The following is a 56,725-nucleotide window of genomic DNA, read 5'->3' on the forward strand; positions in this document are numbered from 1 at the left end:
GCGCGAGCTGAGCGCCGGCCTGGCCGAGGTCATCAAGTACGGGCCGATCGCCGACATGGACTTCCTGGCCTGGCTGGAAGAGAACATGGATGCCTTGCTCGCCCGCGACCGCAGTGCGCTGGCGCACGCGATCAAGCGCAGCGTGGAGATCAAGGCCTGGGTCGTGGGGCAGGACGAGAAAGAGGCTGGATTGCGCGCCATTCTCAATTTTGGCCACACCTTCGGGCACGCGATCGAGGCCGGCATGGGCTATGGCAACTGGCTGCACGGCGAAGGCGTGGGCGCCGGCATGGTCATGGCGGCCGAGCTGTCGCAGCGCCTTGGCCTGGTGGATGCCGCCTTTGTGCAAAGGCTGCGCGTGCTGATCGAACGTGCGGGCCTGCCGGTGCGCGGCGCCGTGCTGGATGCGCGTGACAACGCTGGCCGCTATCTAGAACTGATGCGCGTGGACAAGAAGTCCGAGGCGGGCGAGATCCGCTTCGTGCTCATCGACGGCCCCGGCAAGGCCATCATGCGTTCGGCCCCTGACGCACTGGTGCGCGAGGTCATCAACGCCTGCTGCGCCTGATCCGCAGCGCAGGGGGCAAGCAGGAACTGCTAGAGTGGCCTCGTCAGCATGATGAGGCGATCGAATGCAGAAACAGGCCCTGGCCCCTTATGCCTGCAACCCGGCGTTCAGCCGGGGGCGGCGTTTCCCGGAGGCGCCTGCGCCCACGCGCAGCGACTTCCAGCGCGACCGGGACCGCATCGTCCATTCCTCGGCCTTCCGGCGGCTGGTCTACAAGACCCAGGTCTTCGTCAACCATGAAGGCGATCTGTTCCGCACACGGCTGACGCATTCGCTGGAGGTGGCCCAACTGGGCCGCTCGGTCGCGCGGTCCCTGCAGCTCGACGAGGATCTGGTCGAAGCCATCTGCCTGGCCCACGACCTGGGCCACACCCCCTTCGGCCATGCGGGCCAGGACGCGCTCAATGCCTGCATGCAGCCGCACGGCGGCTTTGAGCACAACCTGCAAAGCCTGCGCGTGGTGGACCGGCTGGAGGAGCGCTATCCGGCCTTTGACGGGCTCAACCTGAGCTTCGAGACGCGCGAGGGCATTCTCAAGCACTGTTCGCGCACCAATGCCGAGCACCTGGAAGCGCGGGAGCCCGGTGGCGTGGCCCAGCGCTTTTTGCTGGGCCGGCAGCCTTCGCTGGAGGCCCAGCTGTGCAATCTGGCCGATGCCATTGCCTACAACGCCCATGACGTGGACGATGGCGTGCGCTCCGGCCTGATCACCATGGCCCAGCTGCGCGAGGCCGTTCCCTTGTTCGCGCGCTATCACGATGCAACGCTGGCCGAGCACCCCCAGCTGGGCATGCCTTTGGCCGAGCGGCGCCTGCTGTACGAAAGCATCCGCCGCATGCTCAGCGACCAGGTCTATGACGTGATCGCCGCCACGCAGCAACGCATTGCACAGGCACGACCCTGTTCGGTCGATGAGGTGCGCGCACAGGCTGGCCCCCTGGTGGGCTTCAGCGATACCATGAGGCAGCAGTCGCTGCAGCTCAAGCAGTTCCTGTTCCGCAATCTCTATCGCCATGAACAGGTGATGAAGACCATGGACGGCGCGCAGCAGGTGGTGGCCGAGCTGTTTGCGGCCTACATGGTGGAGCCCGATCGCATGAAGCCGCGCTTTGTGCAGCGGGCCATGCTGGCCGAGGACGTATCGGCGCGTGCGCGGGTGGTGGCCGACTTCATCGCCGGGATGACGGATCGCTACGCGGCCCGGGAACATGAGCTGCTGACAGGCCTGCGCCTGCTGGGCTGAGAAATCCGAGCACCGGCATCGCCCGGGCGGCGCGGCTAGAATGCGGACCCTGCGTGACAGGGCAGGGAAGGGTTCCTGGACGGTTTCGCAATGTCTGGGGGCGCAGTGCCCCCGTTCGCATTTTTGAAGGGCACAGCCATGACCGATACCAACCACGAGATTCGCGCGGCCGAGTTTCCGCCTGTCACCGTGATCGAGGATACGGTGCACTGGCTCGAAAAGGCCGTGATCGGCCTGAACCTGTGCCCCTTCGCCAAGGGCGTGCACATCAAGGGCCAGATCCACTACACGGTCAGCCAGGCCACCGACGCCGAGGGCGTGGCGGCGGACCTGCACCGCGAGCTGGAGGCGCTGGCCGAGGCCTCGCCTGAGAAGCGCGACACCACGCTGCTGATCCTGCCCCATGCGCTGCAGGAGTTCCTGGACTTCAACGACTTCCTCGAAGTGGCCGACGCCATGGTCGAGGAACTGGACCTGGGAGGCATCCTGCAGGTGGCCTCGTTCCATCCGCAGTTCCAGTTCGAGGGCACCGAAGCCGACGACGTCACCAACTGCACCAACCGCTCGCCCTATCCCACGCTGCACCTGCTGCGCGAGGACAGCATAGACAAGGCGGTCGAAGCATTCCCCGAGGCGGAGTCCATCTACGAGCGCAACATGGAGACGCTGGAGAAGATCGGCATCGAAGGTTGGCTGGACATGGGCGTGGGCGCGCGCTGCCCCGTGGCGCATGCAGCCAAGCCGGGTGCAGCCGAATGAAGGCGCGCCAAGGCAAGCCTGCCGCGAAACCCGAGCAGGATGTGACCGAGCAGCTGGGCCTCAAGCCCGGCCAGTCCATCGAACTGCTCAAGGCGCTGCACATCCTCACGCGCGAAGGCAAGATCAACCAGGACTCGCGGCGCAAGCTCAAGCAGGTCTACCACCTGTACCAGTTCATCGCCCCCATCCTCGAAGAACTGTCGGCCGACGACCATGCGGTCACCCTGGCCGACCACGGCGCCGGCAAGTCCTACCTGGGCTTCATCCTCTACGACCTGTATTTCAAGCCGCTGGGGCGCGGCCACATCTACGGCATAGAAACGCGCGCGCCGCTGGTGGAGGCTTCGCAGAAGCTGGCCGCCGAGCTGGGCTTCGACCGCATGGGCTTCCTCAACATGTCGGTGGCCGAATCCACGCATGCCGACTTCATGCCTGCGCAATTCGACGTGGTCACGGCCCTGCATGCCTGCGACACCGCCACCGACGACGCCATCGCCTTCGGCCTGGAGAAGAAAGCCAAGGCCATGGTGCTGGTGCCCTGCTGCCAGGCCGAGGTCGCTGCCTGCCTGCGCCAGACCAAGGCGCTGAGCCTGACGCGCACGCCGCTGGCAGAACTGTGGCGCCATCCCATACACACGCGCGAAATGGGCAGCCAGCTCACCAACGTGCTGCGCTGCCTGTACCTGGAAGCCTGCGGCTACCAGGTCACCGTGACCGAACTGGTGGGCTGGGAGCACAGCATGAAGAACGAGCTGATCATTGCGCGTTACACGGGGCAGAAAAAGCGCAGTGCGGTCGAGCGCATGCGCGCCATCCTGGCGGAGTTCGGCCTGCAGGATGCGATGGCACAACGCTATCCGCTGCTGCAGGCGGCCTGAGCCGGCTGCCTGCAGCAGTCTCAGGCCCCCGCCACGGCGTGGTACCAGGCGATGCCATCGGCATCGATGCTGCGCTCCACCTGCCCTGCATGCATCAGGTGGTTGAGGCAGGCCAGGCTTTCGCCCGTGGCCATGCCCAGCAGGGCTGGGCTGGATTCGCTGATGGGGCGTGAGAACAGGGCGCCGAAGACATCGACGGCGCGACGCGGTTCGGCCAGTGCGGCCAGCAAGCGGGCGTTGGCGCGTTCCTGGCCTGCGGCCAGCGAATCGATGCGCGCATGCAGGCCGCGAAAGCAATCGCCATGCGCGGGCAGGACGAGCACATCGTCGGGCACTTCGCGCCTGACCTTTTCCAGAGAATCCATCCAGTCGGCCATGGGGTTGGCGTCTGGCTCCATGGCATGGACCGAGACGTTGGACGAGATGCGCGGCAGCACCTGGTCGCCCGAGATCAGCAGCTTGAGATCGGGACAGTAGAGGCTGGCGTGCTCGGGCGAGTGGCCGCTGCCGACCACCACGCGCCACAGGTGCTTTCCTATGCGCAGTTCCTCGCCGTCGTGCAGGCGGCGGTAGCTGTCGGGCAGGGCGTGGATGTGCTTGCCGAAGTTGCCGAAGCGGGCGCGGTAGGACTCCAGCGCGCTGTCACTCCAGCCTGCGCGGCGGTAGAAGGCGATGGCGTCGGGTGGCGCCTCGCGGCTGCAGTCCGAGACCACGACGCGGCAGTTGAGGTACTCCAGGCGCGTCATGTACAGCGGCACATGGAACTTGCGCGTCAGCCAGCCGGCCAGGCCCACATGGTCGGGGTGCATGTGGGTGACCAGCACGCGCGTCAGCGAGCGGCCGTCGGTGGATTGGGAGAACAGCGCGCGCCAGGTGGCCACGCCTTCGTCGGTGCGCGCGCCGGTATCGACGATGGCCCAGCCCTGGCCGTCATCGATGGCCCAGAGATTGATGTGATCCAGCGCATAGGGCAGGGGCATGCGTATCCAGAGCACGCCGGGTGCGACCTCCAGCGTCTGTCCGCGCTGCGGTGGCGCCTCGAACGGGTAGTCGAGCACCGGCTTGGGCGGCGCATCCGTGGCGTGCGAGGCGATCGGGGCTTGGGCTTTCTGGTCCATGGGGTTCCTTGTTCAGTCGCGGGGGTGGCCGGGTACTCCCCGGCTGGCCGTGCATCCCCGCAACGATACGCCTGCCGCTCCTGCCTTGCTGTCACGGGCTCGTCACAGGCCGCTCCTACAGTGCACGGGTCAATCAACAGGGGGAGGGCGCGGCCGTGCTGCGGGGTCCCCTGCCTACAGAGGGATATCCGCATGAAATTGAAGATGTTGTGCAGCGCGCTGGCTGGTGCCTCGCTGCTGTTGAGCGCCTGTGGCGGCAGCGACGGTTCGTCCGCAGCCGCTCCGACCAAGAACGTGCTGTTCTTCCTGGGCGATGGCATGGGCATCACCACCATGACCGCCGCACGCATCTACAGCGTGGGTGAAGACGGTGAGCTGACCATGGACAAGCTGCCCGAGACGGCCTTCGTCCACACCTTCTCGAACGACGCCCAGGTGACGGACAGCGCGCCCTCGATGGCCGCCTACATGACCGGCGTGAAGATGAACAACGAAGTCATCTCCATGACGCCCGACACCAAGGCCACGGACGCTGCGGGCAAGGCCTATCACACCAACTACGACAGCACCTGCCCCAGCGGCAACGGCCAGGCCGTTCCCACGCTGCTCGAGCAGATGAAGTCCGCCGGCTACGGCACGGGCGTGGTCTCCACCGCGCGCATCACGCATGCCACGCCGGCAACCACCTACTCGCACGTCTGCCACCGCGATGCGGAGAACACCATCGCCGCGGCCCTGGTGCCCGGAGGCTCCGGCTACAACAGCAAGCTCGGTGACGGCGTGGACGTGATCCTGGGTGGCGGCTCCTACTACTTCACGCCCAAGGCCGACGGCGGCCGCCGCAACGACAGCCGCAACCTGATCGCCGAGTTCAAGACGCAGAAGTACAGCTACGCCGCCAACAAGAGCGAGTTCGACAAGCTGCCCGTGGATGGCAGCAAGATTGCCGGCCTGTTCACCAAGGACCACATGGCCTATGACCTGGACCGCGATGCGACCAAGGAACCGAGCCTGGCCGAGATGACCGGCAAGGCCATCGACGCACTGTCGGCTAAGAAGAAGGGCTTTTTCCTGATGGTGGAAGGCGGCCGCATCGACCATGCGCTGCACGCCACCAACGCGCGCCGTGCGCTGCAGGACACGGTGGCCTTCGACAACGCCATTCAGACCGCGCTGGACAAGATGGCCAAGCTCGATCCGGGCCTGAAGAACACGCTGATCGTCGTCACCGCCGACCATGACCACACGCTGCACCTGAACGGCTATGCCGCGCGCACCGGCAAGACCGAGGCCGGCAAGCCCGGCGTGCTGGGCCTGGTCAAGAACTACGTGGACGGCAAGGCCTCCACCGATGTGGATGGCAATCCCTACACCATCCTGGGCTTCGGCAACGGTCCCAAGCGCCTGGCCACGCGGGGTCCCATCGACGCGGCCTCGCTGGAGAGCCCCGACTACCTGCAGGAGGCCGTGGTGCCCCTGGCCTCCGAAACCCACGGCGGCGGCGACGTGTTCCTGGGCGCGCAAGGCATGGGTGCCGATACGTTCTCGGGCGTGATCGACAACACGGCCGTGTTCAACCTGATCAAGAAGAGCATCGGCTTGTGATGCCGCACGCTGCATTCAAGGCACTCAAGGAATTCCACATGCATCCGATCCTCCAAAAGACCTCCCTCGCCCTGGCTGCGGCCGGCGCGCTGGCGCTGCTGGCACCCGCCGCCCATGCGGCTGGCGAGGCCAAGAACGTCATCTTCTTCCTCGGCGACGGCATGGGTCCGGTCACCGTGACCGCCGCGCGCATCTACAAGGGTGAGAAGCAGCTGGCTGCCAATCCCACGGCACTGACCAGCAGCGAGCGCGCCACGCTGACCATGCAGTCCCTGCCTTACGCCAGCCGCGTCAAGACCTTCTCGCGCGATGGCCAGACCACGGACAGCGCGCCTTCGATGGCGGCCTACATGACCGGCGTGAAGATGAACAACGAAGTCATCTCCATGTCGGCCGAGACCCTGGCCTATGCGGCCAACGGCCAGCAGTACATCAACGGCGAGGACACCACCTGCCCGGCCGGCAACGGCCAGCCCGCGCAGACCCTGCTGGAACTGTCCAAGGCCAAGGGCCGCGCCGTGGGAGCCATCTCCACCACGCGCGTGGGCCATGCGACGCCTGCGGCCACCTACGCCCACATCTGCAACCGCAATGGCTACAACAGCATTGCCGAGCAGTCCGTGCCCGGCCATGCCAACTACAACGCCAAGCTGGGCGACGGCATCGACGTGCTCATGGGCGGCGGCCAGCGCAACTACCTGCCCAAGTCGGTCAACCCCAGCAGCAAGCGCACGGACACGGCCAACCTCGTGGACATGATGAAGGCCAAGGGCTACGCCTATGTCGCCAAGGGCAGCGAGCTGTCGGCCCTGGACGCGACCAAGGCCCCCAAGCTGCTGGGCCTGTTCACGCAAAGCGAAATGGCCTACGAGCTGGACCGCGTCAAGCAAAAGCTGGACGAGCCCAGCCTGGCCGACATGACCGGCAAGGCGCTGGACGTGCTCAGCCGCAATGACAAGGGCTTCTTCCTGATGGTGGAAGGCGGCCGCATCGACCACGCACTGCACGGCACCAATGCCAAGCGCGCGCTGGAAGACACGCTGGCCTTCGACCGCGCCATCGAGACCGCCATGGCCTACATGGAAAAGAAGGACCCGGGCCTGAAGAACACGCTGATCGTGGTCACGGCCGATCACGACCACAACATGGTGTTCAACGGCTACTCCAAGATCGGCAATCCCATCCTGGGCAAGGTGCAGGACTACCAGACCGGCCAGATGGCCAAGGCCCAGGACGGCAAGCCCTACACCACGCTGGCCTTCGGCAACGGCGGACGTCCCAACGCCACGGCCTCCAGCCAGGTCAATGCCGAAGATGGCAACAAGCCCTGGATCGCTCCCACGCGCGGCGCCTCGCGCGACGACGTGACGGCCGTGGACACCACGGACGACAACTACCTGCAGGAAGTCGGCCTGAACCTGGGCACGCCGGGCTCCGAGACCCATGGCGGCGGCGACGTGATGCTGTTCGCCGGCGGCGCGGGCGCCAAGATCTTCAAGGGCACGATGGACAACACCAAGGTGTTCTCCAAGGTCCGCGAAGCCGCTGGCCTGTAATTGTTTCTTCCTTCGTTGGCTGCTTGCCAACCCCTGGCCGGAGCCGTGGCACATGCGTGTGCCCGGCCCCGGTTTTTTCGCATTGGCTGGATTCCATGACGCTTTCCCTTCCGGCGCCGCGCGCGGCGCGCCACATCTACGCGGCCGCGCTGCTGGCCTGTTCCGTCTCCGCAGCATGGGCCGCCGAGCCGGCCAAGGCGGCGGCACCCGTACCCACGGCCGCAGTCCCCGCTGATTCCGTGGCGCGCACCACGGCCGCCGTACAGGCCACGCCCGAAGCCGACCTGCGCATCACCTACGAAGCCATGAGCGTGGGCAGCGACGGCGTGCAGCGCAGCAGCGTCTATACCAACCGCGTCTACCGCCGCAAGGCCCTGCTGTGGATAGAGCGCGAAATGCCCGCCGCCCTGCGCCAGAGCCAGGACCACGGCCATGACCACGCCCATGGCCCGCACGCCGGCCACGCCCATGACGAAGCCCGCGCCGCACCCCTGTCCATCCGCCGCGCCGATGACGGCAAGGTGGGCGTGGAAGTCATCCTGGCCAAGCTGCGCCGCGTCATCAGCGTGGACCTGGCCCACCACGGCAACGTCGGCTACGGCGGCTCCTTCGACAACGTGTACTGGATCGTGCCTCCCACCGCGCTGCAGGGCATGGAGCGCGTGGGCAAGCCGCACAACGGCGTGCAGCGCTACCGCGGCACGGCAGGCGAGCAGACCACCGTCATCGACTGGGACGTGGCCAACCAGTTCGCCCGCCGCGTGGAGCGCAGCGACTCCCACGGCACCGAGCGCATCGTGGTCACCGCCAGCAAGCTGCCCGCACCGCTGGCCCAGCCCTGGAAGGCCATCGAAGGCTATGACAAGGGCGACTACTCCGACTTGCTGGATTGAGCACCTGACACCCCAATGCAAAGAGCTGCCCGGAGGCAGCTCTTTTTTATTCCCCATTTCAATGCTCAAACGCATGGCGCTGGAAACCGGCGCAGCCTAACACCAGGGGCGCCGAGCAAGAGCCGCCTCGCGGCGATGGCGCCGTCCCCCCTTCAGGGGGAAGCCGCGCAGCGGCTCAGGGGGAGGCCAGTTACACCTGCGCTCCAGAGTCTTTTACGACCTTGCTCCACTTCGTCGATTCGGCCTTGATGTAGGCGAGGAATTCGGCCGGCGTGTCGATCACGACATCACCGCCCTGGTCGTTGATCTTCTTGACCACGGCCGGGTCCTTGAGCACCTTGGCAATGGCCGTGTACAGGCGCTGCTGCACGGCGGCGGGTGTCTTGGCCTGGGTCCAGAGGCCGAACCACGAAGTGGCCTCGTAGCCGGGCACGCCGGCTTCGGCCACGGTGGGCACGTCGGGCAGTTCGGGCGAGCGCTTGGCCGTGGTCACGGCGATGGGACGCAGCTTGCCCGAGCGCACATGCTGGATGGCCGAGGGCATGTTGTCGAACATGATGGCGATCTGGTTGCCCAGCAGGTCGGTGATGGCCGGGGCGCTGCCCTTGTAGGGCACGTGCACCATGTCCAGGCCCGTCATGGAGCGGAACAGCTCGCCCGACAGGTGGATGGAGCTGCCGCTGCCCGAGGAGCCGTAGTTCAGCTTGCCGGGATTGGCGCGCGCGTAGGCGATCATTTCCTTGACGGTCTTGAACGGCTGGCTGGGGTGGGCCACCAGCAGGTTGGGCACGTTGGCCACGCGCGTCAGGGGCGAGAAGTCCTTGATGGGGTCGAAGCCGGGCTTGGCGTAGAGCGCGGCATTGATGGCATGCGTGCCCACGGTGCCCATGAACAGCGTGTAGCCGTCGGCCGGTGCACGTGCGGCGGCCACGGCGCCGATGTTGCCGCCAGCGCCGGGCTTGTTGTCCACGATCACGGTCTGGCCCAGTTCCTGCTGCAGCGCCTGGGCGACGATGCGCGCCAGGATGTCGGTGGTGCCGCCAGCGGCGAAGGGCACGAGGATGGTGATGGGCTTGCTGGGGAAGCCGTCCTGGGCCAGGGCGGCGGTGCCGGACAGGGCGCCGAGCGCGGTCAGGGATGCGGCGGCCAGCGCCTGCAGGCCACGGCGGCGGGTGAAGTGGGTGGTTTGATCGGACATCGAGAGGTCTCCTGATTCGGCAATAAGGTGGATGGCCGGGCCCGGCAAGGTCGGGCTGGGCCAGGGCAGGGCCCTGTGTGGCGCCCGCCTGTGCAGGCGGGCGCTTCCAGTGGTTCTTCTTGAAGGGGGTTGTGCCTGGGAAGGCGTTCGGTCAGACGGTCGGTCCGACGTTCGGTCAGACGGGCGCCACGCCCAGCGTGGTGCCGCCGCAGATGTAGAGCACCTGGCCGGTGATGAAGCCGTTGTCGGGCGACAGGAAGAACAGCGCGGCGCGGGCCACGTCCTCCGGTGTGCCCATGCGGCCCACGGCAATGCTGTTGAGGATGCGCTGGGTCTGCGGCGCGCCCTCGGGGTTGCTCTTGGTGAACAGCTCGGTGGCGATAGGGCCGGGGCCCAGGGCGTTGACCGTGATGCGGTCGCGGCCCAGTTCCATGGCCAGGGTGCGCGTCAGGCCGATCAGGCCCGCCTTGGTCGCCGAGTAGACGATGCGGTCGGGCTTGCCCAGCGCGGCGCGCGAGGACATGTTCACGATGCGCCCCTCGCCGCAGGCACGCAGTGTGGGCAGGAAGGCCTGGACCAGCAGCATGGGCGCGCGCAGGTGCAGTCCCACCACGTCGTCGAGATGCTGGGTGCTGGCGTTGTCGATGGTGCCGGGGCGCGTGGCGCCCGCGTTGTTGACCAGGGCCACCACGTTGTGCGCGGCGGCAATGCGTGCCGCCGCCTCGGCCGTGGCCTGCTCGCTGGTCAGGTCGGCCTGGTAGCTCACCAGCAGCGGATGGCTCCAGTCGGGCAGCACATAGTCGAGGTTGACCACGGCGCGGCCCTGGGCCAGCAGGGCCTCGGCGATGGCGCGGCCGATGCCGTTGCTGGCGCCGCTGACCACGGTGACGGGTGTCTTGTTATCCACGGTGCTCATCGCTGTCTCAGACCTTTTCCAGGATCACGGCAATGCCCTGGCCCACGCCGATGCACATGGTGCACAGCGCGTAGCGGCCGCCCAGCGTGTGCAGCTGGTTCACGGCGGTGGTGGCCAGGCGCGCGCCGGAGGCGCCCAGCGGATGGCCCAGCGCAATGGCGCCGCCCCATTGGTTGACGCGGCGGTCGTCGTCGGCAATGCCCAGATCGCGCAGCACGGCCAGGCCCTGCGCGGCAAAGGCTTCGTTCAGCTCGATCACGTCCATCTGCTCCAGCGTCAGGCCGGTCAGGGCCAGCACCTTGCGCACGGCGGGCGCGGGGCCGAAGCCCATGATGCGCGGCGCCACGCCGGCCACGGCCATGCCGACCACGCGGGCGCGCGGCACCAGGTTGTATTGCCTGGCGGCTTCCTCGTTGGCCAGCAGCAGGGCGCAGGCGCCGTCGTTCACGCCGCTGGCATTGCCGGCCGTCACCGTGCCATCCGGGCGCACCACGCCCTTGAGCTTGGCCAGCGCCTCGATGGTGGTGGCGCGCGGATGCTCGTCCTGGCTCACCACGATGGCGTCGCCCTTTTTCTGGGCAATGGACACGGACACGATTTCCTTGGCCAGGTAGCCGGCCGCGATGGCGGCGGCGGCCTTTTGCTGGCTGGCCAGGGCCATGCGGTCCTGGGCTTCGCGCTCGATCTTGAAGTCGTCGGCCACGTTCTCTGCCGTCTCGGGCATGGAGTCCACGCCGTACTGCTGCTTCATCAGCTTGTTGACGAAGCGCCAGCCGATGGTGGTGTCATAGACGGCGTTGCTGCGGCTGAAGGCGCTTTCTGCCTTGGGCATGACGAAGGGCGCACGGCTCATGCTTTCCACGCCGCCCGCGATCATCAGGCGGGCCTCGCCCGCCTTGATGGCGCGCGCGGCCGTGCCCACGGCGTCCAGGCCCGAGCCGCACAGGCGGTTGATGGTGGCGCCCGGCACATCGATGGGCAGGCCGGCCAGCAGGGCGGACATGCGTGCCACGTTGCGGTTGTCTTCGCCGGCCTGGTTGGCGCAGCCGTAGAGCACGTCGGCCACGGCCGTCCAGTCCACGCCGGGGTTGCGCTCCATCAGCGCCTTGATCGGCACGGCGCCGAGGTCATCGGCACGCACCGGGGACAGGGCGCCGCCGTAGCGGCCGAAGGGGGTGCGGATGGCGTCGCAGATGAAGGCCTGGTTGGACTGGCTCATGGTGTCTCCTGGGAAAAGAATGAAGAGGTGCCGGGGTGCGCCGCCGCGCACCCACTGGGTGGGGAGCTGAGGGATCAGGCCGTGGCCGTCGCGTCCTTGATGGGCAGGCCCACGATGGACTGCAGCTCGGCGTGCGAGAGGCCGGGCACGGTGTCGATCAGGCGCAGGCCCTCGGGCGTGCATTCCAGCGTGCACAGGTCGGTGTAGATACGCTTGACGCAGGACAGGCCCGTGAGCGGATAGCTGCAGGCCTCGACGACCTTGCATTCGCCGGTCTTGGTCAGCAGGTCCATCATCACCCAGGTCTGGCGTGCACCCACGGCCAGGTCCATGGCGCCGCCCACGGCGGGAATGGCACCGGCCTCGCCTGTGCTCCAGTTGGCCAGGTCGCCCGTGGCCGAGACCTGGAAGGCGCCCAGCACGCAGATGTCCAGGTGGCCGCCGCGCATCATGGCGAAGCTGTCGGCATGGTGGAAGTAGCAGCCGCCCGGCAGCAGGGTGACGGGCTGCTTGCCGGCATTGGTCAGGTCATAGTCCTCCTGGCCTTCGGCGGGCGCCGGGCCCATGCCCAGGATGCCGTTCTCGCTTTGCAGGATGACCTCGCGGCCGGCCGGGATGTGGTTGGCCACCTGGGTGGGCATGCCGATGCCCAGGTTGACATAGGCGCCGTCGAAGATGTCTTCGGCCACGCGCCGGGCCAGCTCTTGCTTGCTGCGTTTCTGGTAGCTGCTCATGCTCTTGCTTTCGGCGGTTGGGGCGCTCATGCGGTTTTCTTGAAGCCGCCGGCCTGGGTGGCCACGCGGTCGATCTTCACGATCTGGCTCACGTAGATGCCGGGCGTGACCACGGCCTCGGGGTTCAGCGCGCCCAGCTCCACGATCTCGTGCACGGTGGCAATCGTGTGCTTGGCCGCCGTGGCCATCACGGGCCCGAAGTTGCGGGCCGACATGCGGTAGGTCAGGTTGCCCCAGCGGTCGCCCTTCTCGGCCTTGACCAGCGCCACGTCGCCGTGGATGGGATGCTCCAGCACATAGTGCTTGCCGTTGATCTCGCGCGTTTCCTTGCCGTTGGCCAGCTCCGTGCCATAGGCCGTGGGGCAGAAGAAGCCGCCGATGCCGGCGCCGGCGGCGCGCAGGCGCTCGGCCAGGTTGCCCTGGGGCACGAGTTCCAGCTCGATCTTGCCGCTGCGGTACAGGTCGTCGAACACCCAGCTGTCCACCTGGCGGGGGAAGCTGCAGATGATCTTGCGCACCTGGCCGCTCTTGAGCAGGGCGGCCAGCCCCTGGTCTCCGTTGCCCGCGTTGTTGTTGACCACGGTCAGCTCGCGTGCGCCCTGGGCGATCAGGCCGTCGATGAGTTCGGTGGGATTGCCCGAGGTGCCGAAGCCCCCGATCAGCACGGTGGAGCCGTCCTGGACGCCCGACAACGCCTCGGCGATGGTGTCGGTGATTTTGTTGATCACTTGCTTGTCTCCGGTATGCAGGCCGCTGGCGCTGCGCTAAAATGTTCGTATGTAGAACAAAAGTTCGCAGAAAGAATTATAGAGCCATGGAAAAAAATGCCGCTTCCGTAATTTCCACAGGTGGGGCAGAAGAAGAGAGCGGCACGCCGCGCCCCGGCGACAGCTATGTGCAGTCCTTTGCGCGCGGCCTGGGCGTGATCCGCTCGTTCAGCGCCGAGGCGCCTGCGCAGACGCTCAGCGAGGTGGCGGCGCGCACGGGGCTCACGCGTGCCGGGGCCCGGCGCATCCTGCTGACGCTGCAGACGCTGGGCTATGTGAAGAGCGACGGCAAGCTGTTCCAGCTCACGCCGCGCATCATGGAACTGGGCTTTGCCTACCTCAGCTCCACCCCGGTCTGGAACCTGGCCGAGCCCGTGATGGAAAACCTGGTCGACGAGGTCAAGGAGTCCTGCTCGGCCGCCGTGCTCGATGGCGGCGACATCGTCTATGTGCTGCGCGTGCACACCCACAAGATCATGAGCACCAACCTCGGCGTTGGCTCGCGCCTGCCGGCCTGCTGGACCTCGATGGGGCGCGTGCTGCTGGCCGGCGAGAGCGATGAATCCCTGCAGGCCCTGCTGGATGCGCGCGAGCGCCGGCAGTTCACGGCCCTGACCGAGCAGGATGATGACCGCCTGCGCCAGCGCATTCTGGAGGTGCGCGCCCAGGGCTGGGCACTGGTGGACCAGGAACTGGCCGAAGGCCTGATCTCCATCGCGGCGCCCGTGAAGAACGCGGCCGGGCGCACCGTGGCTGCGCTCAACATCAGCGGCCAGGCCAACCGCAACAGCGCCGAGATGATGCGCGGGCAACTGCTGCCCCGGCTGCTGGCCGCCACGCAGCTGGTGAGCCAGCTGCTGCGGGCCTCATCGCGGCTTTCCCTGTAGGGCGGCGGGCGGCGCGGCGCGGCGCTCCATAATTGCCGATCCACGCCCCGCACTCGCACCATGGCCCGCCTGCCCCGACTCACCCTTGCGGATCTGCCGCACCACATCATCCAGCTCGGCAACAACGGCGGGGACATCTTCATCGATGCCCAGGACCGGGAAACCATGCTGGGGCTGCTGCGCGAGATGGCGCGCAGCTGCGAGCTGGCCGTGCATGCCTACGTGCTGCTGCCCAGCCAGTTCCACCTGCTGGCCACGCCCCGCACCGGCGATGGCCTGCCCAAGTTCATGCAGGCCGTGGGCCGGCGCTATGTGCGCTACTTCAACGACCGTCACGGCCGCAGCGGCACGCTGTGGGAAGGCCGCTATCGCGGCACGGTGCTGCAGCCCAGCTGGCTGCTGCCCACCATGGTCTTCATGGACGACAGCCCCGTGCGCGCCGGCCTGGTCCAGCGGCCGGCCGACTGGCCCTGGTCCAGCTACGCGCACAACGCCGGCCTGCGCAGCGACGCGCTGATCCAGCCGCATGCCGTGTTCTGGGAGCTGGGCAACACCCCGTTTGCGCGGGATGCAGCCTATGTGGAAGCCGTGGAAGAGGGGGTCGGCGCCGACGACGCCGAGCGCATCAGCCAGTCGGCGCTGCGGGGCTGGGCGCTGGGCGATGAGCAATTCATTGCCGATTTACAACAGCGCACCGAGCGCCGTGTGACCCGCCAACGTGCCGGTCGTCCGCCCGGACGGACCAATGAGCGCACCACAACAGTGCGTTAGTACCCACTGATGGCTTGCAAGTGCTTGATTCCTCACTGCAGGTCTTTGTGAAATAAATGTGTCCCTTATTAATTTCCGATTTTTTTGTTCTGGAATTAATTGGGATCTGACCCTTATATAAATTTATTGCATGAGGTGATGCCTTGCCTTAATCTTGCGTTCCCTGCGAAAAATTTGAGGATTCCGCCATGACGACGGCTGCCGAGATCAAGCATCTCCAAGACCACGGTCTGTACTCCAAGAGCAACGAGCACGACGCCTGCGGCCTCGGCTTTGTTGCACATATCAAGGGCGTCAAGCGCCATGACATCGTCACCGGCGCGCTCAAGATCCTCGAAAACATCGACCATCGCGGCGCCGTGGGTGCCGACAAGCTCATGGGCGATGGCGCGGGCATTCTGATCCAGATTCCCGACCAGCTCTACCGCGAAGAGATGGCAAAGCAGGGCGTGGCCCTGCCGCCCGCGGGCGAGTACGGCGTGGGCATGATCTTCCTGCCCAAGGAGCATGCCTCGCGCCTGGCCTGCGAGCAGGAGATGGAACGCGCCATCAAGGCCGAAGGCCAGGTCCTGCTGGGCTGGCGCGATGTGCCCGTGAACCGCGACATGCCCATGTCGCCCACGGTCCAGGAAAAGGAACCCATCCTGCGCCAGGTCTTCATCGGCCGCGGCGCCGACGTGATCGTGCAGGACGCGCTCGAGCGCAAGCTGTACGTGATCCGCAAGACGGCCAGCGCCGCCATTCAGAACCTCAAGCTCAAGCACAGCAAGGAATACTACGTTCCCAGCATGAGCAGCCGCACCGTGGTCTACAAGGGCCTGCTGCTGGCCGACCAGGTGGGCGTGTACTACAACGACCTGTCCGACGAGCGCTGCGTCTCGGCCATCGGCCTGGTGCACCAGCGCTTTTCCACCAACACCTTCCCCGAGTGGCCGCTGGCCCACCCCTACCGCTACGTGGCCCACAACGGTGAAATCAACACCGTGCGCGGCAACTACAACTGGATGCTGGCGCGCGAAGGCGTGATGGCCTCGCCCGTGCTGGCCGAGGACCTCAAGAAGCTCTATCCCATCAGCTTCGCTGGCCAGTCCGACACGGCAACGTTCGACAACTGCCTGGAACTGCTGACCATGGCCGGCTACCCCATCAGCCAGGCCGTGATGATGATGATTCCCGAGCCCTGGGAGCAGCACGAGTCCATGGACGAGCGCCGCCGCGCCTTCTATGAATACCACGCCGCCATGATGGAGCCCTGGGACGGCCCGGCCTCCATCGTGTTCACCGACGGCCGCCAGATCGGCGCCACGCTGGACCGCAACGGCCTGCGCCCCTCGCGCTACGTGATCACCGATGACGACCTGGTCATCCTGGCTTCCGAGGCCGGCGTGCTGCCCGTGCCCGACAGCTCCATCGTGCGCAAGTGGCGCCTGCAGCCCGGCAAGATGCTGCTGATCGACCTGGAGCAGGGCCGCCTGATCGAGGACGACGAGCTCAAGGCCAACATCGTCAACACCAAGCCCTACAAGCAGTGGATCGAGAACCTGCGCATCAAGCTGGGCAGCGTGGGCGGTGACACCCATGCCGGCCCCGAGGCCGCCAGCCTGCCGCTGCTCGAGCGCCAGCAGGCCTTCGGCTTCACGCAGGAAGACATCAAGTTCCTGCTGGCTCCCATGGCCAAGAACGGCGAGGAAGGCATCGGCTCCATGGGCAACGACAGCCCGCTGGCCGTGCTGTCGGACAAGAACAAGCCGCTGTACAACTACTTCCGCCAGATGTTCGCGCAGGTGACCAACCCGCCGATCGACCCCATCCGCGAAGCCATCGTGATGTCGCTGGTGTCCTTCATCGGACCCAAGCCCAACCTGCTGGACATCAACCAGGTCAACCCGCCCATGCGCCTCGAAGTGCACCAGCCGGTGCTGGACTTCGCCGACATGGCCAAGCTGCGCGACATCGAACGCCACACGCAGGGCAAGTTCAAGAGCGCAACGATCGACATCACCTACCCGCTGTCCTGGGGCAAGCAGGGCGTGGAAGCCAAGCTGGCATCGCTGTGCGCGCAGGCCGTGGACGCCATCAAGGGCGGTGCCAACATCCTGATCATCAGCGACCGCCATGTGAGCGCCACCCAGGTGGCCATCCCCGCGCTGCTGGCGCTGTCGGCCATCCACCAGCACCTGGTGCGCGAGGGCCTGCGCACCACGGCCGGCCTGGTCGTGGAAACGGGCACGGCGCGCGAAGTGCACCACTTCGCCGTGCTGGCAGGCTACGGCGCCGAGGCCGTGCATCCCTACCTGGCCATGGAAACCCTGGCCGACATGCACAAGGAGCTGGGCGGCGACCTGTCGGCCGACAAGGCCATCTACAACTACGTCAAGGCCATCGGCAAGGGCCTGTCCAAGATCATGTCCAAGATGGGCGTGTCCACCTACATGTCCTATTGCGGCGCCCAGCTGTTCGAGGTGATCGGCCTGAATAGCGACACCGTGGACAAGTACTTCACCGGCACGGCCAGCCGCGTCGAGGGCATCGGCGTCTTCGAGATCGCCGAGGAAACCATCCGCAACCACCGTGCGGCCTTCGGTGACGATCCCGTGCTGGAGACCATGCTGGACGCCGGCGGCGAATACGCCTGGCGCGCCCGTGGCGAAGAGCACATGTGGTCGCCCGACGCCATCGCCAAGCTGCAGCATTCCACGCGCTCCAACAACTGGAGCACGTACAAGGAATACGCCCAGCTGATCAACGACCAGAGCAAGCGCCACATGACGCTGCGCGGCCTGTTCGAGTTCAAGTTCGACCCGGCCAAGGCCATTGCGCTGGACCAGGTCGAATTGGCCAAGGACATCGTCAAGCGCTTTGCCACGGGCGCCATGTCGCTGGGCTCGATCAGCACCGAGGCCCATGCCACGCTGGCCGTGGCCATGAACCGCATCGGCGGCAAGAGCAACACCGGCGAAGGCGGGGAAGATCCCCAGCGCTACCGCAACGAGCTCAAGGGCATCCCGATCAAGAAGGGCGAGACCCTGGGCTCCATCATCGGCGCCGACAAGGTCGAGGCCGACATCGAGCTGCAGGACGGCGACTCGCTGCGCTCCAGGATCAAACAGGTGGCATCGGGCCGCTTCGGCGTCACGGCCGAGTACCTGTCGTCCTCGGACCAGGTGCAGATCAAGATGGCCCAGGGCGCCAAGCCCGGCGAAGGCGGCCAGCTGCCCGGCGGCAAGGTGTCCGACTACATCGGCAAGCTGCGCCACTCCGTGCCCGGCGTCGGCCTGATCTCGCCCCCGCCCCACCACGACATCTACTCCATCGAGGATCTGGCCCAGCTGATCCACGACCTGAAGAACGTGGCGCCGCATGCCGACATCTCGGTCAAGCTCGTGTCCGAAGTGGGCGTGGGCACCATCGCGGCCGGCGTGGCCAAGTGCAAGAGCGACCACGTGGTGATCGCGGGGCACGACGGCGGCACGGGCGCATCGCCCTGGTCGTCCATCAAGCATGCGGGCTCGCCCTGGGAAATCGGCCTGGCCGAGACCCAGCAGACCCTGGTGCTCAACCGCCTGCGCGGCCGTATCCGCGTGCAGGCCGACGGCCAGATGAAGACCGGCCGCGACGTCGTCATCGGCGCGCTGCTGGGTGCCGACGAGTTCGGCTTCGCCACGGCGCCCCTGGTCGTCGAGGGCTGCATCATGATGCGCAAGTGCCACCTGAACACCTGCCCCGTGGGCGTGGCCACGCAGGACCCGGTGCTGCGCGCCAAGTTCTCGGGCAAGCCCGAGCATGTGGTGAACTACTTCTTCTTCATCGCCGAGGAAGTGCGCCAGATCATGGCCCAGCTGGGCGTGGCCAAGTTCGACGACCTGATCGGCCGTGCCGACCTGCTGGACACCCGCAAGGGCCTGCAGCACTGGAAGGCCCAGGGCCTGGACTTCTCGCGCCTGTTCGCCCAGCCCGAAGTGCCCGCAGACGTGGCGCGCTTCCATGTCGAAAAGCAGGACCACCTGCTGGACAAGGCGCTGGACGTGAAGCTCATCGAGCGTTGCAAGCCCGCCATCGAGAACGGCGAGCGCGTGCGCATCATGGAAGTGGCGCGCAACGTGAACCGCTCCGTGGGCGCCATGCTCTCCGGTGCCGTGACGCGCGTGCATCCCGAAGGCCTGCCGGATGACACCATCCGCATCCACTTCGAGGGAACCGGCGGCCAGTCCTTCGGCGCCTTCCTGTGCAACGGCATCACGCTGAACCTGCGCGGCGATGCCAACGACTACACGGGCAAGGGCCTGTCCGGCGGCCGCGTGGTGGTGCATGCCAGCCATGAATTCCGTGGCGACACGACGACCAACACCATCGTCGGCAACACCGTGATGTTCGGTGCCACCAGCGGCGAGGCCTTCTTCGGCGGCGTGGCCGGCGAGCGTTTCGCGGTGCGCCTGTCGGGCGCCACGGCCGTGGTCGAAGGCGTGGGCGACCACGGCTGCGAATACATGACCGGCGGCACCGTGGTGGTGCTGGGCAAGACGGGCCGCAACTTCGCGGCCGGCATGAGCGGCGGCGTGGCCTATGTGTATGACGAGGATGGTCGTTTCGCCGAGCGCTGCAACAAGGCGTCCGTCTCGCTGGACCAGGTGCTGCCCCACGACGAGCACCTGGCCCAGGTCTCGCCCGCCGTCTGGCACCGCCGCGAAACCGACGAACGCCAGCTGCGCGCGCTGATCGAGGCGCACAGCCGCTGGACCGGCTCCAAGCGTGCACGCGACCTGCTGGACAACTGGGCGGCGGCCCGCTCCAAGTTCGTCAAGGTCTTCCCCAGCGAGTACAAGCGTGCCCTGTCCGAGATGTACGAGCGCCAGGTGATGGAAGAGCCCGCCACGCCCGAGGTCGAGGAACACGCCAAGGAAGCCGTGGCCGCCAAATAACAAGGAAGCGAAGGATGCGGGCAGCAGCCCGCATCCATCCCTGCACCCCACACATCAGGACAACGAATCATGGGAAAGACCACCGGCTTCATGGAATATGAACGCCTCGAGGAGGGCTATGCGCCCGTCGTCGAGCGCGTGAAGCACTACAAGGAATTCGTCATCGGCCTCGATGACAGCCAGGCCAAGATCCAGGGCGCGCGCTGCATGGACTGCGGCACGCCGTTCTGCAACAGCGGCTGCCCGGTCAACAACATCATTCCGGACTTCAACGACCTGGTCTTCCACGGCGGCTGGAAGAGCGCCAGCGCCGTGCTGCACAGCACCAACAACTTCCCCGAGTTCACCGGCCGCATCTGCCCCGCGCCCTGCGAGGCCGCCTGCACCCTGAACATCAACGACGACGCCGTGGGCATCAAGTCCATCGAGCACGCCATCATCGACCGTGCCTGGGCCGAAGGCTGGGTCAAGCCTCTGCCCAGCAGCCGCAAGACCGGCAAGAAGGTCGCCGTGGTCGGCGCAGGCCCCGCAGGCCTGGCCGCATCGCAGCAACTGGCGCGCGCCGGCCACGATGTCACGCTGTTCGAGAAGAACGACCGCGTGGGCGGCCTGCTGCGCTACGGCATCCCCGACTTCAAGATGGAGAAGTCGCACATCGACCGCCGCGTCGAGCAGCTCGTGGCCGAAGGCGTCAAGATCCGTACCGGCGTGCTGGTGGCGGGCAAGGACGGCCTGGGCGAAGACTCCAAGGTCACCAACTGGGCCAAGGAAACCGTCAGCCCCGAGCAGCTCATGGCCGAGTTCGACGCCGTGCTGCTGACAGGCGGTGCCGAGCAGTCGCGCGACCTGCCCGTGCCGGGGCGCGAACTCAAGGGCATCCATTTCGCCATGGAGTTCCTGCCGCAGCAAAACAAGGTCAACGCCGGCGACAAGCTCAAGGGCCAGCTGCGGGCCGATGGCAAGCACGTCATCGTCATCGGTGGCGGCGACACCGGCTCCGACTGCGTGGGCACCAGCAACCGCCACGGCGCTGTCAGCGTGACCCAGTTCGAGCTGATGCCCATGCCGCCCGAGCAGGAAAACAAGCCCCTGGTCTGGCCCTACTGGCCGATCAAGCTGCGCACCAGCTCCAGCCACGAGGAAGGCTGCGAGCGCGAGTTCGCCATCGCCACCAAGGAGTTCATCGGCGAGAAGGGCCAGGTCACGGCCGTCAAGACCGTGCGCATCGAAATGAAGGACGGCAAGATGGTCGAAGTACCCGGCAGCGAGCAGGTGCTCAAGGCCGACCTGGTGCTGCTGGCCATGGGCTTCGTCAGCCCCGTGCAGGCCGTGCTCGACGCCTTTGGCGTGGACAAGGACGCACGCGGCAACGCCAAGGCCACCACCGACTTCACGGGCGGCTACGCCACCAGCGTGCCCAAGCTCTTCGCCGCCGGCGACGTGCGCCGCGGCCAGTCCCTGGTGGTCTGGGCCATCCGCGAAGGCCGCCAGGCCGCTCGCTCCATCGATGAATTCTTGATGGGCGCGTCCGACCTGCCTCGGTGAGATGCCAACCCCGGAAGGGGCTTGGCCATAGACAAAGAAAAAGCCCTTGGTGATGAACCAAGGGCTTTTTATTACAGATTCCTCGTGTTTCAGCATAGGCCCTTGAAACTGGCGCGCCCTAAAGCGAGGGACACCGAGGAAGGGCCTGGGCCGGCCGCGCCGCCCTGCACCGAGGGTGTCGTCCCCCTCTGGGGGAAGGCGCGAAGCGACTCAGGGGGAGGGCTTATCCTCTGCGGGCTTGTCCACTGCGGTGCCGGGTTCGGCTTCTTCTTCCGGCGCCTTGGAGACGCGGCTGAACCAGCCGGCGCCCAGGATGCCGATCTCGTAAAGAATGCACATCGGAATGGCCAGGGCCAGTTGGGAGATCACGTCGGGCGGCGTGACCACGGCGGCGATGATGAAGGCCACCACGATGAAATAGCCGCGGAAGGACTTGAGCTTGGCGATGTCCACCAGGCCGAAGCGCACCAGCAGCATGACCACGATGGGCACCTGGAAGGCCAGGCCAAAGGCCAGGTACAGCGACAGGATGGCCTCCACATAGGAGGCGATGTCCGGCGTGGCCGCCACGCTGTCCGGGGTGAAGCCCTGGATGAAGGCGAACATCTTGTCGAGCACGAAGAACTGCACGAAGGCGATGCCGATATAGGCCAGCAGGCTGCCGAAGATGATCAGCGGCAGCGCAAAGCGCTTTTCATGGCTGTACAGGCCGGGCGCCACGAAGGCCCACATCTGGTACATGATCCAGGGCAGCACGGCCAGCACGCCCACCATCATCAGCACCTTGAGCGGTACGAAGAAGGGCGTGAACACGCCGACCGCGATGAGCTTGGCATCGGGCGGCATGTGGGCCTTGATCGGGTGGGCGATGAAGTCGATCAGCCCGTTGGGACCGGGCCACACGGCCAGCACGGCGATCGCCAGACCGATGCCGTAGATGCAATAGAGCAGGCGGTCGCGCAGCTCCATCAGGTGCTGGACGAAAGGCTGCTCGGTGCCTGCCAGCTCGTCGTCTTTAGGTGGAATGTCGGACATGGTGCGAAACCGCGGCGGGCCGCAAGGGCATCCACGGACCTGGGGTGAAAAGCAGAAAGCCCGACGGATCGGGCAGGATTCGGCAATGGCGGGTGCCCGGGTGGCAGAGGCTGGGCTGGTTGCCTCGTGGCCCGCGGCGCGCCGGCATCTTCAGCGGGACTTCTGGGGGCGAAAGCGCGCCACGCGCGCCGCGCCCGACTGCGCCTTGGTGCGCACGCCGGCGCGGGCCTTGTACCACTGGGGCACGGCGGCACGCTTGAGGCGCCAGTTCTTGCCCGGGTGACGGTAGGCCGGCGCCACGGCGCTGTACGTATCGCTGTCGGAGCCGTAAGAAGAGGAGTCGTACGAGGAAGACGTGCCGTTGAGCGATGCCGTGGACTCGTTCCAGTCCTTCTCGAAGTTGGCGGCCGAAGTGTGGATGGACTGCTCGACGTCACGCGCCGCGCCTTCCACCGTATCCTTCATCTTGCGCAACTCGTCGAGTTCCATCGAACGGTTGACCTCGGCCTTCACATCGGAGACATATCGCTGGGCCTTGCCCAGCAGGGTGCCCACGGTACGCGCCACGCGCGGCAGCTTCTCGGGACCGATGACCACGAGGGCCACGGCACCGATGAGCGCCATCTTGGAAAGGCCAATATCAAACATGGAAGCTTGGCGTGCGGGCCATCAGCTCTTTTGCTTGGCTTCGACGTCGATGGTGGTCTTGTCGGCAGCCGTCTGGCCGGCGACCTGGCCGGGAGCGGCTGCGGGAGTGTCGGTGGAGGTCGAACCGTCCTTCACGCCGTCCTTGAAGCCCTTGACGGCGCCGCCGAGGTCGGAACCGATGTTCTTCAGCTTCTTGGTGCCGAACACCAGAACCACGATGGCCAGGACGATCAGCCAATGCCAGATGGAAAACGAGCCCATGAGAATCTCTCCTAAGAATTGCAGGTCATTTTAGACGCCGGGCCATGGCGGCAGTTCGCAAGGCCCCACAAAAGCCGTTTGGCCGACGCAAGAAACAGAGGGTGCCCAAGCAAGAGACGGGCCACCTTGTGCCGGGCGGCAGCCGTCTGCCGCAGGCAGCATGGCCGCTGCGGCGTTTTCAGCCCTTGAGTTTCAGCCCTTGAGCCAGGGGCGGGGGCCGCCCATGACGTGGATGTGCAGGTGGTGGACTTCCTGGCCGCCTTCGGTGCCCGTGTTGACCACCAGGCGAAAGCCGCCGTCGGGATACGGGTTGCAGCCTTGCTCGGCGGCCAGGCGGGGTGCCAGCGCCATCAGGCGGCCCAGCAGCGGGGCGTCCTCAGCCTGGATCTGGGCCATGGAGGGGATGTGCTTCTTGGGCACCATCAGGAAGTGGATGGGCGCGCCGGGATGGATGTCGTGGAAGGCGAAGACTTCTTCGTCCTCATAGACCTTGCGGGAAGGGATCTCGCCTTTGGTGATGCGGCAAAACAGGCAGTTCGGGTCGTGGTCGTGCATGGCGCTACAGGAATCCTGGGAAGCTGGCGGTAGGTTGGAAATCAGGCCGGATTGTCGTTGATGCGCAGCGTCTGGCGCACGCCGATGTCGCTGCGGTGCTGCTGGAGCCACTGCTGGCCCTGCTCGCGTCCGAGCTCGAACAGCTCGCGCACGAAGCGCATGTCGGAGCGCGTCTTGGTCGAGGCGCCATAGCCCTTGAGCACGGAGCCGCCGTCCACTCGGTGCAGCAGCACCTTTTTGTAGCGTGTCGGGTCCAGCTTGCCCTGCTCGAGCAGGCGCTTGACGAACTCGATGGCGCGCAGCTCGGCCAGCAGGCCGGCGTTGAAGGTGACCTCGTTCATGCGGTCCATGATGTCGGCCGCCGTGTTGGGCAGATCGGTGTGCTCGATGGGGTTGATCTGCACCAGCAGGATGTCGCTGGACGCCGTGCCGTAGATCAGCGGGTACAGCGCCGGGTTGCCCGAAAAGCCGCCATCCCAGTAGGGCTCGCCGTCGATTTCCACGGCCTTGAACAGCTGAGGCAGGCAGGCCGAGGCCATGACCGCGTCGGCACTGAGTTTTCTGCCCGAAAAGATGCTTCCCCGGCCTGTGCGCACATTGGTGGCGCAGACAAAGACCTTGGGCACCACGCCTTCCACGGGCGGATGCGTCAGCGCCTCGAAATCCACGACCCGTTCGAGCAGCTTGCGCAGCGGGTTGATGTCCAGCGGGTTGGTCTGGTAGGGCGAGAAGAACTGGTTGAGCACGCCCATGAAGGGGCTGCCCGGCAGGGGCGCGCCCCACATCAGGCTGCCCATGGTGCCCACGCCTTCCCACAGTTCGGTCAGCGTGGCGCGGGCCAGCTCGGCCCCCAGCGCCTGGGCGGCCGCCGGATCGCTTTCCTGGCGTGCAGCCTTGGCAAAGCCCTGGGCCAGGGCCACTGCATTCATGGCACCGGCGCTGGTGCCGCTGATGCCGTCGAAGACAAAGCTGCCGTCTTCCAGCAGCGCATCGAGCACGCCCCAGGTCAAGGCGCCGTGCGAGCCCCCGCCCTGCAGGGCGAGGTTGATCTTGCAGGTCGGGGTCGGAGTCATGGCGGTGTGCCCGGGACCTTCAGCGGTCCACGGCCTGGTTGCGGTTCATGGCGACCATGCCGCGCACGATGCGGTAGAGGAACCAGATGGAGATGACGGTCCAGGCGATCCAGCCGGGCACGAAGAACAGCAGCCACAGCGGCGCCGTGACCAGGTACAGGATGCCGGCCCAGATCACGCTGCGGATGCGCCACGAGAAGTGATTGGCCATCCAGCTGCCTTCGGCGTCGCCGCGCTTGACCAGATCGATGATCAGGGCGATCACCAGCAGCGCAATGCTGGGCTGGGCGCCCGGCACGACGGCGGCCACGGCCACCACCAGGTGCAGCAGGTAGCTGACCCAGCCCCAGGCCTTGAGGCCTTCGATGCGGGACTGGTCCAGGGCACGGACTTCGATGTAATCGTCATTCATGGCAGCGGTCCTTTCTCGTTCACATCACGTTCCTGGGCCTTGCGCAGCGCTTTTTCCTCGATGCCGCTGGTGCCTTCGCGGCGTTCCAGCTCGGCAACGACCTGGGCGGGCGTCAGGCCATAGTGGGCCAGGGCGATCATGCTATGGAACCACAGATCGGCCACTTCGTAGAGGATTTTGCCGGCGTCTCCGCCATGGTCTGCGTCCTTGGCTGCCATGACCACTTCGGTGGCCTCTTCGCCGATCTTCTTCAAAAAGGCATCCGGGCCCTTGTGCAGCAGGCGGGCGACATAGCTCTTGTCGGGGTCGCCGCCGTTGGCGGGCTTGCGGCTTTCGATGACGGCGGCCAGGCGCGCCAGGGCGTCCAGCGAGGAAGTGCTTGCGGTGTCGTTCATGGTCGTGGAATTCATTTGTAGATCGATTCGGGGTCTTTCAAGACCGGATCGACGGCCTGCCACTGGCCGTTCTGCAGCACGCTGTAGAAGCAGCTGTGGCGCCCCGTGTGGCAGGCAATGCCGGGCTCGTGGCCGGTCTGGGTGATCTTGAGCAGGACCACGTCGTTGTCGCAGTCGATGCGCACCTCGTGCACGGTCTGCACGTGGCCCGATTCCTCGCCCTTGAACCACAGCTTGTTGCGCGAGCGGCTGAAGTAGACGGCGCGGCCAAGCTCGGCCGTCTTGGCCAGGGCCTCGCGGTTCATCCAGGCGAACATCATCACGTCGCCCGTGTCCTTTTCCTGCGCAATCACGGGCACCAGGCCCTGCGCATCCCATTTGACTTGATCTAGCCAGTTCATTGCCTGCATTGTGAATATCCTGGGTGGGCATCCCTGTGACAGGATTGTCAGGAATTGCCTGGATTGAAAATACACCCCCCTGAGTCGCTTCGCGCCTTCCCCCTCTCTCGCTGCGCGGGAGGGAGACGACAGCCTTGCTGCGGGGCGGCCCTTGCTCGCTGTCCCTGGTCCCTTGGGCCGCGCCGGTTTCATGGGTTGTGGGCGGCGCGAGCGCCATGGAAAACTGAAATGAAGGAGTCCGCCGACGCGCCGTATCAGAGGCGCACGGGCACGCCGCGCTCGGCCATGCGCTGCTTGGCCTGGCCCACGGTGAATTCGCCGTAGTGGAAGATGCTGGCGGCCAGCACGGCGTCGGCGCCGCCCAGGGTCACGCCATCGGCCAGGTCGTCCAGCGAGCCCACGCCGCCCGAGGCGATCACGGGCACGGGCACGGCGTCGCTGACGGCGCGCGTGAGCTTCAGATCGAACCCGGACTTGGTGCCGTCGCGGTCCATGCTGGTCAGCAGGATCTCGCCCGCGCCGCGGCGCGCCATTTCGGCGGCCCACTGCACGGCATCCAGGCCGGTGTTCTTGCGTCCGCCGTGGCTGTACACGTCCCAGCCGGGGCCGGCAGCGCGGCCATCGGCGCCCATGCGCTGCTCGTCCTCGGCGGTGCGCCGCTTGGCATCGATGGCCACGACGATGCATTGCGCGCCGTACTTGTCCGAGGCCGCATTGATCACGTCGGGATTGGCGATGGCGGCCGAGTTGAAGCTGGTCTTGTCGGCGCCCGCGTTGAGCAGGCGGCGCACGTCCTCGACGGTGCGCACACCGCCGCCGACGGTCAGGGGAATGAAGACCTGGCTGGCCACGGACTCGATGATGGGCAGGATCAGGTCGCGCCCGTCGCTGGTGGCCGTGATGTCCAGGAAGGTCAGCTCGTCTGCGCCCTGGGCGTTGTAGCGCGCGGCGATCTCCACCGGGTCGCCCGCATCGCGCAGTTCCACGAAGTTCACGCCTTTGACGACGCGCCCTCCCGTGACGTCAAGACAGGGGATGATGCGTTTGGCAAGCATGGGCAGACTCGTGGCTAGGGCGTGAAACAAGGGCGAAAAGATACCACGCCCTCGGCGCCCGCAGGCGCTGCGGGGTTCAGCGCTTGAGGCCTGCGGCCTGGCTTTGCCAACGCCATGCGTCTTCGCACATGCGATCGATATCCAGCGCAGCCTTCCAGCCCAGCAGGCGCTCGGCCTCGGCGGGGTCCGCCCAGCACTGGGCCACGTCGCCGGGGCGGCGCGCCACGATCTGGTAGGGCACGGGGCGGCCGCTGGCGCGCTCGAAGGCCTTGACCATCTCCAGCACCGAGACCGGGCGCCCCGTGCCCAGGTTCACGGTCAGCAGGCCCTGCTGCTCGCGCAGATAGCGCAGCGCCGCCAGGTGGCCGCGCGCCAGGTCGGTGACGTGGATGTAGTCGCGCACGCCCGTGCCGTCCGGCGTCGCATAGTCATCGCCATAGACACTGAGCTGCTGGCGCTGGCCGATGGCGACCTGCGACACATAGGGCATGAGGTTGTTGGGGATGTCGCGCGGGTCCTCGCCGATCAGGCCGCTTTCATGGGCGCCCACGGGGTTGAAGTAGCGCAGCCGTGCCAGGCTCCACTGGCCGGGCTCGGCGCGGTCCAGGTCGGCCAGCATTTCCTCGATCCACAGCTTGCTGCGGCCGTAGGGGTTGGTGGCGGACAGCGGAAAGTCTTCGCGGATCGGCAGGCTGGCCGGATCGCCGTAGACCGTGGCCGAGGAGGAGAACACCAGGCTGCGCACGCCCGCCGTCCGCATGGCCTGCAGCAGGGCCACCGTGCCGCCCACGTTGTGTTCGTAGTAGCGCAGCGGCTGGGCCACGGACTCGCCCACGGCCTTGAGCGCGGCGAAGTGGATCACCTCGCGGATGGAGTGCTCGGCAAACAGCCGCTCCAGCGCGGCGCGGTCGCGCACGTCGCCCTCGACGCACAGCGGGCGCCGGCCCGTGATGCGTTCCATGCGGTCGAGCACATCGGGGCTGCTGTTGCTGAAGTTGTCGTAGATCAGGTAGGGCTCGCCCGCAGCGGCGAGTTCCACGCAGGTATGCGAGCCGATGAAGCCGGCGCCGCCTGTGACCAGAATCATGAATACCTTTCATTGGTGATTTTTCTGCCTGCCTAGTATCGCCATAACCCAGCTTCCCCCAGGCTTCAAGGGCGCCGAGCACAAAAGTAGGGAGAAGACACGTTTGCAGACAAAAACCGGTATGCTCGCGCCCGCATTTCGTCGGACTGACGATAGCTTTTATCAAATCGACTAGAAATTTGATGTACAAAAACTATGAATTGACCGTGCGTGGCCGCACCCCGAGGAGAAGGCCGTGAACGCTTTCCTGCGAACCTGCCTGTTTTGCTGGGGGCTGTTGTGCGGCTGGGCGGTGCAGGCCGCCGAGCCAGCGGTTGCCGTCTATTACGGGAACAAGGCCTCGCTCAGTGAACTGAGCCTCTACGACATTGCCGTCGTGGAGCCGGGCCACGGCTACGACCCCGTTCAATTCCGCAAGCAGGCTCCGGGTAGCGAGCTCTACGCATATGCCTCCGTGGCCGAGGTGCTGCCCGAGCGCGCCTACTTCAGCAAGATTCCCGAGGCCTGGAAGATGGCGCGCAACGGCGCCTGGCAGTCCATCGTCCTGGACCAGACGCCTGCGCAGTGGCCCGCCTTCTTTGCCGACGAGGTGATCGCACCGCTGTGGAAGCAGGGTTTTCGGGGCTTCTTCCTGGACACGCTGGACTCCTACCGCCTGGCCGCGAATTTCGACGAAAAGGCCCAGCAGGACGGCCTGGTGCGCGTCATCGAGACGCTGCACCAGCGCTATCCCGGCATCCGCCTGATCCTGAACCGGGGCTTCGAGATCGTGCCGCGCGTGAGGGACAAGGTACAGATGGTGGCGGCCGAGTCGCTGTTGCGGGGCTGGGATGCCAGCCTCAAGCGCTATGTGAACGTGCCCGAGAAAGACCGCGAATGGCTGCTGCAGCAACTGCAGACCATCCGCGAGCGTGACCGCCTGCCGGTGCTGTCCATCGACTACGTGGCCCCGCATGACCGCGACGCCACGCGCGAGACGGCCCGCCGCATTGCGCAGCTGGGCGTCATTCCGTGGGTGTCGGATGCAGGCCTGCAGACCCTGGGCATAGGCCAGGTGGAGGCGGTGGCGCGCAGGGTGTTGATTCTCTACAACGGTGCCGACTATCCGTCCATCAACGGCGCATCGGCGCACCGCTTTCTGGAAATGCCCATCAACTACATGGGCTACGTTGCCGACTACGCCGATGTGCGCGAGCCCCTGCCCGAAGGCGTGGCGCGCGACCGCTATGCCGGCGTGGTGAGCTGGTTCGGCGGCGCGGTGCCCGAGATGCGGGCCAAAAGCGTGCGGCAGTGGTTGGCCAACCAGGTGCAGCAGGGCATGCCGCTGCTGGTGCTCAATACGCTGGGCCTGTCCCAAGACCGCACCATGTCGGCCGCCCTGGGCACGCGCAGCACGGAAGCGGCACCCGTGTTCCCGCTGCGGCGCGCCGAGCAGGCGCCGCTCATGGGTTTCGAGATACCCCCGGCCGAGCCAGCGCACGATTACGAAGGCTGGGAGTTCACGCCGCAGATGGCCAAGGGCAGCCGTGAGCTGCTGTCCTTCGACGACAAGCGGGGGCGCCGTTTCGTCTCTGCCGCCATCACGCCCTGGGGCGGCTTTGCGCTCATGCCCTATGTGGTGGTGAGCATGCCGGGCACCGATCAGTCGCGCTGGGTGATCGATCCCTTCGCGCTGTTGCGCGAGGCGCTGCGCCTCCAGGACTTTCCGGCGCCCGACGTCACCACCGAGAACGGCCGCCGCCTGCTGCTGGCCCATGTGGACGGGGACGGCTTTCCCTCCAAGGCCGAGCTGCCGGGCACGCCCTTCGCGGGCGAAGTGCTGCGCCGCGAGATTCTGGAGCGCTACAGGATCCCGCACACCATCTCGGTCATCGAGGCCGAGGTCTCCCCGCAGGGCCTGTATCCGCAGTGGGCCGAGCAGCTGGAGGGCATTGCCAAGCGCATCTTCGCCATGCCCCATGTCGAGATTGCCAGCCATTCCTACTCGCACCCCTTCTTCTGGGAGCCCGGGGCAGCGCCCGACGGGGATGACAGCAAGGAGGTGAATCTCAACCTCCACATCCCCGGCTACCAGATGGACATGAACCGGGAGATCAATGGCTCGGTCGACTACATCCGCAAGCGCCTGGCGCCGCCCGGCAAGCCGGTGGACGTGTTCCTGTGGACCGGCAACACGGCGCCCAGCGCCGAGGCCCTGGCCATCTCCGATGCCGCCGGCCTGCTCAACATGAATGGTGGCGACACGGCCATCACGCGCAGCAATCCCTCGCTGACCGAGGTGCGCAGCTGGGGTCTGCGCAAGGGCGGCCACCTGCAGATCTATGCACCCGTCACCAACGAGAACATCTACACCAACCTCTGGCACGGGCCGTTCTACGGCTTCGAGCGCGTCATCGAGACCTTCGAGATGACCGAGGCTCCCCGGCGCCTGAAGGCCGTGGACATCTACTACCACTCCTACTCCGCCAGCAAGCAGGCCAGCATCAAGGCGTTGCACAGGATCTACCAGTGGGCGCTGGCGCAGCGGCTGAACCCGGTCTACAGCTCCGAGTACATCCGCAAGGTGCAGGATTTCTACGAATTCGCCATCGGCCGCGACGCGCAGGGCTGGCGCCTGCGGGGTCCGGGCCAGCTGCGCACGCTGCGCATGCCGCCCGGCATGGCCCTGCCTTCCATGGCTGCCAGCAGCGGCATTGCCGGCTATGCCAAGGGGGCAGACGGCAGCTACCTGCACCTGGCCGGCAGCGCCGGATACCTGGTGCAACAGACGCAACAGGACGCCGCAGGCGCGGCCGCCCACGCGGCGCGCCCCTATCTGGTGGATGCCAATGCCCGGCTCACGCAATGGCAGCCCCAGGCCGACGGCGGCGTGCGCTTCGCCCTGCAGGGCCATGTGCCGCTGGAGCTGCGCATGTACCTGCCTGCCGGCTGTTCGCTGAGTTCCGCGAACGCCGCCACGCCCCTCCTTGCCGTGGCGGGTGCCGATACCGGCAACGCCAACCTCCGTTCCTTCAGAAGTACCCAAAACAGTGTCGAACTCCAAGCGCAATGCCGGGGGCTCTGAGCGCCCCATCACGGTTCCCTTCTGGCTGATCGCGCTGCTGGCGGTACTGATCGGTGGCGCCCTGTGGATGCTGTTTCCCAAGCAGGATCTGGAGCGCCGGCTCTCCGTCACCGGAGATGACTCCGAGCTGTCCTACAACTACCTGAGCAACCTGCTCAAGAGCGATCCCGGCAACGAGAACCTGCGCGCCCTGCTCAAGGCCAAGGAAGAGCGCCTGCAGGCCATCAAGCTGGCGCGGGAAGAGGCGGCCAAGCAGGCACTGCCCAGCGCAGCCGTCCAGGCCTGGGACCACTGGCAGGCCGCCTACCAGGGCTATCTGGAGGCGCAAAAGCAGGACCACCGCGCGGGCGGCCAGGCCGAGGCGCTGGCGCCGCAGGTGATGCAGGCGTTGAAGGACGTGCCGCTGCAGGGGCTGACCCAGGAGCAGGCGCTGTACCTGGCCTCGTCGGCGCTGGTGCTCAAGGACGCACCGCTGGCCCTGGGCATCTACGACGATGTGGCAGGCCGCCAGGCCGATCCCGCGCGCAAGGCGCAGGTCTATGAATCCGCAGCGCGGCAGGCGCTGGGCATGTCCCTGTACGAGGAATCGGCCCGGCTGCTGCGCCAGGCCAGCGCCACGACCGAGGACGTCCAGCAGTCGCGCGCCTACCTCTGGCAGGCCCTGCAGGTGCTGCAGTCCGGCAACCGTGCCAACGAAGCGCTGGCGCTGGCGCGCCAACAGGAAGAACTGCTGGGCAGTGACCCCGAGACGCTGCGAAAGCTCATCGGCCTGGCGCGCGCGGCCGGCAACCGGGCCGAGGCCGAGCGCTATGCCAAGCGGCTGCTGCAGCTGTCGCTGCTGCAGCAATGGCAGACGCAGGTGGCCGGGGCTTCGGGTGTCGGTCCGGACCCGGTTGCCGACGACGGCGCCTGGGCGCTGCAGCCCGTGGCCTGGACCGCGCCGGGCTGGCGCATGCTGCGCACGGCCGATCCCGTGCGCAAGCCGCCGCCGGGCCTGCCCTTTGACGACAAGACCTACCTGCTGGGCTACGAGGTATTCCTCGAAAACCGCAACCTGGAAGATGCCTGGCGCGTGGCCACGGCCGCCGTACGCCAGGCGCCGCAGGACATGGCCTGGCGCGAACGCCTGGCCCAGGTGTCCGAATGGATGGGGCAGCAGCAGCAGGCCCTGGACAACTGGCTGGTCATTGCGCAGAACACGGGGCGCGAGGATGCCTGGAAGACGGTGATGCGCCTAGCGCCGGGCCTGTTCGACGACCGCGCCCTGATTGCCGGCCTGCGCCACCAGTTGAGCCGCCGTCCCCAGGATGCCGCGCTGCAGCAGGCGCTGGTCCAGGCCTACGAGCGCCAGGCCGAGCCCGGCGAGGCCATCGACTATCTGCAAAAGCACGGCAGCACGCCGCAGTCGCAGATCCTGCTGGCCCAGCTGGCCGAACGCGCAGGCCGGTCGCAACTGGCGCTGCAGGCCTGGAAGCGTGTGCTTGCCGATCCCGAGCAGCGCACGCCGGCCCACGCCATGCCCGCCGCCGTGCTCGCGCTGCTGCAGGGCGAGCCGGCGCTGGGCCTGCGCTGGCTGGAGGATGCGCAGACGCGCATTCCCGCCGGCATGCAGGACGAGGGCGAGTACTGGCGCCTGCTGGGCGACCTGGCCCAGGACCAGCGCCAGGAAGCACTGACGCTGAAGGCCTACCGCCGCCTGCTGCAGACGCCGCACGCCGGCATCAGCGACTACGACGAGGTGATACGCCTGCTGCAGCGCGCCGACCGGCGCGAGGCGGCCCGGATGTCCCTGCACGCCTGGGAGCAGTTCCATGACGTGCGCCATCTGACGCAGGCCTTCTATCTGCTGGAGGACCTGGAGGACTGGACGCAGATCGGCAGCCAGGTCGAACGCATCTTGGCCGACCCAGCCCTGGTCAAGCGCCTGCAGGGCCAGCCCACCTTCTTCCAGATACTGGGCGCCTACTACCAGCGCACGGCGCAATCGAAAAAGGCCATGGAGGCCTTCGAGAAGGGCCTGGCCCTGGACCCCGGCTCCACGCCGCTGCGCCAGGGCCTGATGTGGCTGCTGATCGACACGCAGAATGCGGCGGCCCTCAAGCTGCTGCTGGCGGCGGCCGAGCCTGTCTGGGCGCGCGATGCCGACATGCACGGCGCCCTGGCGGCGGCCTACATGACGCTGTCGCGCCCGGCCGTTGCGCTGGAACGCTATCTGAAGCCGCACCGCGCCGAGCATGCCGACGACTTCCTGTGGATGATGCAGTACGCCGACGCGCTGGAGCAGAACCAGCAGGCCGATCGGGCCTGGAGCCTGAGGCAGCAGCTGTGGACGCGCGAGAAGGTGCGGGCACGCGCCCAGGACGGCGCAGCGGCCCTGGCCGCCCGCAAATGGCTGACGGCCGAGGGGCTGGACGAGGTTCAGCGCCAGGCCCGCAGCCGGCTCATGCTCTTTCACACGCAGGGCGATGCCGAATTCGCCCTGATGCGCGAGCTGCTGCGCATGGACCTGGAAGGCGGGCGCCGCGAGCATTCCGCCGCTGCGGCCGAACTGGCCATTGCCTGGCTGCAGGAGCGCGGCGAGTACCAGGCCGAGCGTGGCTACCTGTGGCAGCAGTACGCGCGCAGCCGCAGCAAGAGCGCCAGCGCGCCTTTGTGGGCCGAGATCACGGTGGCGCTGGCGGAAAAGGATGTGGCCCAGGCCGGGCAATTGCTGCAGCGCCATGACGAGGCGCTGCCGCGCTATGACCGCGTCAACGCGGCAGCCATGGTCGGCGATGTGCGGCTGGCGCAGACGGCGGCTTTCGAGAACATGGCCGACCAACCCGACGACGATCCCCTGCACCTGGCGCTGACCGAGCAGCTGCTGGCCTTCAGCGACTACGGGGGCCTGCAACTGCGCAACCGCCGCATGGACGCCATCGACGAACAGGTCTCCCGGCTGCGCTGGCATGTGGGCCTGAACCCCCGCTGGGCGCTGGACCTGGATGCCGAGGACGTGCGCCGCACGGTCAACAAAAACACCCTGGTGCGCGGCCCCTCGCAGGAGCGGGGCATCGGCCTGCGCCTGACGCGCAAGACGCAGTCGGCCTCCAGCGAATTCATGCTGGGCCGGCGCGAAAGCCTGGAGAGCTACACGCCCATGCAGTTCACGCAGACCTACAACGTGGACAGCCGCTGGAGCCTGCAGGCATCACTGGGCCGGCACTTGGCCACGCAGGAAACGCTGGCCATGCGCATGGGCGGCATGAAGGACCGCGTGTCGCTGGGCAGCAGCTACCAGCTCTCGCGCCTGGACCAGATCACGCTGGAGCTGGCATCGGAGCGCTACCGCGTGCAAAGCGGCGCACGCGTGGGCTCCGGCAACCATGCGACGCTGCAATACCTGCACACCTACCGCAGCGAGGCGCCCACCCTGCAGTTCGGCGCCTTCACCTCCTGGCACCGCTACAGCCGCAACGACCCGGCGCTGCTGCAGGGCCGGGATGCGGCCATCCTGGGTTACCTGCCGCCGTTCAACGATCCCACCATCGACTATCTGCTGCCGCGCAGTTTCCGCTTCTCGGGCCTGCAGATGATGTTCAACACGGGCTACGAGCAGCAGTACACGCGCGCGCTGCGGCCCTACGCCAGCCTGGCCCTGACGCACCACAGCGTCAACGGCGCGGGCTACGAGCTGGGCATGGGCCTGGCCACCCGCCTGTTCGGCGCGGACCACCTCGCGCTGGGCCTGAATCTGTCCAAGTCGGGCATCAACACCGTGGGCAATACCCGCGAGCTGTTGCTGACCTACCGCCTCCACTACTGATCCGAAGACTTCAAGGAGCCTCTCCATGACACACCGCACCACTTTCGCCTCCCGCCTTCGCGTGCTCACGGGTATTGCCCTTGTCGGCCTGCTGTCTGCCTGCTCGACCATCGACCGGGGCACGGCGCCCGCGCTGGAGACGAACGCCAGCTGGGCGGTGCTGCCCTTCGAGAACCACACCGAAACGCCCATGGCCGGCAACCGCGCCGCCGCCATTGCCACGGCGCTGATCAATGCGCGTGGCGTGGGCCAGGTCAAGCGCTACACGGGCGATGCACTGCAGGAAACCCTGTTCGACGGCCGCGAAGCCAAGCGCCGCGACGACGCCCTGGCCTGGGCGCGCGGCGAAGGCGTGCGCTATGCGCTGACGGGCGCGGTGGACGAATGGCGCTACAAGGTGGGCGTGGATGGCGAGCCGGCCGTGGGCGTGACCTTGGAGATCGTGGACGTGGGCACCGGCGCCACCGTGTGGAGCGGCGCGGGCGCGCAAAGCGGCTGGAGCCGCGAGGCCCTGGCCGCCGTGGGCCAGAAGCTGATCCGCAACCTGCTGGGCACAGGCCTGGCCAACGCCCGATAAGCGCATCCAGGGAACGACTCTTCATGCCAGACCAAGCCAGCACGCCCAAGGCGGCACCGCATTCCGCCGCACCGCGCCGCGCCGGCATTGCCGCGGAATTCAGAGGCTCGCCGCTGGGCCTGCTCGTGCAGACGAGCGCCAAACCCTGGGTGGTGGTGGGCGAGACGCTGCTGCTGCCGGTGCTGGCCGTTTTGATCGGCATGTGGGCCAACCCGGACAACCCCCTGTGGGTGGAGTCCGAGTTCCCCTGGGCCTGGCTGGCGCCCGTGGTGGTGGCCCTGCGCTACGGGCCGGTGGCCGGCCTGTCGGCGGCCGGCGTGCTGCTGCTGGCCTGGCTGGGCGTCAACCAGCGCGATCTGTCGCTGTTCCCGGAACAGTACTTTCTGGGCGGCCTGATCCTGGTCATGGTCGTGGGCGAGATCTCCAGCCTCTGGCGCGCACGCATACGCCGCGCGCGCACGGCGCAGAACTACATGGACCAGCGCACCGAGCAGCTGATCCGCCAGCATTACCTGCTGCGCCTGTCGCATGACCGGCTGGAGCAGGAGCTCATAGGCCGTCCCGTGTCCATGCGCGATGCCATCAACGTGCTCAGCGGCCTCAGTGGCGCCGAGGGCGATGCGCAAAGTCTGCTCAACCTGCTGTCGCGCTTCAGCCAGATCAGCGTGGCCAGCCTGGTGCCCGTGCGCAATGAGGTGCTGGACCCCACGCCCATTGCCCAGCTGGGGGGCGAGCGGCCCATCCATGTCCACGATCCGCTGGTGCGCCAGGCGCTGGACAGCCATGTGCTGTGCCATGTCTCGCAAAGCATGGCGGAGGGCCAGCAGACGCAGTACATCGTCGTGGCGCCCATGCTGGACCTGGAGGGCGAGATCTACGGCCTGCTGCTGGTCGAGGAAATGCCTTTCTTCGCACTGCAGGAAGAGGCGCTGCAGACCATCAACCTGCTGCTGGGCTACTACACGGACAGCGTGGCCGCCAACAGCCTGGCTGCGCCGCTGCTGCAGGCCTATCCCGATTGCCCGCCGCATTTCGCGTTCGAGCTGCAGCGCATGGAGCATGTGAACCGCAGCGCGCGCCTGAGCAGCGTGGTGGTGGCGCTGGAGCTGTCGCCCTCGGCTGTGCAGGCCCAGATGGCCCAGCAGATCATGCGGCTGGAGCGCATGCTGGACCGCTCCTGGCTGCAGGAAAGCGATGGCCGGCAGCTGCTGGCCATCTTCATGCCGCTGGGCACCAACGCCACGGCCGAGGGCTACCTGAACCGCATCGAGGGCTGGCTGGCCCAGCGCGGCGTGGCCTCGCTGGCCGATGCGGGCATCTTCCCGCGCACCATCTTGCTGGACCGCTGCTCGGCCAGCAGCGTGCTGGAGCGGCTCCATCAGATGGGGCAGGGCCATGCTTAACCTCAAGCTGGCCCTGGGCGCGCTGGCCGCGGAGATCGCTTCCTGGAGCAGCCTGTGGCTGCTGCGCAGCCAGTCGGACGCGGCCCTGCTGGGCTATCTCACGGCCCACGGGCTGGCCAGCGGCCTGCTGGCGCTGTGCCTGGCGCCCTTCCTGGCCACCTCGGCCAAGTCGGTGCGCCAGCGCCTGGCCCTGGTGGCGCTGATGGGGCTGTTTGCCTATGCCGTGCCGGTGGCCGGCATCCTGGGCGCCGTGGTCGCCACCATTGCGCTGCACACCCAGCGCGGCCCGCGTGGCGGCCCGCGTTTCCCGGTGATGCCGCTGCCTGATTTCGACCCGCACCAGCAGGCCAGCACCAGCCGCCGCCAGGCGGGCCTGCAGTCCTTCCTGGCCAATCCCAATGTGCCGGTCGCCTCGCGCATGCGGGCCATGGTGGCGCTGGGCAGCGTGCCGGGGCGCATTGCCTCGCCCATGCTGCGCACGGCGCTGGGCGATTCCAGCGAAGACCTGCGCCTGCTGGCCTACAGCATGCTGGACGCCAAGGAGCGCGAGATCAGCAAGACCATCCACCAGGAGCTGCAGCTGTTCGAGCATGCCCGCCAGTCCGAGGGCGATGCGCCCTACGGGCCGCGTGGCCTGCAAGCGGCTCGGGCGCTCACCGACCTGTACGCGGAGCTGGTCTACCAGGGCGTGGCGCAGGGCGATGTGCGCGACCACGCCATCAAGCAATCCCTGCACTACTGCGACCTGGTGCTCGCTCAGCGGCCCGACAACGCCTTGCTGCTGCTGCGCCGTGGCCGGCTGCTGCACATGCAGGGCAGGGCGGTGGAGTCGCTGGCCTGCTATGAGCGCTCGCTGGCGCTGGGCATGGAGCCGGCGCGCGTCGTGCCCTACCAGGCCGAGCTGCTGTTCGATCGGCGCGAATTCTCCAAGGCGCAGGCCCTGATGCGTTCGCTGGACATCGAGCAAGCCCTGCCGCGCCTGAAGCCCAGCATCCGCTACTGGAGTGCCTCATGAGCCGTGCGAGCCAGTTCCCCACGGCGGCCAATGCAGACATCGCGCTGCTGCTGGAAGGCACTTTTCCCTATGTCAGCGGTGGTGTGTCCAGCTGGGTCAACCAGATCCTGCAGGCCTATCCCGAGCACCGCTTTGCCATCGTCTTCCTGGGCAGCCGGCGCGAGGACTATGGCGATTTCCGCTACGCACTGCCGCCCAACGTGGTGCACTTCGAGCAGCACTACCTGTTTGACGCGCTGCACTCCAATATCCAGCCCGCCCCTTCGCGCGGCCATCCCGAAGCCTTGGCCAAGGCCCAGGAATTCCTGGGCGCGCTGGAGGCGCACGACGGCAGTGCCGAAAGCCGGGCCAAGGTGCTGGCGGCCATGCGCTCCATTGCGCTGGAGCTGCAGCCCGGCGGCAGCCTGCCGCTGGAGGATTTCCTGCACAGCGAATTCGCCTGGGACCTGATCCGCGACAGCTACCGGCGCCACTGCACCGACCCGTCGTTCGTGGACTTCTTCTGGACCGTGCGCATCATGCTGCAGCCGCTGTGGCTGATGGCGCGCATCGCCCATGGGCTGATCCCGGTGCGCGTGCTGCATACCGTCTCGACCGGCTATGCGGGATTTCTGGGCGGCCTGCTGCACCATGCGCGCGGCCTGCCGCTGGTGCTGTCCGAGCATGGCATCTACACCAAAGAGCGCCAGATCGACCTGCTGCAAAGCTCCTGGATCCGCGACAACCGCAACATCTTCCAGCGCGACCCCATGGAGGTGTCGTTCTTCCGGCAGATGTGGATACGGTTTTTCGACTGGATGGGGCGCTTTTGCTATGGCGCGGCCGATCCCATCATTGCGCTGTACGAGAACAACCGCCTGCGCCAGGTGGCCGATGGCGCGGCCGCCGAGCGTACGGTCAGCATCCCCAACGGCATCCGCATAGAACGCTTTGCGCCGCTGCGCACCCAGCGGCCCGCCGAGACGCCGCCCGTGCTGTGCCTGATCGGCCGCGTGGTGCCCATCAAGGACATCAAGACCTTCATCCGCGCCATGCGCCGCGTGGTCAACCGGATGCCCCAGGCCCAGGCCTGGGTGGCCGGCCCCACGGCCGAGGACCCGGCCTATGCCGAGGAATGCCAGAACCTCGTGGACAGCCTGGGCCTGCAGGCCAACGTCCGATTTCTGGGCATGCAGAAGGTGGAGGAGCTGCTGCCCAAGGTGGGCGTGGTCGTGCTGTCTTCCATCAGCGAGGCGCTGCCCCTGGTGATTCTCGAAGCCCAGGCCGCAGGCGTGCCCGTGGTCAGCACCGACGTGGGCTCCTGCCGCCAGCTCATCGACGGGCTGGAGCCGCAAGACCAGGCCCTGGGCTCGTGCGGGCGCGTGGTCGGCATTGCCAACCCCGAGGCGCTGGCCGACGCCTGCCTGGAGCTGCTGAGCTCGCCCGCGCAGTGGCAGGCCGCCAGCGCGGCCGGGATTGCGCGCGTGGAGCGCTACTACTCCGACCGGCTGCTGTTCGAGCGCTACAGGCAGGTCTACGACAGGGCGCTGCAACAGTCCGAGGAAAAACACTGATGGCCGGCATTGGATTCGAACTGCGCCACCTGCTGCGCAAGAACACGCTGACCAGCGTGCTCCAGGCCTACGCCTATGCGGGTGTCATCGGCTCGGGGCCGTGGGTGTTCTCCATCATCGGCATCCTGCTGGTGGGGGTGTTCAGCGTCAGCGTGGTGGCGCCGCCGCTGCTGGTCACGCAGTTCCAGACCTCGGTGACCTACCTGGTGGCCAGCAGCCTGATCCTGACCGGGGCGGCGCAGCTGGCCTTCACGCGCTTTGTGTCGGACCAGCTGTTCCTCAAGAAGGACGAGAGCATCCTGCCCAACCTGCATGGCCTGCTGCTGGTGGTCGTGGCCACTGCCAGCGCGCTGGGCACGCTGGCGCTGTTCGTGGTGCTGCCGGGCCAGGGCCTGCTGTACCGCGTGCTGATGCTGGCCGGCTTCACGCTGATGTGCGTGGTCTGGGTCATGACCGTGCTGCTGTCGGGCCTCAAGCACTACCGGGCCATTGCCGGGCTGTTCGGCGCCACCTACCTGCTCATCGTGCTGCTGGCGCTGCCGCTGCGCTACTGGGGGCTGGAAGGGCTGTTGGCCAGCTTCGTGATCGGCCACGTGCTGCTGCTGGCCGGCATGTGGATGATCGTGCTGCGCAGCTTTCCGCTGCAGCAGCGCTGGATCGCCTTTGACTTCACGCAGCGCTCGCTGATCTTTCCGGCGCTGATCGGCATCGGCGTGCTCTACAACCTGGGCATCTGGATCGACAAGTTCATGTTCTGGTACTACCCGCCGACCTCGCAGCAGATCATCGGCGGACTCAGGGCCTCGCTGATCTACGACCTGCCGGTGTTCCTGTCCTACCTGTCCATCATTCCGGGCATGGCGGTGTTCCTGGTGCGCATCGAGACCGACTTCGTCGAGTACTACGACAAGTTCTTCGACGCCGTGCGCGGCGGCGGATCGCTGGAATACATCGAGTCCATGCGCAACGAGATGGTCTACGCCATCCAGGCGGGCCTGGGCGAGATCGCCAAGGTGCAGACGCTGGCCGTCCTCGTCACCCTGGTGGCCGGGCCGGCCATCCTGCAGTTGCTGGGCATCTCCCAGCTGTACCTGCCGCTGCTGCACGTGCAGGTGGTGGGCGCCGGCTTGCAGGTGGGTGTGATGGCCGTGCTCAACGTGTTCTTCTACCTGGACGAGCGGCGCATCGTGTTCATGCTCTGCCTGCTGCTGGTGGCGCTGAACATTGCCTTCACGGGCATCTCGCTGGCGCTGGGCGCCGCGTTCTATGGCTACGGCTTTTGCCTGGCCATGCTGGTGACGCTGTGCGTGGGGCTGTACCTGCTCTCGCGCGAGCTCAACCGGCTCGAATACAAGACCTTCATGCTGCAGTGACCGGCAGGCATCTCTCGCCATTTGCCGATTTGCACGGTCTTGATCCAGCGTGTTGGCGGGGGGCGCCGGTCTGCGCGACAATACGGGATTCGGCGCCGGTACCCAACCGAGACAAAGGTTCCGCCGAGGAACCATTCATTACAACGATTGCGCACCTTGCGTGCAGCGGCCGCCGCCTTTCGCTTTTTCCACTCCAAAGCTTTAAGCCATGAAAAAACGCACCCTCTTGGCCATGGTGGCCCTGTCTGCACTGCTGGCAGCCTGCGGCAAGAACGAGTCCGCATCGACCGCCGCCGCGCCGGTTGCCGCCCCCGTGCCGGCAGCCATGACCAAGTTGGTGATCGGCCTGGACGACAACTTCCCCCCCATGGGCTTTCGTGACGACAAGAACGAGATCGTCGGCTTCGACATCGACATGGCGCGTGAAGCCGCCAAGCGCATGAACGTGGAAGTGGACTTCAAGCCCATCGACTGGAGCGCCAAGGAGGCCGAGCTGGTCGGCAAGCGCGTCGACGCGCTGTGGAACGGCCTGACCATCACCGAAGAGCGCAAGAAGAACATCGCCTTCACCGCGCCCTACATGGAGAACCACCAGATCATCATCGTGCGCGCCAACTCCGACATCAAGGACAAGGCCGGCTTGGCAGGCAAGGTCGTGGGCGCGCAGGATGGCAGCTCGGCCGTGGACGCCATCAAGAAGGACGCCGCCGTGGCCGCCAGCTTCAAGGACCTGAAGACCTTCGGCGACAACATCACCGCGCTGATGGACCTGTCGGCCGGCCGCCTGGACGCCGTCGTGGTCGACGAGGTCGTGGGGCGCTTCCACGTGGCCAAGAAGGCTGGCGAGTACCTGGTGCTCGAGGACAACTTCGGCACCGAGGACTACGGCGTGGGCCTGCGCAAGGAAGACACCGAAGTTCTGGGCAAGCTCGAAGCCGCGCTGGCCGAGATGAAGAAGGACGGCAAGGCCGCCGAAATCGCCTCCAAGTGGTTCGGCAAGGACATCATCAAGTAAATCCGGCACACCATGCGACCGGCAAGGCCAGCCTGGCATTGCCGGTCTTTTGCGTTCTGGGACGCACGCGCCCGTGGCTGCCCGGATCCTGCCGATGCCGGCGGGGCCGCGCACCGCACTGAGGCCATTCGATGGAATATGTAATCTCGCTCATGGGGCCGCTGTCCGCCGGCGCCCTGGTCACCCTCAAGCTCTTCGTCATCACCCTGGCGCTGTCCATCCCCCTGGGACTGTCGCTGGCGCTGATGCGCATCTCCCGCTTTCCCGCCCTGAGCCGGCTGGTAGGCGGCTACATCTGGCTGATGCGCGGCACGCCGCTGATGCTGCAGATGCTGTTCATCTACTTCGCGCTGCCCTTCGTGCCCGTGATCGGCGTGCGCCTGCCCGATTTCCCTGCCGCCGTCGTCGCCTTCGCGCTGAACTACGCCGCCTACTTCGCCGAAATCTTCCGCGCGGGCATCCAGTCCGTGGACCGCGGCCAGTACGAGGGTGCCAAGGTGCTGGGCATGAGCTACGGCCAGACCATGCGCCGCATCATCCTGCCGCAGATGTGGGCGCGCATCATCCCGCCTGTGAGCAACGAGACCATCACCCTGGTCAAGGACACCTCGCTGATCTACGTGCTGGCCCTGAATGACCTGTTGCGCGCCGCGCGCGGCATCGTGCAGCGCGACTTCACCATCACGCCCTTCGTGGTGGCCGCAGGCTTCTATCTGGTCATGACGCTGGTGCTGACCTGGATCTTCCAATACCTAGAAAAACGCCATGCCAAATACGACGCGTGATAACGCGCCCGAGACCATGATCTCGGCGCAGAACATCTGCAAGGGCTTTGGCGGTGTGCCGGTGCTGCGCGGCGTTTCGCTGGAGCTGGCGCGCGGCGAGGTGGTGGCCGTCATCGGTCCTTCGGGATCGGGCAAAAGCACGTTCCTGCGCTGCCTCAACCACCTGGAAACCATTGACAGCGGCCGTGTCGCCGTCGAGGGCGAGGTGCTGGTGGACAGCGGCGCGGACGGCCGTGCCCACTACGTGCCCGAGGCGCAGATCCGCCAGATCGGCCGCAAGATGGGCATGGTGTTCCAGTCCTTCAACCTGTTCCCGCACCTCACGGTGCTGGAGAACATCATCGAGGCGCCGATCGTCGTCAAGGGCCTCAAGCGCGAACAGATCGTGCCCAAGGCCGAGGCGCTGCTCCACAAGGTGGGCCTGCTGGAAAAGCGCGATGCCTATCCCAACCGCCTGTCGGGCGGGCAAAAGCAGCGCGTGGCCATCGCCCGGGCACTGGCCATGGAGCCGGACATCCTGCTGTTCGACGAGCCCACCTCCGCGCTGGACCCGGAGCTGACCGGTGAAGTGCTGCGCACCATGCGCGAGCTGGCCCAGGAGCACATGACCATGCTGGTCGTGACCCACGAGATGGGCTTTGCCCGCGAGGTGGCCAATCGCGTGATCTTCATGGACAAGGGCGAGATCGTCGAGCAAGGCCCGGCGGAAGCCTTTTTTGCAGCGCCGCAGCACGCCCGGACCCAGGCATTTCTGCAGAACATGTTGTAAAAAAACATCTGTCCAGTCCGGACTTTCCCCAGGTCCAGAGAGCGTGCAACGCTTGTGTAGCAAGCGAAGCATGCTCTTTTTTTTATGGCGTTTTCTGCCATGACTTTTTGAGAAACATACACGGATGTATGTTTATCTCGGGGGGTGATGAGCAGGCATCGGCACCTGTCTGCACAATAGCGGGCTTGCCTGCGAACATTTATCGACCGCACCACAGCATGATCCCAACCGCCTCTTTCGTGGAGTTGCGCAACGTCACCTTCGGCTATGGCGAACGTGTGATCCTGCGCGACCTGTCGCTGCAGGTGCCGCGCGGCAAGGTCACGGCCCTGATGGGGGCGTCGGGCGGCGGCAAGACCACGGTGCTTCGCCTGATCGGCGGCCAGCAGCATGCCCAGCAGGGGCAGGTATTGTTCGATGGCAAGGACGTCACCACCATGGACGCCGCAGGCCTGTACGCCGCGCGCCGGCGCATGGGCATGCTGTTCCAGTTCGGCGCGCTGTTCACCGACATGAGCGTGTTTGACAACGTGGCCTTCCCGCTGCGCGAGCACACCGATCTCCCCGACGAATTGGTCCGCGACATCGTGCTCATGAAGCTGCATGCCGTGGGCCTGCGCGGTGCGCGCGACCTCATGCCCAGCGAGATCTCGGGCGGCATGGCCCGCCGCGTGGCGCTGGCGCGGGCCATTGCGCTGGACCCCGAACTGATCATGTACGACGAGCCCTTCGCCGGGCTGGACCCCATCTCCCTGGGCACGGCCGCCCAGCTGATCCGCGAACTCAACGACGCCATGGGACTGACCTCCATCCTGGTGTCCCATGACGTGGAGGAAACCTTCCACGTGGCCGACCATGTGGTCATCCTGGGCAACGGCGGCGTCGCCGCCCAGGGCTCGCCAGATGAGGTGCGGGCCAATCCCGACCCGCTGGTGCAGCAGTTCATCCACGCACGGGCCACCGGTCCCGTGCCTTTCCACTACCCCGGCGTGAGCGCCGAGGAAGATTTCGGCAACCCCGCAAGCTCCGGCAAGAGCAACGGCAGGAGGCACGCATGAACCGGCTGCATCCCGCACGCATCGGCGCGGCGGTACGCCAACAGCTGACGCAGCTGGGCATGGGCACGCGCCTGTTCGGCCGCCTGCTCGCCCTCATGGGGCCTGCGCTGGGCCGCCCGCGGCTGATCGGCGACCAGATCCATTTCCTGGGCAACTATTCGCTGGCCATCATCGGCGTATCCGGCCTGTTCGTCGGTTTCGTGCTGGGCCTGCAGGGCTACTACACCCTGCAGCGCTACGGCTCGGCCGAGGCGCTGGGCCTGCTGGTGGCGCTGTCGCTGGTGCGCGAACTCGGCCCCGTCGTCACGGCGCTGCTGTTTGCCGGGCGTGCCGGCACGGCGCTGACGGCCGAGATCGGCCTGATGAAGGCCGGCGAGCAGTTGTCGGCCATGGAGATGATGGCCGTGGACCCGGTGCGCCGCATCCTGGCGCCGCGCTTCGTGGCCGGCCTGATCGCCATGCCGCTGCTGGCGGCCGTTTTCAGTGCCGTCGGCGTGCTCGGCGGCTGGCTGGTGGGCGTGGTCATGATCGGCGTCGATGGCGGCGCCTTCTGGGGCCAGATGCAAAACGGCGTGGACTGGTGGTATGACCTGGGCAACGGCGTTCTCAAGAGCCTGGTGTTCGGCGTGGCGGTGACGTTCATTGCGCTGCTGCAAGGCTATGCAGCCAAGCCCACGCCCGAAGGCGTGTCCCGCGCGACCACGCGCACGGTGGTGATGGCCTCGCTGGCCGTGCTGGGGCTGGACTTCCTGCTCACGGCAACGATGTTCAGCCTTTGACCCGGCACCGGTGCCACCTCTCGCAAATCAAGGAAAAACAAACCATGCAGCAATCCAAGAGTGATGTCTGGGTCGGACTGTTCGTGCTGATCGGCGCTGCGGCGCTGGTGTTCCTGGCGCTGCAGTCGGCCAACCTGCTGAGCCTGAACTTCCAGAAGACCTATACGCTGACCGCGCGCTTCGACAACATCGGCGGACTCAAGCCCAAGGCAGCCGTGCGCAGCGCGGGCGTTGTCGTGGGCCGCGTGGAATCCATCACCTTCGACGACAAGGTCTTTCAGGCCAGCGTGACCATGGCCCTGGAAAACCGCTATGCGTTTCCCAAGGACAGCTCCCTGAAGATCCTGACCAGCGGCCTGCTCGGCGACCAGTACATCGGCATCGAAGCCGGTGCAGATGACCACAATCTCAAGGATGGCGACCGCGTCGTCGCAACCCAGTCGGCCGTTGTGCTGGAAAATCTGATCGGACAGTTCCTCTACGGCAAGGCCGAGCAGGGTGGCAGCTCCGGTGCAGGAGGCAAAGAATGACAACCAACCACCATGAACAGGCGACCGCGGGTCGCCCTGCCGCCCAGGCAGCCTCCTGGCAGCGCGCAGCCATGCTCGGCACGCTTGCCGCCGCTTCGCTGCTCGCCGGCTGCGCCACCGCCCCGGGCGAGGCACGCAACCCCCAGGATCCGTTCGAGCCGTTCAACCGCAGCATGTACTCGTTCAATGACGGGCTGGACCGCGCCGTCCTGAAGCCGGTGGCCACGGCCTACCGCGATGTCACGCCGCGCCTGGCGCGCGATGGGGTGAGCAACTTCTTCTCCAACCTGAGCGATGCCTGGTCGTTCGTGAACAACGCGCTGCAGGGCCAGGCCGAGGGTGCCTACAACTCCATGGTGCGCTTCTCGGTGAACACGGTCTTCGGCCTGGGTGGCCTGCTCGACATCGCCAGCGAGGCCGGCATCGAGCGCCAAAAGCAGGACTTCGGCCAGACGCTGGGCCGCTGGGGCGTGCCCACGGGACCGTACCTGGTGCTGCCGCTGCTCGGCCCGTCCACGGTGCGTGACACGGCGGCTCTGCCTGTGGATGCCTGGGGCAACCCCCTGACGGCGATCAACGACATCCCGGTGCGCAACAGCCTGTATGTGCTGCGACTGGTGGATACGCGTGCACGCCTGCTCAATGCCTCGGACACGCTGGACTCCGTCGCCCTTGACCGCTATAGCCTGACGCGTGACGTCTACCTGAACCTGCGGCGTGGCAAGTCCGGCGATGACGGCCGCATCGAGGACTACGACGAAGATGCCGGCAAACTGCCGCCCGAAGACGGCGCAAAGTAAGCAGTTCGTAACATCCCGAGATGAAAAACGGTCCGCGCCTGACACGGCGCGGCCGGAAAAATGTGCAATATCAACCCGGTCCGGGGCATTGAGGCCCTGCTGGGAAAGGAAGAGTGATGATCAATCGACGTGCCTGGAGCGCTGCCGCGGCAGCCGTGCTGGCCATGGGAACCTGGGGCGCTGCGCTGCCCGTCCACGCGGCCGACGAAACCCCTGATGCGCTGATCAAGCGTGTCTCCACCGACGTGCTGGAAACCATCAAGAAGGACCCCTCGCTGCGCGAGGGCGATGTCTCCAAGGTCAATGCGCTGGTCAATGACAAGGTCATGCCCTATGTGAATTTCCGCCGCATGACCTCGGCTTCGGTGGGCCCGGCCTGGCGCCAGGCCACGCCTGCACAGCGCGAGAAGCTGGAGACCGAGTTCAAGGCCCTGCTGATCCGCACCTATTCGGGCGCGCTGACCCAGGTCAGCAACCAGACCATCAATGTCAAGCCGGTGCGTGCTGCGCCCGGCGACATCGATGTGCTGGTACGCACCGAAGTGCTGGGCCGCGGCGAGCCCGTGCAGCTGGACTACCGCCTTGAAAAGTCCGGCGACGGCTGGAAGATCTACAACCTGAACGTGCTGGGCGTGTGGCTGGTGGAAACCTACCGCAACCAGTTCAGCCAGGAAATCAATGCCCGCGGCATCGACGGCCTGATCGAGACCCTGGCCACGCGCAGCAAGATGCCGGCCACGCCGCCCTCCAAGGGCTGACAGCCGCTGACGCACGCGCCATGTTGCAGCTCCCCCGTGAACTGACCTACCGCCAGGCGCGCAGCTGCCTTGTGCAGCTGCAGCCCCAGGTGCAGGCCTTCAATGGCGCCCAGGTGCGCGTCGATGCCAGCGGCGTCGAGGTCTTCGACTCGGCCGCCCTGGCCGTGCTGCTGGCCTGCCGCCGCACCGCGAAGGCGGCAGACAAGCAATTGGTGGTCGTGGGCCTGCCGCAGGGCCTGCAGTCCATGGCGGCGCTGTACGGCGTCGACGGGCTGCTGACAGACGCATCCTCCCCCTCCTGAGCCGGCGCAGCGCGCCGCTGCAAAGAGCCCTGCAAGGCAGGTTTGGCTGCAAGGGCCTAGAATCGCGCCTCGCATGTCTGCCGTCTCATTCCAATCCATCTCCAAGACCTACCAGACCCCCAAGGGGGCCTTCCAGGCGCTCAACCACGTGAGTCTGGACATCGAGGAGGGCGAGTTCTTCGGCCTGCTCGGTCCCAATGGCGCTGGCAAGACCACGATGATCAGCATCCTGGCCGGCCTGTCGCGCGCCACCAGCGGCCGCGTGCTGGTCCAGGGCAGCGACGTGCATGCCGACTACTCGGCTGCCCGGCGCAAGCTGGGCATCGTGCCGCAGGAGCTGGTCTTCGATCCCTTCTTCAATGTGCGCGAGGCGCTGCGCTTTCAGTCCGGCTATTTCGGCGTCAAGAACAATGACGACTGGATCGACGAGCTGCTGCACAGCCTGGGGCTGACCGACAAGGCCAACTCCAACATGCGCCAGCTGTCCGGCGGCATGAAGCGCCGCGTGCTGGTGGCCCAGGCCCTGGTGCACAAGCCGCCCATCATCGTGCTGGACGAGCCCACGGCCGGCGTGGACGTGGAGCTGCGCCAGACGCTGTGGCATTTCATCGCGCGTCTGAACCGCGAAGGCCATACCGTGCTGCTCACCACCCATTACCTGGAAGAGGCTGAGGCGCTGTGCAGCCGCGTGGCCATGCTCAAGCAGGGCAACATCGTCAAGCTCTCGACCATGTCGGATCTGCTCAAGTCCGCCTCCTCCAACGTGCTGCAGTTCAAGACCGATACCGCCTTGCCGCCGGCCCTGGCCGCGCGGGCACGTGTGACCGGCCGCATCGTGCAGATACCTGCCAACGACGCCAGCGATGTGGAGCGCCTGCTCGCCGCACTGCGCGAGGGCTTCGTCGTCCCCGAGGACGTGGAAATCCGCCGTGCCGATCTGGAGGATGTCTTCATCCACGTGATGAACGAGCAAGGCCAGACCTCGCAGGGAGCCTCGGCATGAACGGCTGGCAGACCCTGCTCAAGAAGGAAGTGCTGCGTTTCTGGAAGGTCAGCTTCCAGACCGTGGCCGCACCCGTGCTCACGGCCGTGCTCTATCTGCTGATCTTCGGCCATGTGCTCGAAGGCCGGGTGCTGGTCTACGACCGCATCAGCTACACGGCCTTCCTGATCCCCGGCCTGGTGATGATGAGCGTGTTGCAGAACGCCTTCGCCAACAGCTCCTCCAGCCTGGTGCAGAGCAAGATCATGGGCTCCATGGTCTTCGTGCTGCTCACGCCGCTGTCGCACTGGGCGTGGTTTGGCGCCTACGTGGGCGCTTCGGTGCTGCGTGGGCTGCTGGTGGGCGTGGGCGTTTTCATCGTCACGCTGTACTTCGCCATTCCCGAATTCACGGCGCCGCTGTGGATTCTGGTCTTCGGCCTGCTGGGCGCGGCGCTGCTGGGCACGCTGGGCGTGATCGCCGGCCTGTGGGCGGACAAGTTCGACCAGATGGCGGCCTTCCAGAACTTCCTGATCATGCCCATGACGTTCCTGTCGGGCGTCTTCTATTCCATCCAGTCGCTGCCGCCTTTTTGGCAAAAAGTCAGCCATCTGAACCCGTTTTTCTACATGATCGACGGTTTCCGCTACGGCTTCTTCGGCCAGAGCGACGTGTCGCCCTGGGTCAGCCTGGCCATCGTAGGCTCGGCCTGGCTGGCGGTGAGCGCCCTGGCCGTGCACCTGCTGCGCATCGGCTACAAGATCCGCGGCTGAGGTTTTTCCACAGGCTGCGGCGGGCGCTGTGCCCGCATTGTTGAATCCACCCATGAACAGGCGGCCGGTGCCCGGCGCCGCCGCCAACCAAGGCCATGCCACGATGCATGGCAGGAAAGCTTCCCCCATGACTGCAGACCAACTCAAGGAACTGATCGCCACCGGCCTGCCTTGCGAACACATTGCGCTGGAAGGTGATGGACGGCACTGGTTTGCCACCATCGTCTCGGCCCAATTCGAGGGCCAGCGACTGCTGCAGCGCCAGCGCCTGATCTACGCCACGCTGGGCCAGCGCATGCACACCGACGAGGTCCATGCCCTGTCCATGAAGACCTATACGCCCGCCGAGTGGGCTGCCCAGGCCGGCGGCCAGGCCTGAGCCAGCGGTCAGGTACTTCAGACTCCTGCTGCACCGGTCGCCACGGCCCGTGCGGCATCTTCTTTTCCCCGATTTCCAGATTCAAGGCTGTCAGCCATGGACAAACTCCTGATTCGCGGTGGCCGAGCGCTGCATGGCGAGGTGACGGTCTCCGGCGCCAAGAATGCCGCCTTGCCCGAGCTGTGCGCCGCGCTGCTGTCGTCCGAGCCCGTCATCCTGCGCAACGTGCCGCGCCTGCAGGACGTGGCCACCATGCTCAAGCTCATCCGCAACATGGGTGTCAGTGCCGAGCACGATGACAGCGGCACCGTGCGCATCAACGCCGGCTCTCTGTCCAACCCCGAGGCACCCTACGAACTGGTCAAGACCATGCGCGCCTCGGTCCTGGCCCTGGGCCCGCTGCTGGCCCGATTCGGCCAGGCCCGCGTGTCGCTGCCCGGCGGCTGCGCCATCGGCTCGCGCCCCGTGGACCAGCACATCAAGGGCCTGCAGGCCATGGGCGCCGAGATCGTGGTCGAGAACGGCTACATGCACGCGTGCCTGCCCGGGCATCTCAAGCGCCTGCAGGGCGCCCGCATCACCACCGACATGGTGACCGTCACGGGCACCGAGAACTTCCTGATGGCCGCCGTGCTGGCCGAAGGCGAGACCGTGCTGGAAAACGCCGCCATGGAGCCCGAGATCGGCGACCTGGCCGAAATGCTCATCAAGATGGGCGCAAGAATCGAAGGCCATGGCACCGGCCGCATCGTCATCCAGGGCGTGGAGCGCCTGAGCGGCTGCGAGCACCAGGTGGTGGCCGACCGCATCGAGGCCGGCACCTTTCTGTGCGCCGTGGCCGCCACGGGCGGCAATGCGCTGCTGCGCAATGGCCGCGCCGACCATCTGGGCGCCGTCATCGACAAGCTCAAGGATGCGGGCGCCGAGGTGTCCGCCGAGGACGGCGGCATTCGCGTGCGCGCGGCCGGCAAGCTCAAGGCCCAGAGCTTTCGCACCACCGAATACCCGGGCTTTCCCACCGACATGCAGGCGCAGTTCATGGCGCTGAACCTGGTGGCCGAAGGCTGCAGCATGGTCACCGAGACCATCTTCGAGAACCGCTTCATGCACGTGGATGAAATGCTGCGCCTGGGCGCGCAGATCACCACCGACGGGCGCGTTGCCACCATCACCGGCAGCCAGTCGCTGTCGGGCGCGGCCGTCATGGCCACCGACCTGCGCGCTTCGGCCAGCCTGGTCATCGCCGGCCTCGTGGCCAAGGGCGAGACCCTGGTCGATCGCATCTATCATCTGGACCGCGGCTACGATCGCATGGAAGACAAGCTGCGCGGCCTGGGTGCCGACATCGAAAGAGTTTCCCAATGACCATCACGATTGCCCTGTCCAAGGGCCGCATCTACGACGAAACCGTGCCGCTGCTGGCCGCTGCCGGCATCTCGGTCAGCGAAGACATTGAAAAGTCGCGCAAGCTGATCTTCGAGACCAACAAGAGCGACGTGCGCGTGGTGCTGGTGCGCGCCTCCGACGTGCCGGTCTATGTGCAGTACGGCGGCGCCGATCTCGGCGTGGCCGGCCTGGACTCGCTGATCGAGCATGGTGCCCAGGGCCTGTACCAGCCCCTGGACCTGAAGATCGCGCGCTGCCGCGTCAGCGTGGCCGTGCGCAACGGCTTCGACTATGCGCTGGCCGTCAAGCAGGGCGCCCGCCTGCGCATCGCCACCAAGTACCCCGAAATCGCGCGCAACTTCTTTGCCACCAAGGGCGTGCACGTGGACATGGTCAAGCTCTACGGCTCCATGGAGCTGGCCCCGCTGACCGGCATGGCCGACGCCATCGTCGACTTGGTGTCCACCGGCAACACGCTCAAGGCCAATGACCTGGTCGAGGTCGAGCCCATCATGGAGATCAGCTCGCGCCTGGTGGTCAACCAGGCGGCGCTCAAGCTCAAGCGCGAGCCGCTGCGCCACATCATCGATGCCTTCGCCGAGGCGGTAAATGGCCCCAGGGGCTGAGCCCGGCGATCCGGCGAAGGAGGCGCTTGCGCTGTGTTTCGCCGCGCATGGCCTGCCCTGCGAGGAATACAACGGCTGGCTGCTGCCTGGCGGCCAGGCACCAGGCGTGCTGGCTGATTGGCGCGGTGCCTACCCCAGCCATCCCCTGGTCGGTTCCCTGGCCGTGGTGGCCCGCCTGCCGGACCGGCGCGAGATCATCGAGAATTTCACGGGCCTGGGTGAAGGCCTGCAGGGAATGCACGACGCATTCGGCCACTTCGCTGTCAGCGACCTGCATGTGATGCTCTCCGCCCTGTGGACGGCTCGCGATGAGGATGCCGTGCCAGCCGAGGCCTGGCAGGCCCATGGCCGACAATGGCAGGCCTATCCGGGCCCCTGGCATCTTCGCAACGATGCCCCGCTGCCCGAAGGCATCACTGAGCGCCTGCGCGCCTTGATCGAGGCCGAGGCGCTGGACAAGGACGAGGACCTGCACTGGTTTCGCTTCTTTGTCGGGCAGAACAATGGTGATTTCACCATTGAAGCGCTCAAGGACAATCAGAAGTGGCCCAGCGCTGAGGCCCTGCTGCGCGACCAGGACTGGCCCCTGCGCGACGGCTACTACGGCGCGCGCCTGTTCTTGATACTGAAGCACGGCTGCGAGACGGCCTGCTAGACCCCAAGGAAACCACAATGGAATATGTAGCTGCCCCTGCCCGCCTGTCGACTGCGGACGCCAACTTCGAACACGATTTTGCGCAGCGCCTGCATTGGTCGGCAGACACGGACGCGGCCATCGAGCAGCGCGTGGCCGACATCCTGGCCGATGTGCAAAAGCGTGGCGATGCGGCCGTGCTGGAGTACACGGCGCGCTTCGACGGATTGCAGGTGGACGGCATGGCAGCGCTGGAGCTGACGCAGGCCGAGCTCAAGGCCGCCTTCGACAGCCTGGGCGACGAGCAGCGCGATGCGCTGACGGCCGCCGCCCAGCGCGTGCGCACCTACCACGAGGCACAAAAGCGCGCCAGCGGCGAAAGCTGGAGCTACCGTGACGCCGATGGCACCTTGCTGGGCCAGAAGGTCACGCCGCTGGACCGCGTGGGCATCTATGTGCCCGGCGGCAAGGCGGCCTATCCGTCCAGCGTGCTGATGAATGCCATTCCCGCCCACGTGGCTGGCGTGCAGGAAATCATCATGGTCGTGCCCACGCCACGCGGCGAGAAGAATGCCCTGGTGCTGGCCGCCGCCTATGTGGCCGGCGTCACGCGCGGCTTCACCATCGGCGGTGCCCAGGCCGTGGCGGCCCTGGCCTACGGCACGGCCACCATCCCGAAGGTGGACAAGATCACCGGCCCCGGCAACGCCTATGTGGCCAGCGCCAAGAAGCGGGTGTTCGGCACCGTGGGCATCGACATGATTGCCGGCCCCAGCGAAATCCTGGTGCTGGCCGACGGCAGCACGCCGCCCGACTGGGTGGCCATGGACCTGTTCAGCCAGGCCGAGCATGACGAGCTGGCGCAAAGCATCCTGCTGTGCCCCGATGCCGACTACATCGCCGCTGTCCAGCGCGAGATCGACCGCCTGCTGCCCGAGATGCCGCGGCGCGCCATCATCGCCAAGAGCCTGAGCGACCGGGGTGCCCTCATCCTCACGCGCGACATGCAGGAGGCCTGCGCCATCAGCAACCGCATCGCGCCCGAGCACCTGGAAGTCTCCAGCAACGATCCCCACCAGTGGGAGCCGCTGCTGCGCCACGCAGGCGCCATCTTCCTGGGGGCCTACACCAGCGAGAGCCTGGGCGACTACTGCGCCGGCCCCAACCACGTGCTGCCCACCAGCGGTACGGCGCGCTTTTCCTCGCCGCTGGGGGTCTATGACTTCCAGAAGCGGTCCAGCCTCATCGAGGTCAGCGAGCAGGGCGCCCAGACCCTGGGTCGCATCGCCTCGGTGCTGGCGCATGGCGAAGGCCTGCAAGGCCATGCGCGTGCGGCCGAAATGCGTTTGAAGTAGACGCTCGCTTCCTGTTGGACGAAGGCGCCGTCACCGAAAGGGGCGGCGCTTTTTGCTGCCTGAACGCTGGATCAGGAGTGTCAAAGATAAACACGAAATCAGTGGAGCACGAATTTCGTGTAGACTTGCGCCCTGTGAAGAACCTCACCATCACCGTCGAAGACAGCGTGCTCGAATGGGCACGCATCGAGGCCGCGCGCCGCGGCACCAGCGTCTCGCGCATGGTGGGCGACTTCATGGCAGAGATGCAGCGCCGCGAGGACGCCTACGAGCGCGCCTACCTGGCCTGGCGCACCGACGAGCGCGGCTGGGACGGCGGCCAGCCGTCATCCGCACAGCCCGCCCAGCGCAGTGCCGCGCTGCGCCGCGAGGGCCAGGCATGAACACCGTCTTCGTCGATACCTCCGTGCTGGTCGCTGCCGAAGACACGGGGCAGGGCGCCTTGCATGCCGCCGTGCTGCAGTGGCTGGACCTGCTGTGGCGCACGCGTAGCGGGCGCACCGGCAGCCAGTCGCTGTGCGAGTTCTATGAACAGGTCACCACGGCCGCCCAGCCTTTGCCGCAGGGCGATGCGCGCGCCGCCATCCGCCGCTACCAGACCTGGACGCCCTGGAAGACCGATGCCGCCACGCTGGAAACCGCCTGGGCGGTGCAATCGCGCCACCAGCTGGCCTTTGGCGATTGCCTGGCCGTGGCCTGCGCCCAGCACAGCGGCTGCGAGCAGATGCTGACCCTGCACCTGCCGCACGGCACCCAGTTTGGCGGCGTCGCCATGGTGCACCCGCTGCACCAGGCGCCGCCGCAGCAGCAGGCCTGAGCGGCTTCGCTGATGGATTTCTTCCCCCACTGACTCGTGAAAGTGTGCATGCCATGACAGCTTCCATTCCGCAGGTTCAGGCCCTGGCCCTGGAGCGCATCCGCGCCGATGTCCGCTCCATGCATGCCTACCATGTGCAGCCCTCGCAAGGCCTGCTCAAGATGGACACGATGGAGAACCCCTTCCGCCTGCCGCCCGAGCTGCAGGCCGCGCTGGGCGAGCGCCTGGGCCGGCTGGAGATCAACCGCTACCCTGGCGAGCGCCAGGAAGTGCTCAAGGACATGCTGGCCCGCTACGCGCAGGCGCCGGCCGGCAGCGCCGTGCTGCTGGGCAATGGCTCGGACGAGATCATCACGCTGCTGGCCCTGGCCTGTGCCCAGCCCCACGCCGAGGGCCGCGCCACCATGCTGGCGCCCATGCCGGGCTTCGTCATGTACCCCATGAGCGCCAGGCTGCAGGGCCTGGACTTTGTGGGCGTCAACCTGACGGCCGACTTCGAGCTGGACGTGCCCGCCATGCGCGCCGCCATTGCCGAGCACCGCCCCGCCATCACCTATATCGCCTATCCCAACAATCCCACGGCCACGCTCTGGGCCGAGGCCGATGTGCAGGCCGTGATCGACGCGGTCGGCGCCATCGGCGGCCTGGTCGTCATGGACGAGGCCTACCAGCCCTTCGCCCGCCGCAGCTGGGCAGAGAACATGCGCGCCGACCCGGCCCGCAACGCCCATGTGCTGCTGATGCGCACGCTCAGCAAGTTCGGCCTGGCTGGCGCGCGCCTGGGCTACCTGATCGGCCCGGCCGCCATCGTCGGCGAGATCGACAAGGTGCGCCCGCCCTACAACATCAGCGTGCTCAACTGCGAGACGGCCATCTTCGCGCTGGAGCACGAGGCGCTGTATGCGCAGCAGGCCGTGGCCATCCGCGCCGAGCGCCAGCCGCTGATCGATGCGCTGGCCACGCTGCCGGGTGTGGAAAAGATCTGGCCATCCGAGGCCAACATGGTCTTGCTGCGCGTGCGCGATGCCGCGCATGCCCAGGCCGAGATGAAGGCCCGGGGCGTGCTGGTGAAGAATGTCTCTGCCATGCACCCGCTGCTGGCCAACTGCCTGCGACTGACCGTGGGCACCCACGAAGAAAACGCCCAGATGCTGGCGGCCCTGAAGGAATCCCTATGAGCAATGCAGCTCCCGCACGCACCGCCGAAGTGCAGCGCAACACCGCCGAGACCCGGATCAAGGTCGCCATCAACCTGGACGGCACGGGCAAGGCCAGCCTGCGCTCGGGCATCGGTTTTCTGGACCACATGCTCGACCAGATCGCGCGCCATGGCCTGATCGACCTCGATATCGACTGCGAGGGCGACCTGCACATCGACGGCCACCACACGGTGGAGGACATCGGCATCACCCTGGGCCAGGCCTTTGCCAAGGCCGTGGGCGACAAGAAGGGCATCCGCCGCTACGGCCATGCCTATGTGCCGCTGGACGAGGCCCTGAGCCGCGTGGTCATCGATTTCTCGGGCCGCCCGGGCCTGCACATGGACGTGAAATTCACGGCCGGCAGCATCGGCCAACTTGACACCCAGCTGGTCTACGAATTCTTCCAGGGCTTCGTCAACCACGCGGGCGTGACCATGCACATCGACAATCTCAAGGGCTTCAACGCCCACCACCAGTGCGAGACCAT

Annotated in this window: 54 protein-coding genes (2 of these 54 running past the window's edge); 38 read left to right on the forward strand and 16 right to left on the reverse strand. The window is 66.7% G+C overall.

The genetic code is table 11. From position 1 onward, the window contains the following. The 4 genes from aroB to INR38_RS01775 all read left to right on the forward strand — a co-directional run. Positions 1-568, forward strand: the 3' portion of a protein-coding gene (gene aroB / locus INR38_RS01760; protein ID WP_207441714.1) for a 3-dehydroquinate synthase. 551 nt of this gene lie to the left of the window's left edge; only the last 568 of its 1,119 coding nucleotides appear in the window; the start codon falls outside the window, past its left edge; the stop codon is at positions 566-568. Positions 569-632: 64 nt separating this feature from the next. Further along, positions 633-1,811 (forward strand): deoxyguanosinetriphosphate triphosphohydrolase, encoded by a 1,179-nt coding sequence (locus INR38_RS01765; RefSeq protein WP_099750845.1) that lies wholly within the window; start codon positions 633-635, stop codon positions 1,809-1,811. 138 nt (positions 1,812-1,949) lie between these two features. Continuing rightward, positions 1,950-2,570: a DUF1415 domain-containing protein gene (locus tag INR38_RS01770; protein ID WP_012207370.1), complete on the forward strand. Its 621-nt coding sequence runs from the start codon at positions 1,950-1,952 to the stop codon at positions 2,568-2,570. Further along, positions 2,567-3,448, forward strand: a complete 882-nt coding sequence (locus INR38_RS01775) for an SAM-dependent methyltransferase (RefSeq protein ID WP_096913954.1) — start codon at positions 2,567-2,569, stop codon at positions 3,446-3,448. Before INR38_RS01770 ends, INR38_RS01775 begins: the two co-directional genes overlap by 4 nt. A 20-nt stretch (positions 3,449-3,468) precedes the next feature. Here the strand turns inward: INR38_RS01775 and INR38_RS01780 are convergent, their stop codons facing one another. Continuing rightward, complete coding sequence (locus INR38_RS01780) at positions 3,469-4,566, reverse strand: MBL fold metallo-hydrolase (protein ID WP_016450981.1); 1,098 nt, start codon at positions 4,564-4,566, stop codon at positions 3,469-3,471. Between the two features lie 192 nt (positions 4,567-4,758). Between INR38_RS01780 and INR38_RS01785 the strand changes: the two genes are divergently transcribed. From INR38_RS01785 to INR38_RS01795, 3 genes are all read left to right on the forward strand, one after another. After that, positions 4,759-6,171, forward strand: coding sequence for an alkaline phosphatase (locus INR38_RS01785; RefSeq protein ID WP_016450982.1), 1,413 nt, complete (start codon positions 4,759-4,761; stop codon positions 6,169-6,171). Between the two features lie 38 nt (positions 6,172-6,209). Further along, positions 6,210-7,727: an alkaline phosphatase gene (locus tag INR38_RS01790; protein ID WP_063328266.1), complete on the forward strand. Its 1,518-nt coding sequence runs from the start codon at positions 6,210-6,212 to the stop codon at positions 7,725-7,727. 95 nt (positions 7,728-7,822) lie between these two features. Then, on the forward strand, positions 7,823-8,620 hold the full coding sequence (locus tag INR38_RS01795; protein WP_207441716.1) for a hypothetical protein: 798 nt from the start codon (positions 7,823-7,825) through the stop codon (positions 8,618-8,620). Between the two features lie 190 nt (positions 8,621-8,810). Here INR38_RS01795 and INR38_RS01800 read toward each other — a convergent pair whose 3' ends face one another. The 5 genes from INR38_RS01800 to INR38_RS01820 all read right to left on the reverse strand — a co-directional run bounded on the left by INR38_RS01800 (position 8,811) and on the right by INR38_RS01820 (position 13,415). Beyond that, entirely contained in the window at positions 8,811-9,818 is a 1,008-nt protein-coding gene (locus INR38_RS01800; protein WP_012207363.1) for a tripartite tricarboxylate transporter substrate binding protein, read from the reverse strand. 175 nt (positions 9,819-9,993) lie between these two features. Then, a complete protein-coding gene (locus tag INR38_RS01805; RefSeq protein ID WP_207441717.1) occupies positions 9,994-10,734 on the reverse strand; it encodes an SDR family oxidoreductase in 741 nt (246 codons plus the stop codon). Positions 10,735-10,741: 7 nt separating this feature from the next. Next, the gene (gene pcaF / locus INR38_RS01810) at positions 10,742-11,953 is read right to left on the reverse strand and encodes a 3-oxoadipyl-CoA thiolase (protein ID WP_012207361.1); all 1,212 of its coding nucleotides are present in this window, start codon (positions 11,951-11,953) and stop codon (positions 10,742-10,744) included. Between the two features lie 74 nt (positions 11,954-12,027). Then, positions 12,028-12,687: a 3-oxoacid CoA-transferase subunit B gene (locus tag INR38_RS01815; protein WP_026062883.1), complete on the reverse strand. Its 660-nt coding sequence runs from the start codon at positions 12,685-12,687 to the stop codon at positions 12,028-12,030. A gap of 26 nt (positions 12,688-12,713) precedes the next feature. Beyond that, on the reverse strand, positions 12,714-13,415 hold the full coding sequence (locus INR38_RS01820; protein ID WP_207441719.1) for a 3-oxoacid CoA-transferase subunit A: 702 nt from the start codon (positions 13,413-13,415) through the stop codon (positions 12,714-12,716). Between the two features lie 86 nt (positions 13,416-13,501). On the opposite strand from INR38_RS01820, the gene INR38_RS01825 reads away from it, so the two are divergent. From INR38_RS01825 to INR38_RS01840, 4 genes are all read left to right on the forward strand, one after another. Next, the gene (locus tag INR38_RS01825; RefSeq protein ID WP_207441727.1) at positions 13,502-14,341 is read left to right on the forward strand and encodes an IclR family transcriptional regulator C-terminal domain-containing protein; all 840 of its coding nucleotides are present in this window, start codon (positions 13,502-13,504) and stop codon (positions 14,339-14,341) included. Positions 14,342-14,401: 60 nt separating this feature from the next. Continuing rightward, on the forward strand, positions 14,402-15,112 hold the full coding sequence (locus INR38_RS01830) for a transposase (RefSeq protein WP_013800776.1): 711 nt from the start codon (positions 14,402-14,404) through the stop codon (positions 15,110-15,112). 188 nt (positions 15,113-15,300) lie between these two features. Next, positions 15,301-20,031, forward strand: coding sequence for a glutamate synthase-related protein (locus INR38_RS01835; RefSeq protein ID WP_207441729.1), 4,731 nt, complete (start codon positions 15,301-15,303; stop codon positions 20,029-20,031). A gap of 69 nt (positions 20,032-20,100) precedes the next feature. Next, positions 20,101-21,576, forward strand: coding sequence for a glutamate synthase subunit beta (locus INR38_RS01840; protein ID WP_034396989.1), 1,476 nt, complete (start codon positions 20,101-20,103; stop codon positions 21,574-21,576). 210 nt (positions 21,577-21,786) lie between these two features. Here INR38_RS01840 and tatC read toward each other — a convergent pair whose 3' ends face one another. From tatC to galE, 10 genes are all read right to left on the reverse strand, one after another. Continuing rightward, a complete protein-coding gene (tatC, locus tag INR38_RS01845) occupies positions 21,787-22,611 on the reverse strand; it encodes a twin-arginine translocase subunit TatC (RefSeq protein ID WP_013800779.1) in 825 nt (274 codons plus the stop codon). A 150-nt stretch (positions 22,612-22,761) separates the two neighbouring features. Next, positions 22,762-23,259: a Sec-independent protein translocase protein TatB gene (gene tatB, locus INR38_RS01850; RefSeq protein ID WP_012207353.1), complete on the reverse strand. Its 498-nt coding sequence runs from the start codon at positions 23,257-23,259 to the stop codon at positions 22,762-22,764. Between the two features lie 21 nt (positions 23,260-23,280). After that, positions 23,281-23,520, reverse strand: coding sequence for a Sec-independent protein translocase subunit TatA (tatA, locus tag INR38_RS01855; protein ID WP_013800780.1), 240 nt, complete (start codon positions 23,518-23,520; stop codon positions 23,281-23,283). Between the two features lie 192 nt (positions 23,521-23,712). Beyond that, positions 23,713-24,075: a histidine triad nucleotide-binding protein gene (locus INR38_RS01860; RefSeq protein ID WP_207441731.1), complete on the reverse strand. Its 363-nt coding sequence runs from the start codon at positions 24,073-24,075 to the stop codon at positions 23,713-23,715. Between the two features lie 41 nt (positions 24,076-24,116). Then, the gene (locus tag INR38_RS01865) at positions 24,117-25,148 is read right to left on the reverse strand and encodes a patatin-like phospholipase family protein (protein ID WP_207441733.1); all 1,032 of its coding nucleotides are present in this window, start codon (positions 25,146-25,148) and stop codon (positions 24,117-24,119) included. 19 nt (positions 25,149-25,167) lie between these two features. Continuing rightward, positions 25,168-25,560, reverse strand: coding sequence for a membrane protein (locus INR38_RS01870; protein WP_013800783.1), 393 nt, complete (start codon positions 25,558-25,560; stop codon positions 25,168-25,170). Next, positions 25,557-25,970, reverse strand: a complete 414-nt coding sequence (locus INR38_RS01875) for a phosphoribosyl-ATP diphosphatase (RefSeq protein ID WP_016450992.1) — start codon at positions 25,968-25,970, stop codon at positions 25,557-25,559. The genes INR38_RS01870 and INR38_RS01875 overlap by 4 nt, the downstream gene beginning before the upstream one ends. Next, positions 25,967-26,365, reverse strand: coding sequence for a phosphoribosyl-AMP cyclohydrolase (gene hisI, locus INR38_RS01880; protein WP_013800785.1), 399 nt, complete (start codon positions 26,363-26,365; stop codon positions 25,967-25,969). Before hisI ends, INR38_RS01875 begins: the two co-directional genes overlap by 4 nt. A gap of 245 nt (positions 26,366-26,610) precedes the next feature. Beyond that, entirely contained in the window at positions 26,611-27,411 is an 801-nt protein-coding gene (hisF, locus tag INR38_RS01885; protein ID WP_016450993.1) for an imidazole glycerol phosphate synthase subunit HisF, read from the reverse strand. A gap of 76 nt (positions 27,412-27,487) precedes the next feature. Next, the gene (galE, locus tag INR38_RS01890) at positions 27,488-28,498 is read right to left on the reverse strand and encodes a UDP-glucose 4-epimerase GalE (protein ID WP_099732863.1); all 1,011 of its coding nucleotides are present in this window, start codon (positions 28,496-28,498) and stop codon (positions 27,488-27,490) included. A gap of 235 nt (positions 28,499-28,733) precedes the next feature. On the opposite strand from galE, the gene INR38_RS01895 reads away from it, so the two are divergent. The 27 genes from INR38_RS01895 to hisB all read left to right on the forward strand — a co-directional run. Beyond that, the gene (locus tag INR38_RS01895; RefSeq protein ID WP_207441735.1) at positions 28,734-31,562 is read left to right on the forward strand and encodes a bifunctional glycoside hydrolase 114/ polysaccharide deacetylase family protein; all 2,829 of its coding nucleotides are present in this window, start codon (positions 28,734-28,736) and stop codon (positions 31,560-31,562) included. Beyond that, on the forward strand, positions 31,528-35,367 hold the full coding sequence (locus INR38_RS01900; RefSeq protein ID WP_207441737.1) for a tetratricopeptide repeat protein: 3,840 nt from the start codon (positions 31,528-31,530) through the stop codon (positions 35,365-35,367). The genes INR38_RS01895 and INR38_RS01900 overlap by 35 nt, the downstream gene beginning before the upstream one ends. 25 nt (positions 35,368-35,392) lie before the next feature. Beyond that, on the forward strand, positions 35,393-35,944 hold the full coding sequence (locus INR38_RS01905) for a transporter (protein ID WP_043822266.1): 552 nt from the start codon (positions 35,393-35,395) through the stop codon (positions 35,942-35,944). A gap of 23 nt (positions 35,945-35,967) precedes the next feature. Beyond that, entirely contained in the window at positions 35,968-37,347 is a 1,380-nt protein-coding gene (locus INR38_RS01910) for a PelD GGDEF domain-containing protein (RefSeq protein WP_099732867.1), read from the forward strand. Next, positions 37,340-38,362, forward strand: a complete 1,023-nt coding sequence (locus INR38_RS01915; protein ID WP_065345571.1) for a hypothetical protein — start codon at positions 37,340-37,342, stop codon at positions 38,360-38,362. The genes INR38_RS01910 and INR38_RS01915 overlap by 8 nt, the downstream gene beginning before the upstream one ends. Next, positions 38,359-39,915, forward strand: a complete 1,557-nt coding sequence (gene pelF / locus INR38_RS01920) for a GT4 family glycosyltransferase PelF (protein ID WP_207441739.1) — start codon at positions 38,359-38,361, stop codon at positions 39,913-39,915. Before INR38_RS01915 ends, pelF begins: the two co-directional genes overlap by 4 nt. Next, positions 39,915-41,288: an exopolysaccharide Pel transporter PelG gene (gene pelG, locus INR38_RS01925; protein WP_012207338.1), complete on the forward strand. Its 1,374-nt coding sequence runs from the start codon at positions 39,915-39,917 to the stop codon at positions 41,286-41,288. Before pelF ends, pelG begins: the two co-directional genes overlap by 1 nt. Before the next feature lie 208 nt (positions 41,289-41,496). Next, entirely contained in the window at positions 41,497-42,303 is an 807-nt protein-coding gene (locus INR38_RS01930) for an amino acid ABC transporter substrate-binding protein (protein ID WP_012207337.1), read from the forward strand. A 131-nt stretch (positions 42,304-42,434) separates the two neighbouring features. Continuing rightward, positions 42,435-43,088: an amino acid ABC transporter permease gene (locus tag INR38_RS01935; protein WP_012207336.1), complete on the forward strand. Its 654-nt coding sequence runs from the start codon at positions 42,435-42,437 to the stop codon at positions 43,086-43,088. Between the two features lie 16 nt (positions 43,089-43,104). Further along, positions 43,105-43,857 (forward strand): amino acid ABC transporter ATP-binding protein, encoded by a 753-nt coding sequence (locus INR38_RS01940; protein WP_034347627.1) that lies wholly within the window; start codon positions 43,105-43,107, stop codon positions 43,855-43,857. Between the two features lie 218 nt (positions 43,858-44,075). Then, positions 44,076-44,915 (forward strand): ABC transporter ATP-binding protein, encoded by an 840-nt coding sequence (locus tag INR38_RS01945; protein ID WP_013800794.1) that lies wholly within the window; start codon positions 44,076-44,078, stop codon positions 44,913-44,915. Next, complete coding sequence (gene mlaE / locus INR38_RS01950) at positions 44,912-45,694, forward strand: lipid asymmetry maintenance ABC transporter permease subunit MlaE (protein WP_097201450.1); 783 nt, start codon at positions 44,912-44,914, stop codon at positions 45,692-45,694. Before INR38_RS01945 ends, mlaE begins: the two co-directional genes overlap by 4 nt. 44 nt (positions 45,695-45,738) lie before the next feature. After that, the gene (gene mlaD, locus INR38_RS01955) at positions 45,739-46,224 is read left to right on the forward strand and encodes an outer membrane lipid asymmetry maintenance protein MlaD (protein ID WP_012207332.1); all 486 of its coding nucleotides are present in this window, start codon (positions 45,739-45,741) and stop codon (positions 46,222-46,224) included. Further along, on the forward strand, positions 46,221-47,024 hold the full coding sequence (locus INR38_RS01960; protein ID WP_013800795.1) for a VacJ family lipoprotein: 804 nt from the start codon (positions 46,221-46,223) through the stop codon (positions 47,022-47,024). Before mlaD ends, INR38_RS01960 begins: the two co-directional genes overlap by 4 nt. Positions 47,025-47,140: 116 nt before the next feature. After that, complete coding sequence (locus tag INR38_RS01965; protein WP_065345575.1) at positions 47,141-47,782, forward strand: ABC transporter substrate-binding protein; 642 nt, start codon at positions 47,141-47,143, stop codon at positions 47,780-47,782. Between the two features lie 20 nt (positions 47,783-47,802). Continuing rightward, positions 47,803-48,084 carry an STAS domain-containing protein gene (locus INR38_RS01970; protein WP_097201451.1) on the forward strand — a complete coding sequence of 94 codons (282 nt, stop codon included), beginning with the start codon at positions 47,803-47,805 and terminating at the stop codon, positions 48,082-48,084. A 73-nt stretch (positions 48,085-48,157) separates the two neighbouring features. Continuing rightward, positions 48,158-49,087: an ABC transporter ATP-binding protein gene (locus INR38_RS01975; protein ID WP_207441741.1), complete on the forward strand. Its 930-nt coding sequence runs from the start codon at positions 48,158-48,160 to the stop codon at positions 49,085-49,087. Then, the gene (locus INR38_RS01980) at positions 49,084-49,839 is read left to right on the forward strand and encodes an ABC transporter permease (protein WP_012207327.1); all 756 of its coding nucleotides are present in this window, start codon (positions 49,084-49,086) and stop codon (positions 49,837-49,839) included. Before INR38_RS01975 ends, INR38_RS01980 begins: the two co-directional genes overlap by 4 nt. Before the next feature lie 127 nt (positions 49,840-49,966). After that, entirely contained in the window at positions 49,967-50,218 is a 252-nt protein-coding gene (locus INR38_RS01985) for a BolA family protein (RefSeq protein ID WP_207441744.1), read from the forward strand. A 96-nt stretch (positions 50,219-50,314) separates the two neighbouring features. Further along, on the forward strand, positions 50,315-51,583 hold the full coding sequence (murA, locus tag INR38_RS01990) for a UDP-N-acetylglucosamine 1-carboxyvinyltransferase (RefSeq protein ID WP_207441753.1): 1,269 nt from the start codon (positions 50,315-50,317) through the stop codon (positions 51,581-51,583). Beyond that, entirely contained in the window at positions 51,580-52,230 is a 651-nt protein-coding gene (gene hisG / locus INR38_RS01995) for an ATP phosphoribosyltransferase (RefSeq protein ID WP_012207324.1), read from the forward strand. The genes murA and hisG overlap by 4 nt, the downstream gene beginning before the upstream one ends. Further along, positions 52,214-52,885: a DUF6348 family protein gene (locus INR38_RS02000; protein ID WP_207441756.1), complete on the forward strand. Its 672-nt coding sequence runs from the start codon at positions 52,214-52,216 to the stop codon at positions 52,883-52,885. The genes hisG and INR38_RS02000 overlap by 17 nt, the downstream gene beginning before the upstream one ends. Before the next feature lie 17 nt (positions 52,886-52,902). Then, positions 52,903-54,219, forward strand: a complete 1,317-nt coding sequence (hisD, locus tag INR38_RS02005) for a histidinol dehydrogenase (RefSeq protein ID WP_013800800.1) — start codon at positions 52,903-52,905, stop codon at positions 54,217-54,219. Positions 54,220-54,353: 134 nt separating this feature from the next. Then, a complete protein-coding gene (locus INR38_RS02010; RefSeq protein ID WP_043782827.1) occupies positions 54,354-54,602 on the forward strand; it encodes a DUF6364 family protein in 249 nt (82 codons plus the stop codon). Continuing rightward, entirely contained in the window at positions 54,599-55,036 is a 438-nt protein-coding gene (locus tag INR38_RS02015) for a PIN domain-containing protein (RefSeq protein WP_012207320.1), read from the forward strand. The genes INR38_RS02010 and INR38_RS02015 overlap by 4 nt, the downstream gene beginning before the upstream one ends. 53 nt (positions 55,037-55,089) lie before the next feature. Then, positions 55,090-56,214: a histidinol-phosphate transaminase gene (hisC, locus tag INR38_RS02020; protein ID WP_207441757.1), complete on the forward strand. Its 1,125-nt coding sequence runs from the start codon at positions 55,090-55,092 to the stop codon at positions 56,212-56,214. Next, a protein-coding gene (hisB, locus tag INR38_RS02025) for an imidazoleglycerol-phosphate dehydratase HisB (RefSeq protein ID WP_012207318.1) crosses the window boundary here: on the forward strand, positions 56,211-56,725 show its 5' portion. 91 nt of this gene lie beyond the right edge of the window; 515 of the gene's 606 nt are visible here — the first part of the coding sequence; it begins with the start codon at positions 56,211-56,213; the stop codon falls past the right edge of the window. Before hisC ends, hisB begins: the two co-directional genes overlap by 4 nt.

The sequence above is a fragment of the Delftia sp. SD018 genome, assembly GCF_017355445.1.
Lineage (GTDB): Bacteria > Pseudomonadota > Gammaproteobacteria > Burkholderiales > Burkholderiaceae_C > Comamonas > Comamonas acidovorans.

Coding starts and splice junctions, on each gene's coding strand:
- INR38_RS01935 (WP_012207336.1), top strand. CDS start 42,435: ATGGAATATGTAATCTCGCTCATGGGGCCGCTGTCCGCCGGCGCCCTG.
- INR38_RS01980 (WP_012207327.1), top strand. CDS start 49,084: ATGAACGGCTGGCAGACCCTGCTCAAGAAGGAAGTGCTGCGTTTCTGG.
- INR38_RS01785 (WP_016450982.1), top strand. CDS start 4,759: ATGAAATTGAAGATGTTGTGCAGCGCGCTGGCTGGTGCCTCGCTGCTG.
- INR38_RS01875 (WP_016450992.1), bottom strand. CDS start 25,970: ATGAATTCCACGACCATGAACGACACCGCAAGCACTTCCTCGCTGGAC.
- tatC (WP_013800779.1), bottom strand. CDS start 22,611: ATGTCCGACATTCCACCTAAAGACGACGAGCTGGCAGGCACCGAGCAG.
- INR38_RS01945 (WP_013800794.1), top strand. CDS start 44,076: ATGATCCCAACCGCCTCTTTCGTGGAGTTGCGCAACGTCACCTTCGGC.
- INR38_RS01830 (WP_013800776.1), top strand. CDS start 14,402: ATGGCCCGCCTGCCCCGACTCACCCTTGCGGATCTGCCGCACCACATC.
- pcaF (WP_012207361.1), bottom strand. CDS start 11,953: ATGAGCCAGTCCAACCAGGCCTTCATCTGCGACGCCATCCGCACCCCC.
- hisC (WP_207441757.1), top strand. CDS start 55,090: ATGACAGCTTCCATTCCGCAGGTTCAGGCCCTGGCCCTGGAGCGCATC.
- INR38_RS02000 (WP_207441756.1), top strand. CDS start 52,214: ATGGCCCCAGGGGCTGAGCCCGGCGATCCGGCGAAGGAGGCGCTTGCG.
- INR38_RS01860 (WP_207441731.1), bottom strand. CDS start 24,075: ATGCACGACCACGACCCGAACTGCCTGTTTTGCCGCATCACCAAAGGC.
- hisD (WP_013800800.1), top strand. CDS start 52,903: ATGGAATATGTAGCTGCCCCTGCCCGCCTGTCGACTGCGGACGCCAAC.
- hisG (WP_012207324.1), top strand. CDS start 51,580: ATGACCATCACGATTGCCCTGTCCAAGGGCCGCATCTACGACGAAACC.
- mlaE (WP_097201450.1), top strand. CDS start 44,912: ATGAACCGGCTGCATCCCGCACGCATCGGCGCGGCGGTACGCCAACAG.
- INR38_RS01930 (WP_012207337.1), top strand. CDS start 41,497: ATGAAAAAACGCACCCTCTTGGCCATGGTGGCCCTGTCTGCACTGCTG.
- INR38_RS01905 (WP_043822266.1), top strand. CDS start 35,393: ATGACACACCGCACCACTTTCGCCTCCCGCCTTCGCGTGCTCACGGGT.
- murA (WP_207441753.1), top strand. CDS start 50,315: ATGGACAAACTCCTGATTCGCGGTGGCCGAGCGCTGCATGGCGAGGTG.
- galE (WP_099732863.1), bottom strand. CDS start 28,498: ATGATTCTGGTCACAGGCGGCGCCGGCTTCATCGGCTCGCATACCTGC.
- INR38_RS01795 (WP_207441716.1), top strand. CDS start 7,823: ATGACGCTTTCCCTTCCGGCGCCGCGCGCGGCGCGCCACATCTACGCG.
- INR38_RS01815 (WP_026062883.1), bottom strand. CDS start 12,687: ATGAGCAGCTACCAGAAACGCAGCAAGCAAGAGCTGGCCCGGCGCGTG.
- INR38_RS02015 (WP_012207320.1), top strand. CDS start 54,599: ATGAACACCGTCTTCGTCGATACCTCCGTGCTGGTCGCTGCCGAAGAC.
- INR38_RS01805 (WP_207441717.1), bottom strand. CDS start 10,734: ATGAGCACCGTGGATAACAAGACACCCGTCACCGTGGTCAGCGGCGCC.
- pelG (WP_012207338.1), top strand. CDS start 39,915: ATGGCCGGCATTGGATTCGAACTGCGCCACCTGCTGCGCAAGAACACG.
- mlaD (WP_012207332.1), top strand. CDS start 45,739: ATGCAGCAATCCAAGAGTGATGTCTGGGTCGGACTGTTCGTGCTGATC.
- INR38_RS01910 (WP_099732867.1), top strand. CDS start 35,968: ATGCCAGACCAAGCCAGCACGCCCAAGGCGGCACCGCATTCCGCCGCA.
- pelF (WP_207441739.1), top strand. CDS start 38,359: ATGAGCCGTGCGAGCCAGTTCCCCACGGCGGCCAATGCAGACATCGCG.
- INR38_RS01780 (WP_016450981.1), bottom strand. CDS start 4,566: ATGGACCAGAAAGCCCAAGCCCCGATCGCCTCGCACGCCACGGATGCG.
- hisI (WP_013800785.1), bottom strand. CDS start 26,365: ATGCAGGCAATGAACTGGCTAGATCAAGTCAAATGGGATGCGCAGGGC.
- INR38_RS01915 (WP_065345571.1), top strand. CDS start 37,340: ATGCTTAACCTCAAGCTGGCCCTGGGCGCGCTGGCCGCGGAGATCGCT.
- INR38_RS01840 (WP_034396989.1), top strand. CDS start 20,101: ATGGGAAAGACCACCGGCTTCATGGAATATGAACGCCTCGAGGAGGGC.
- INR38_RS01770 (WP_012207370.1), top strand. CDS start 1,950: ATGACCGATACCAACCACGAGATTCGCGCGGCCGAGTTTCCGCCTGTC.
- tatA (WP_013800780.1), bottom strand. CDS start 23,520: ATGGGCTCGTTTTCCATCTGGCATTGGCTGATCGTCCTGGCCATCGTG.
- INR38_RS01975 (WP_207441741.1), top strand. CDS start 48,158: ATGTCTGCCGTCTCATTCCAATCCATCTCCAAGACCTACCAGACCCCC.
- INR38_RS01960 (WP_013800795.1), top strand. CDS start 46,221: ATGACAACCAACCACCATGAACAGGCGACCGCGGGTCGCCCTGCCGCC.
- INR38_RS01870 (WP_013800783.1), bottom strand. CDS start 25,560: ATGAATGACGATTACATCGAAGTCCGTGCCCTGGACCAGTCCCGCATC.
- INR38_RS01765 (WP_099750845.1), top strand. CDS start 633: ATGCAGAAACAGGCCCTGGCCCCTTATGCCTGCAACCCGGCGTTCAGC.
- INR38_RS01775 (WP_096913954.1), top strand. CDS start 2,567: ATGAAGGCGCGCCAAGGCAAGCCTGCCGCGAAACCCGAGCAGGATGTG.
- INR38_RS01800 (WP_012207363.1), bottom strand. CDS start 9,818: ATGTCCGATCAAACCACCCACTTCACCCGCCGCCGTGGCCTGCAGGCG.
- INR38_RS01940 (WP_034347627.1), top strand. CDS start 43,105: ATGATCTCGGCGCAGAACATCTGCAAGGGCTTTGGCGGTGTGCCGGTG.
- INR38_RS01790 (WP_063328266.1), top strand. CDS start 6,210: ATGCATCCGATCCTCCAAAAGACCTCCCTCGCCCTGGCTGCGGCCGGC.
- INR38_RS01865 (WP_207441733.1), bottom strand. CDS start 25,148: ATGACTCCGACCCCGACCTGCAAGATCAACCTCGCCCTGCAGGGCGGG.
- INR38_RS01985 (WP_207441744.1), top strand. CDS start 49,967: ATGACTGCAGACCAACTCAAGGAACTGATCGCCACCGGCCTGCCTTGC.
- hisF (WP_016450993.1), bottom strand. CDS start 27,411: ATGCTTGCCAAACGCATCATCCCCTGTCTTGACGTCACGGGAGGGCGC.
- INR38_RS01825 (WP_207441727.1), top strand. CDS start 13,502: ATGGAAAAAAATGCCGCTTCCGTAATTTCCACAGGTGGGGCAGAAGAA.
- INR38_RS01835 (WP_207441729.1), top strand. CDS start 15,301: ATGACGACGGCTGCCGAGATCAAGCATCTCCAAGACCACGGTCTGTAC.
- INR38_RS01965 (WP_065345575.1), top strand. CDS start 47,141: ATGATCAATCGACGTGCCTGGAGCGCTGCCGCGGCAGCCGTGCTGGCC.
- tatB (WP_012207353.1), bottom strand. CDS start 23,259: ATGTTTGATATTGGCCTTTCCAAGATGGCGCTCATCGGTGCCGTGGCC.
- INR38_RS01970 (WP_097201451.1), top strand. CDS start 47,803: ATGTTGCAGCTCCCCCGTGAACTGACCTACCGCCAGGCGCGCAGCTGC.